Annotated in this window: 54 protein-coding genes and 2 tRNA genes (2 of these 56 only partly in view); 36 read left to right on the top strand and 20 right to left on the bottom strand. The window is 69.3% G+C overall.

Annotated elements, in window-relative coordinates; genetic code table 11:
- The 6 genes from SGFS_RS23580 to SGFS_RS23560 all read left to right on the top strand — a co-directional run.
- A protein-coding gene (locus SGFS_RS23580) for a M67 family metallopeptidase (protein WP_286253113.1) crosses the window boundary here: on the top strand, window positions 1-168 show its 3' portion. It extends 255 nt beyond the left edge of the window; only the last 168 of its 423 coding nucleotides appear in the window; the start codon falls outside the window, past its left edge; its stop codon occupies window positions 166-168.
- 85 nt (window positions 169-253) lie between these two features.
- Window positions 254-1,339 (top strand): LacI family DNA-binding transcriptional regulator, encoded by a 1,086-nt coding sequence (locus tag SGFS_RS23575; RefSeq protein ID WP_286253111.1) that lies wholly within the window; start codon window positions 254-256, stop codon window positions 1,337-1,339.
- 162 nt (window positions 1,340-1,501) lie between these two features.
- The gene (locus SGFS_RS51465; protein ID WP_309474684.1) at window positions 1,502-1,597 is read left to right on the top strand and encodes a putative leader peptide; all 96 of its coding nucleotides are present in this window, start codon (window positions 1,502-1,504) and stop codon (window positions 1,595-1,597) included.
- 151 nt (window positions 1,598-1,748) lie between these two features.
- Entirely contained in the window at window positions 1,749-2,027 is a 279-nt protein-coding gene (locus tag SGFS_RS23570; RefSeq protein ID WP_286253108.1) for a MoaD/ThiS family protein, read from the top strand.
- A gap of 17 nt (window positions 2,028-2,044) precedes the next feature.
- Complete coding sequence (locus tag SGFS_RS23565) at window positions 2,045-2,995, top strand: PLP-dependent cysteine synthase family protein (protein ID WP_286253105.1); 951 nt, start codon at window positions 2,045-2,047, stop codon at window positions 2,993-2,995.
- 596 nt (window positions 2,996-3,591) lie between these two features.
- Window positions 3,592-4,344, top strand: a complete 753-nt coding sequence (locus tag SGFS_RS23560) for an MBL fold metallo-hydrolase (protein WP_286253104.1) — start codon at window positions 3,592-3,594, stop codon at window positions 4,342-4,344.
- A gap of 128 nt (window positions 4,345-4,472) precedes the next feature.
- On the opposite strand, the gene SGFS_RS23555 is transcribed toward SGFS_RS23560, so the two are convergent.
- Window positions 4,473-5,750 carry a PTS transporter subunit EIIC gene (locus SGFS_RS23555; RefSeq protein ID WP_286253103.1) on the bottom strand — a complete coding sequence of 426 codons (1,278 nt, stop codon included), beginning with the start codon at window positions 5,748-5,750 and terminating at the stop codon, window positions 4,473-4,475.
- 164 nt (window positions 5,751-5,914) lie between these two features.
- Here SGFS_RS23555 and SGFS_RS23550 point away from each other — a divergent pair, with 164 nt between their 5' ends.
- From SGFS_RS23550 to rdgB, 4 genes are all read left to right on the top strand, one after another.
- On the top strand, window positions 5,915-6,148 hold the full coding sequence (locus tag SGFS_RS23550) for a PTS glucose/sucrose transporter subunit IIB (protein ID WP_286253102.1): 234 nt from the start codon (window positions 5,915-5,917) through the stop codon (window positions 6,146-6,148).
- A gap of 76 nt (window positions 6,149-6,224) precedes the next feature.
- Window positions 6,225-6,962 (top strand): ribonuclease PH, encoded by a 738-nt coding sequence (gene rph / locus SGFS_RS23545; protein WP_286253101.1) that lies wholly within the window; start codon window positions 6,225-6,227, stop codon window positions 6,960-6,962.
- Between the two features lie 163 nt (window positions 6,963-7,125).
- Window positions 7,126-7,524, top strand: a complete 399-nt coding sequence (locus SGFS_RS23540) for a hypothetical protein (protein WP_286253100.1) — start codon at window positions 7,126-7,128, stop codon at window positions 7,522-7,524.
- A 136-nt stretch (window positions 7,525-7,660) separates the two neighbouring features.
- Window positions 7,661-8,263, top strand: coding sequence for an RdgB/HAM1 family non-canonical purine NTP pyrophosphatase (gene rdgB, locus SGFS_RS23535; protein ID WP_286253099.1), 603 nt, complete (start codon window positions 7,661-7,663; stop codon window positions 8,261-8,263).
- A gap of 46 nt (window positions 8,264-8,309) precedes the next feature.
- Here the strand turns inward: rdgB and SGFS_RS23530 are convergent.
- The 3 genes from SGFS_RS23530 to bcp all read right to left on the bottom strand — a co-directional run bounded on the left by SGFS_RS23530 (window position 8,310) and on the right by bcp (window position 9,499).
- Window positions 8,310-8,394: transfer RNA gene (locus SGFS_RS23530), tRNA-Leu, on the bottom strand.
- A 54-nt stretch (window positions 8,395-8,448) separates the two neighbouring features.
- Window positions 8,449-8,655, bottom strand: coding sequence for an HNH endonuclease (locus tag SGFS_RS23525; protein ID WP_434027930.1), 207 nt, complete (start codon window positions 8,653-8,655; stop codon window positions 8,449-8,451).
- 376 nt (window positions 8,656-9,031) lie between these two features.
- The gene (bcp, locus tag SGFS_RS23520) at window positions 9,032-9,499 is read right to left on the bottom strand and encodes a thioredoxin-dependent thiol peroxidase (protein WP_286253098.1); all 468 of its coding nucleotides are present in this window, start codon (window positions 9,497-9,499) and stop codon (window positions 9,032-9,034) included.
- A 220-nt stretch (window positions 9,500-9,719) separates the two neighbouring features.
- On the opposite strand from bcp, the gene SGFS_RS23515 reads away from it, so the two are divergent.
- Together SGFS_RS23515 and SGFS_RS23510 are read left to right on the top strand one after the other, a co-directional pair.
- On the top strand, window positions 9,720-10,049 hold the full coding sequence (locus tag SGFS_RS23515; RefSeq protein WP_286253097.1) for a DUF3618 domain-containing protein: 330 nt from the start codon (window positions 9,720-9,722) through the stop codon (window positions 10,047-10,049).
- Window positions 10,050-10,071: 22 nt separating this feature from the next.
- Window positions 10,072-10,413: a GroES family chaperonin gene (locus tag SGFS_RS23510; RefSeq protein ID WP_033525031.1), complete on the top strand. Its 342-nt coding sequence runs from the start codon at window positions 10,072-10,074 to the stop codon at window positions 10,411-10,413.
- A gap of 129 nt (window positions 10,414-10,542) precedes the next feature.
- Here the strand turns inward: SGFS_RS23510 and SGFS_RS23505 are convergent, their stop codons facing one another.
- Window positions 10,543-13,170, bottom strand: a complete 2,628-nt coding sequence (locus SGFS_RS23505; protein WP_434027927.1) for a transglycosylase domain-containing protein — start codon at window positions 13,168-13,170, stop codon at window positions 10,543-10,545.
- A gap of 905 nt (window positions 13,171-14,075) precedes the next feature.
- Here SGFS_RS23505 and SGFS_RS23500 point away from each other — a divergent pair.
- From SGFS_RS23500 to SGFS_RS23485, 4 genes are all read left to right on the top strand, one after another.
- Window positions 14,076-14,876, top strand: a complete 801-nt coding sequence (locus SGFS_RS23500) for an ABC transporter permease (protein WP_286253095.1) — start codon at window positions 14,076-14,078, stop codon at window positions 14,874-14,876.
- Between the two features lie 124 nt (window positions 14,877-15,000).
- Window positions 15,001-15,792 carry an ABC transporter permease gene (locus tag SGFS_RS23495; RefSeq protein WP_286260027.1) on the top strand — a complete coding sequence of 264 codons (792 nt, stop codon included), beginning with the start codon at window positions 15,001-15,003 and terminating at the stop codon, window positions 15,790-15,792.
- 20 nt (window positions 15,793-15,812) lie between these two features.
- A complete protein-coding gene (locus SGFS_RS23490; protein WP_286253094.1) occupies window positions 15,813-16,793 on the top strand; it encodes an ABC transporter ATP-binding protein in 981 nt (326 codons plus the stop codon).
- A 32-nt stretch (window positions 16,794-16,825) separates the two neighbouring features.
- Window positions 16,826-17,557: a DUF1707 SHOCT-like domain-containing protein gene (locus tag SGFS_RS23485; protein ID WP_286253093.1), complete on the top strand. Its 732-nt coding sequence runs from the start codon at window positions 16,826-16,828 to the stop codon at window positions 17,555-17,557.
- Window positions 17,558-17,638: 81 nt separating this feature from the next.
- Here SGFS_RS23485 and SGFS_RS23480 read toward each other — a convergent pair whose 3' ends face one another.
- Window positions 17,639-18,970 carry an SGNH/GDSL hydrolase family protein gene (locus tag SGFS_RS23480; protein ID WP_286253092.1) on the bottom strand — a complete coding sequence of 444 codons (1,332 nt, stop codon included), beginning with the start codon at window positions 18,968-18,970 and terminating at the stop codon, window positions 17,639-17,641.
- Window positions 18,971-19,206: 236 nt separating this feature from the next.
- Here SGFS_RS23480 and SGFS_RS23475 point away from each other — a divergent pair, with 236 nt between their 5' ends.
- Window positions 19,207-20,529 (top strand): DUF445 domain-containing protein, encoded by a 1,323-nt coding sequence (locus tag SGFS_RS23475; RefSeq protein WP_286253091.1) that lies wholly within the window; start codon window positions 19,207-19,209, stop codon window positions 20,527-20,529.
- Window positions 20,530-20,724: 195 nt separating this feature from the next.
- Here the strand turns inward: SGFS_RS23475 and SGFS_RS23470 are convergent, their stop codons facing one another.
- On the bottom strand, window positions 20,725-21,225 hold the full coding sequence (locus tag SGFS_RS23470; RefSeq protein ID WP_286253090.1) for a levansucrase: 501 nt from the start codon (window positions 21,223-21,225) through the stop codon (window positions 20,725-20,727).
- Window positions 21,226-21,355: 130 nt separating this feature from the next.
- Window positions 21,356-21,658 (bottom strand): hypothetical protein, encoded by a 303-nt coding sequence (locus SGFS_RS23465; RefSeq protein ID WP_286253088.1) that lies wholly within the window; start codon window positions 21,656-21,658, stop codon window positions 21,356-21,358.
- A 166-nt stretch (window positions 21,659-21,824) separates the two neighbouring features.
- Between SGFS_RS23465 and SGFS_RS23460 the strand changes: the two genes are divergently transcribed.
- The 4 genes from SGFS_RS23460 to SGFS_RS23445 all read left to right on the top strand — a co-directional run bounded on the left by SGFS_RS23460 (window position 21,825) and on the right by SGFS_RS23445 (window position 25,914).
- Entirely contained in the window at window positions 21,825-22,664 is an 840-nt protein-coding gene (locus tag SGFS_RS23460) for an alpha/beta fold hydrolase (RefSeq protein ID WP_286253086.1), read from the top strand.
- Window positions 22,665-22,861: 197 nt separating this feature from the next.
- Window positions 22,862-24,349 carry a hypothetical protein gene (locus SGFS_RS23455; protein WP_286253085.1) on the top strand — a complete coding sequence of 496 codons (1,488 nt, stop codon included), beginning with the start codon at window positions 22,862-22,864 and terminating at the stop codon, window positions 24,347-24,349.
- A gap of 120 nt (window positions 24,350-24,469) precedes the next feature.
- A complete protein-coding gene (locus SGFS_RS23450) occupies window positions 24,470-25,657 on the top strand; it encodes a winged helix DNA-binding domain-containing protein (protein ID WP_286253084.1) in 1,188 nt (395 codons plus the stop codon).
- An 86-nt stretch (window positions 25,658-25,743) separates the two neighbouring features.
- Window positions 25,744-25,914, top strand: coding sequence for a hypothetical protein (locus SGFS_RS23445; RefSeq protein ID WP_286260461.1), 171 nt, complete (start codon window positions 25,744-25,746; stop codon window positions 25,912-25,914).
- Window positions 25,915-25,924: 10 nt separating this feature from the next.
- On the opposite strand, the gene SGFS_RS23440 is transcribed toward SGFS_RS23445, so the two are convergent.
- From SGFS_RS23440 to SGFS_RS23430, 3 genes are all read right to left on the bottom strand, one after another.
- Window positions 25,925-26,470, bottom strand: coding sequence for a class IV adenylate cyclase (locus tag SGFS_RS23440; protein WP_286253082.1), 546 nt, complete (start codon window positions 26,468-26,470; stop codon window positions 25,925-25,927).
- Window positions 26,471-26,586: 116 nt separating this feature from the next.
- The gene (locus SGFS_RS23435; protein ID WP_286253081.1) at window positions 26,587-26,781 is read right to left on the bottom strand and encodes a DUF397 domain-containing protein; all 195 of its coding nucleotides are present in this window, start codon (window positions 26,779-26,781) and stop codon (window positions 26,587-26,589) included.
- Window positions 26,781-27,626, bottom strand: coding sequence for a helix-turn-helix domain-containing protein (locus SGFS_RS23430; RefSeq protein WP_286253080.1), 846 nt, complete (start codon window positions 27,624-27,626; stop codon window positions 26,781-26,783). The genes SGFS_RS23435 and SGFS_RS23430 overlap by 1 nt, the downstream gene beginning before the upstream one ends.
- 202 nt (window positions 27,627-27,828) lie before the next feature.
- Here SGFS_RS23430 and SGFS_RS23425 point away from each other — a divergent pair, with 202 nt between their 5' ends.
- A complete protein-coding gene (locus tag SGFS_RS23425; RefSeq protein WP_286253079.1) occupies window positions 27,829-28,494 on the top strand; it encodes an ATP-binding protein in 666 nt (221 codons plus the stop codon).
- Between the two features lie 59 nt (window positions 28,495-28,553).
- Here SGFS_RS23425 and SGFS_RS23420 read toward each other — a convergent pair whose 3' ends face one another.
- A complete protein-coding gene (locus tag SGFS_RS23420) occupies window positions 28,554-31,634 on the bottom strand; it encodes a DUF3427 domain-containing protein (protein WP_286260026.1) in 3,081 nt (1,026 codons plus the stop codon).
- A 226-nt stretch (window positions 31,635-31,860) separates the two neighbouring features.
- On the opposite strand from SGFS_RS23420, the gene SGFS_RS51460 reads away from it, so the two are divergent.
- Both SGFS_RS51460 and SGFS_RS23410 read left to right on the top strand, forming a co-directional pair.
- A complete protein-coding gene (locus SGFS_RS51460) occupies window positions 31,861-32,439 on the top strand; it encodes a YDG/SRA domain-containing protein (protein WP_350284011.1) in 579 nt (192 codons plus the stop codon).
- A complete protein-coding gene (locus SGFS_RS23410; protein ID WP_286253077.1) occupies window positions 32,415-32,897 on the top strand; it encodes an HNH endonuclease in 483 nt (160 codons plus the stop codon). The genes SGFS_RS51460 and SGFS_RS23410 overlap by 25 nt, the downstream gene beginning before the upstream one ends.
- A 207-nt stretch (window positions 32,898-33,104) precedes the next feature.
- Here the strand turns inward: SGFS_RS23410 and SGFS_RS23405 are convergent, their stop codons facing one another.
- Both SGFS_RS23405 and SGFS_RS23400 read right to left on the bottom strand, forming a co-directional pair.
- The gene (locus SGFS_RS23405; protein ID WP_286253076.1) at window positions 33,105-34,115 is read right to left on the bottom strand and encodes an SEC-C domain-containing protein; all 1,011 of its coding nucleotides are present in this window, start codon (window positions 34,113-34,115) and stop codon (window positions 33,105-33,107) included.
- 171 nt (window positions 34,116-34,286) lie between these two features.
- On the bottom strand, window positions 34,287-35,846 hold the full coding sequence (locus tag SGFS_RS23400; protein ID WP_286253075.1) for a glycoside hydrolase: 1,560 nt from the start codon (window positions 35,844-35,846) through the stop codon (window positions 34,287-34,289).
- Between the two features lie 290 nt (window positions 35,847-36,136).
- Between SGFS_RS23400 and SGFS_RS23395 the strand changes: the two genes are divergently transcribed.
- The 4 genes from SGFS_RS23395 (at window position 36,137) to SGFS_RS23380 (ending at window position 39,130) form a co-directional block, all read left to right on the top strand.
- A complete protein-coding gene (locus SGFS_RS23395; protein WP_286253074.1) occupies window positions 36,137-36,934 on the top strand; it encodes a class E sortase in 798 nt (265 codons plus the stop codon).
- A gap of 4 nt (window positions 36,935-36,938) precedes the next feature.
- Window positions 36,939-37,307 (top strand): DUF6412 domain-containing protein, encoded by a 369-nt coding sequence (locus SGFS_RS23390; RefSeq protein ID WP_286253073.1) that lies wholly within the window; start codon window positions 36,939-36,941, stop codon window positions 37,305-37,307.
- 96 nt (window positions 37,308-37,403) lie between these two features.
- Window positions 37,404-38,132, top strand: coding sequence for a YidC/Oxa1 family membrane protein insertase (locus tag SGFS_RS23385; protein ID WP_286253071.1), 729 nt, complete (start codon window positions 37,404-37,406; stop codon window positions 38,130-38,132).
- Window positions 38,133-38,272: 140 nt separating this feature from the next.
- Window positions 38,273-39,130 carry a fumarylacetoacetate hydrolase family protein gene (locus SGFS_RS23380; protein WP_286253069.1) on the top strand — a complete coding sequence of 286 codons (858 nt, stop codon included), beginning with the start codon at window positions 38,273-38,275 and terminating at the stop codon, window positions 39,128-39,130.
- 150 nt (window positions 39,131-39,280) lie between these two features.
- On the opposite strand, the gene SGFS_RS23375 is transcribed toward SGFS_RS23380, so the two are convergent.
- Window positions 39,281-39,766 (bottom strand): heme-degrading domain-containing protein, encoded by a 486-nt coding sequence (locus tag SGFS_RS23375; protein WP_286253068.1) that lies wholly within the window; start codon window positions 39,764-39,766, stop codon window positions 39,281-39,283.
- Entirely contained in the window at window positions 39,763-40,869 is a 1,107-nt protein-coding gene (locus SGFS_RS23370) for a Gfo/Idh/MocA family protein (protein ID WP_286253064.1), read from the bottom strand. Before SGFS_RS23370 ends, SGFS_RS23375 begins: the two co-directional genes overlap by 4 nt.
- A gap of 77 nt (window positions 40,870-40,946) precedes the next feature.
- On the opposite strand from SGFS_RS23370, the gene SGFS_RS23365 reads away from it, so the two are divergent.
- The 5 genes from SGFS_RS23365 (at window position 40,947) to SGFS_RS23345 (ending at window position 45,598) form a co-directional block, all read left to right on the top strand.
- On the top strand, window positions 40,947-42,173 hold the full coding sequence (locus SGFS_RS23365; protein WP_286253062.1) for an ROK family transcriptional regulator: 1,227 nt from the start codon (window positions 40,947-40,949) through the stop codon (window positions 42,171-42,173).
- 172 nt (window positions 42,174-42,345) lie between these two features.
- A complete protein-coding gene (locus tag SGFS_RS23360; RefSeq protein WP_434027913.1) occupies window positions 42,346-43,251 on the top strand; it encodes a cell wall protein in 906 nt (301 codons plus the stop codon).
- Between the two features lie 115 nt (window positions 43,252-43,366).
- The gene (locus SGFS_RS23355; RefSeq protein WP_286253060.1) at window positions 43,367-44,146 is read left to right on the top strand and encodes an HAD-IIA family hydrolase; all 780 of its coding nucleotides are present in this window, start codon (window positions 43,367-43,369) and stop codon (window positions 44,144-44,146) included.
- 118 nt (window positions 44,147-44,264) lie between these two features.
- Window positions 44,265-44,879 (top strand): hypothetical protein, encoded by a 615-nt coding sequence (locus SGFS_RS23350; protein ID WP_286253058.1) that lies wholly within the window; start codon window positions 44,265-44,267, stop codon window positions 44,877-44,879.
- A 95-nt stretch (window positions 44,880-44,974) separates the two neighbouring features.
- Window positions 44,975-45,598, top strand: coding sequence for a class F sortase (locus SGFS_RS23345; RefSeq protein ID WP_286260023.1), 624 nt, complete (start codon window positions 44,975-44,977; stop codon window positions 45,596-45,598).
- Between the two features lie 288 nt (window positions 45,599-45,886).
- On the opposite strand, the gene SGFS_RS23340 is transcribed toward SGFS_RS23345, so the two are convergent.
- Complete coding sequence (locus tag SGFS_RS23340) at window positions 45,887-47,137, bottom strand: IS701 family transposase (protein ID WP_286252474.1); 1,251 nt, start codon at window positions 47,135-47,137, stop codon at window positions 45,887-45,889.
- A gap of 381 nt (window positions 47,138-47,518) precedes the next feature.
- Between SGFS_RS23340 and SGFS_RS23335 the strand changes: the two genes are divergently transcribed.
- Entirely contained in the window at window positions 47,519-48,538 is a 1,020-nt protein-coding gene (locus SGFS_RS23335; protein WP_286253057.1) for a glycoside hydrolase family 6 protein, read from the top strand.
- Between the two features lie 139 nt (window positions 48,539-48,677).
- On the opposite strand, the gene glxA is transcribed toward SGFS_RS23335, so the two are convergent.
- From glxA to SGFS_RS23320, 3 genes are all read right to left on the bottom strand, one after another.
- Window positions 48,678-50,612: a radical copper oxidase GlxA gene (gene glxA, locus SGFS_RS23330; RefSeq protein WP_286253056.1), complete on the bottom strand. Its 1,935-nt coding sequence runs from the start codon at window positions 50,610-50,612 to the stop codon at window positions 48,678-48,680.
- Window positions 50,609-52,615, bottom strand: a complete 2,007-nt coding sequence (locus tag SGFS_RS23325; protein ID WP_286253054.1) for a glycosyltransferase family 2 protein — start codon at window positions 52,613-52,615, stop codon at window positions 50,609-50,611. Before SGFS_RS23325 ends, glxA begins: the two co-directional genes overlap by 4 nt.
- Window positions 52,616-53,058: 443 nt before the next feature.
- A tRNA-Lys gene (locus tag SGFS_RS23320) sits at window positions 53,059-53,135 on the bottom strand.
- Window positions 53,136-53,338: 203 nt separating this feature from the next.
- Between SGFS_RS23320 and SGFS_RS23315 the strand changes: the two genes are divergently transcribed.
- Both SGFS_RS23315 and SGFS_RS23310 read left to right on the top strand, forming a co-directional pair.
- Entirely contained in the window at window positions 53,339-54,748 is a 1,410-nt protein-coding gene (locus SGFS_RS23315; protein WP_286253052.1) for a peptidoglycan-binding protein, read from the top strand.
- A 77-nt stretch (window positions 54,749-54,825) separates the two neighbouring features.
- Window positions 54,826-55,979, top strand: the 5' portion of a protein-coding gene (locus SGFS_RS23310) for an SPFH domain-containing protein (RefSeq protein WP_286253051.1). The gene runs 82 nt beyond the window's last position; only the first 1,154 of its 1,236 coding nucleotides appear in the window; it begins with the start codon at window positions 54,826-54,828; the stop codon falls past the right edge of the window.

Raw genomic sequence — 55,979 nt, 5'->3', positions numbered from 1 at the left:
GCCTATCCGTCCCGCACGGACATCTCGTACGCCAACGAGCCGGGCGCCCACTACGTCCTCGTCTCCACCGCCGACACCGACGGCCTCGGCGACTTCCAGTTCCGCTCGTACCGGATCGTGGAGGGCGAGGTGACGGAGGAGGAGGTCCGGATCGTCGAGGCGTACTGACGCGGAGCCGCGGCGGGCCGCGCGGCGTACCGACAGCAATCGCGGTTACCGTGGCCGGGCACGACGACTCGCCCAACTGGCCCTGATGGAGACGGTGTTGACACCACGGACGCGACGAATCGACGGACACCGCCCCACGCTGGAGGACGTGGCACACAGGTCGGGGGTGTCGAAGTCCACGGTGTCCCGGGTGATCAACGCCGAGCCGGGGGTGCGGGCCGAGGTCGCCGAGCGCGTCCGCGGGGTCATCGACCAGCTCGGCTATGTGCCGAACTCCGCCGCCCGGCAGCTGGTCACCCGCCGCAACAACGCCATCGCCGTCGTCGCGAGCCAGCCGCAGAACCGTCTCTTCATCGACCCCTTCTTCGACAGCCATCTGCGCGGCATCCGCAAGGAGCTGGTGCACCACGGCGCCCAGCCGGTGCTGCTGTTCCTGGAGGAGCCGGAGGAGTACCCGCGTGTCGGCGACTTCCTGGGCGGCGGCCACGTCGACGGCGCCCTGCTCTTCTCGCTCCGCGCCGACGACCCGCTGCCCGGCATGATCGAACGCCTCGGCCTGCCCACCGTCTTCGGCGGCCGCCCCCTGGTCCGCGAGGGCGAGCGGGTACGGGAGCGCGTGTACGTCGACGCCGACAACCGCGGCGGCGCCAGGGAGGCCGTCCGCCACCTGGTCGCGCTCGGCCGCCGCCACATCGCGACCATCACCGGCCCGTACGACCAGGAGGCCTCGGCCGTCGACCGCCTCGACGGCTACCGGGACGTCCTGCTCGACGACGCCACGCCGGACCTCATCGAGCGGGCCGACTACACCCGGAAGGGCGGCGCCGACGCCATGGCCGCACTCCTCGACCGCCGCCCCGACCTCGACGCCGTCTTCGTCGCCTCGGACCTGATGGCCTCCGGAGCGCTCCAGGTGCTGCGAGAGCGGGGCCGCCGGGTGCCGGAGGACGTGGCCGTCGTCGGCTTCGACGACCTCGCGCCCATCGCGGAGACCACCGACCCGCCGCTGACCACCGTCCACCAGGACATCGAGGGCATGGGCCGGCTGATGGCCCGCCTGCTGTTCAGCCGGACCGGGGAGCCGGGGGAGGGACGGGCGGCCGCCGTCGCCGAGCATCCTCTGTCGTCGGTGGTGACGCCGACACGACTGGTGCTACGCGCGTCGGCCTGAAGCGTGCGTCGGCCTGAAGCGTGCGTCGGCCCGATGCGTGCGCCGGCCCGAAGCGCCCGTCGACCGGGCGGCCGAGGCGGGGGTCTCACTCCCCGGCCCGATTTCGTCCGGCATGTGGGATCACATTCCGGGACCCGGACCGGGAATCGATACGATGAGCCCATGGTTCTTGACGACGTGAGTGAGAAGACGCCGGGCGCACTGCTCGTGGCGCGGCTGCACGTCGACCTGTGCAGGCTTGCCAGCGCCATCTGTTGACGCCGATCCTGCCGCCGTACGGCCGTGAGCCGGTGGGGGCACCTCCCGCGCGAGCGCAGCCGAGCGTGGGGACCATCACCTGCGTAGACACGCCTTCTCGCGCCGCCGCGCGCCCACCGACCCGACTTACTTCCGACAGGAGCCCAACGCCATGGCCATCGAGGTCCGCATCCCGACCATCCTCCGCCAGTACACCGACGGTCAGAAGGCGGTGGAGGGCAGTGGTGCCACGCTCGCCGAGCTGTTCACCGACCTCGAGAGCCGGCACACGGGCATCCACGCCCGCATCGTGGACGACGGCGCGCTGCGCCGCTTCGTCAACGTGTACCTGAACGACGAGGACGTCCGCTTCCTGGACGGCATCAACACCAAGCTGTCCGACGGCGACGCCGTGACGATTCTGCCGGCCGTGGCCGGCGGCATGGCCTGATCGGTCACTGATCACTCATGCGCTACGACTCCCCGCTGGCCGCGGTGGGCAACACCCCTCTGGTGCGCCTGCCGCGGTTGTCGCCGTCCGCCGACGTCCGGATCTGGGCGAAGCTGGAGGACCGCAACCCCACCGGCTCGGTCAAGGACCGCCCCGCCCTGCACATGGTCGAGCAGGCGGAGAAGGACGGCCGGCTGACCCCCGGCTGCACGATCCTCGAACCCACCTCGGGCAACACGGGCATCTCCCTGGCCATGGCGGCGAAGCTCAAGGGCTACCGCATGGTGTGCGTGATGCCCGAGAACACCTCGCAGGAGCGGCGTGACCTGCTCGGTATGTGGGGCGCCGAGATCATCTCGTCGCCGGCCGCGGGCGGTTCCAACACGGCGGTGCGGGTGGCGAAGGAACTGGCGGCGGAGCACCCGGACTGGGTGATGCTGTACCAGTACGGCAACCCCGACAACGCGGGCGCGCACTACGCGACGACGGGCCCGGAGATCCTGGCGGACCTCCCGTCGATCACCCACTTCGTGGCGGGCCTGGGAACGACGGGCACCCTCATGGGCGTGGGCCGCTACCTCCGCGAACACAAGCCGGACGTGAAGATCGTCGCCGCCGAGCCGCGCTACGACGACCTGGTGTACGGCCTGCGGAACCTCGACGAGGGGTTCGTGCCCGAGCTGTACGACGCGTCGGTCCTGACGACCCGGTTCTCGGTCGGCTCGGCGGACGCGGTGACGCGTACGCGGGAGCTGCTCCAGCAGGAGGGCATCTTCGCGGGCGTCTCCACCGGCGCCGCCCTGCACGCGGCGATCGGTGTGGGCCGGAAGGCGCTCAAGGCGGGCGAGTCCGCGGACATCGTCTTCGTCGTCGCCGACGGCGGCTGGAAGTACCTCTCGACGGGCGTCTACACCGCGCCGACCACGGAAGAGGCCATCGAGACCTTGCAGGGCCAGCTCTGGGCGTAGGGGAGTACGGGGATCTTCCTCGCCCCCGCCGCCCTACCCGTCCCATCCTCCAGGGGCTGCCGCCCCTTCCGCCCCGCACCGCCCCGCCCCCTGCGCCTCAGAGCTCGGGGGGCGGAGTGCGTTGGCGGGTGCGGGTGGGGTGTGGTTGCTCGCGCAGTTCCCCGCGCCCCTGAAAAGACGGGGCTGCGCCCCTGACTTTTCAGGCCCGCAGACCGTCGCTCTCAGGCCCGCAGACCGTCGCTCTCAGGCCCGCAGACCGTCGCTCTCCGACCCGTAGGGGCCGTTGTTCTCAGGGGCGCGGGGAACTGCGCGACAAGCCCCCACCGGGCCGCAGCCGACACGCCTGCCCGGAGTCTGGGGGCGGAGCCCCCGGCGCACTTACCCCGTCGCCCGCCCCCTCACGCGCGCTCCCGTGCCTCACGCGCCCCGCGACCAGCCGAACCGGTGACACCACAGGTGAGTTCGCCCACAACAGCCCTTGGCGGAGGAGCGACGGGAGGTTTTGCGCCTTACGCTCGACGGACCGCACGACCCCCGACGCACCGTCCCGATCTCTTGGATTTCCTGGATATCCCGCCAGCGGAGGTTTCTGCTTTATGAAGCTCACCGTCGTCGGCTGCTCGGGGTCGTTCCCGTCCGCGGAATCGGCCTGTTCGAGCTACCTCGTAGAGGCCGACGGCTTCCGGCTGCTCCTCGACATGGGCAATGGCGCCCTCGGCGAGCTGCAGCGCCACTGCGGTCTCTACGACCTCGACGCGATCTTCCTCAGCCACCTGCACGCCGACCACTGCATCGACATGTGCGCGTACTTCGTCGCGCGCTACTACCGGCACGACGGCGGCCGCTGCGCCCCGATCCCGGTCTACGGACCCGAGGGCACCGAACAGCGCCTGACCACCGCCTACGCCGACACCCCGTCCGCCTCCTCGATGAGCGAGGTCTTCGACTTCCACACGGTCAAGCCGAGCACCTTCGACATAGGCCCCTTCACCGTCCACACCGAACGGGTCGCGCACCCCGTCGAGGCGTACGGCATCCGGGTCGAGCACGGCGGCCGGACCCTGACGTACTCCGGGGACACCGGCGTCACCGCGGCCCTGGACGAACTGGCCCGTGACGCCGACCTGTTCCTGTGCGAGGCCGCCTTCACGCACGGCAAGGAGAACATCCCGGACCTGCATCTCAACGGCCGCGAGGCCGGCGAGACCGCGGCCCGTGCCGGCGCCCGCCGCCTGGTCCTCACCCACATCCCGCCGTGGACCGACCCCCAGGTCAACCTCGCCGACGCCCGCGAGGTGTACGACGGCCCGGTGGACCTGGCGGTGCCCAGGGTGTCGTACGAGATCTGAGGCCCGTAGACCCCGTAGACCCCGTAGACGCCCGTAGACGCGCGTAGGCGCCCGCAGACGTAGGAGAAGGGCCCCCGGAGACCGTTCCGGGGGCCCTTCTCGTCCATGTGCGGACGACGCCACGACGCCTACTTGGCCTCCGCCTTCAGCAGTTCCTCAAGCTCCTCGTCCGACTCCCGGCCGGGCACCGGCAGATTGAATCTGACGATCGCGAACCGGAAGATCGCGTAGTAGAGCGCGCCGAAGACCAGGCCCACGAACATCAGCATCCACGGCTTGCTGGCGATGCCCAGGTTGAGGAAGAAGTCGATCGCGCCGGCCGAGAAGCCGAAGCCGTCCTTCATGCCGAGTGCCCAGGTCAGGGCCAGGGAGACACCGGTGAGCACGGCGTGGATCGCGTAGAGGACCGGCGCGATGAACATGAACGTGAACTCGATCGGCTCGGTCACACCGGTGATGAACGAGGTCAGCGCGAGGGAGAACATCATGCCGCCGACGACCTTGCGGCGCTCGGGGCGGGCGCAGTGGTAGATGGCGAGACAGACGGCCGGCAGACCGAACATCATGATCGGGAAGAAGCCGGTCATGAACTGCCCGGCGCTCGGGTCCCCGGCCAGGAAGCGCGCGATGTCGCCGTTCTTGCCCTCGTACGAACCGGCCTGGAGCCAGGGGAACGAGTTGAGCAGGTGGTGCATGCCGATCGGGATCAGCGCGCGGTTGGCGACACCGAAGATGCCGGCACCGACGGCGCCCGAACCGACCAGCCACTCACCGAAGTTGTGCAGACCCTTGCCGAGGAACGGCCAGATGTAGCCGAAGACGATGCCGATGAAGAGGCCCGCGAAGGCGGCCAGGATCGGGACCAGGCGGCGGCCGCCGAAGAAGCCGGCCCAGTCGGGCAGCTTCGTGCGGTGGAAGCGCTGGTAGAGGAGGGCGACGACCAGACCCATGACCACACCGCCGAGGACACCGGCGTTGACCGGCTTGTCCAGCATGACGACCTTGCCGTCGACGGCCGTGGCCACCTTGGGCAGCAGCGGGTCGGTGAAGGTGGCGAGGACCTTCTGGAAGACGAGATAGCCGACGACCGCGGCGAGGGCCGTGGAGCCGTCCGACTTCTTGGCGAAGCCGATCGCGATGCCGACGGCGAACAGCAGCGGCATGTTGTCGAGGATCGCGCCACCGCCGGCCGCCATGAAGCTCGCGAACTTGGTGACGAACCCCGGGAACGACGTGCGCCCGAGCATGTCGTCGTTGCCGAGGCGGACGAGCAGGGCGGCGGCCGGCAGCACGGCGACGGGCAGCATCAGGCTGCGACCGATGCGCTGCAGAACAGCCATGATGCGGGAGCCCCAGCCGGAGCCCTTCTTGTCTGCGGCCGCGGGAGCGGCGCTGGCCGTGGTCACAACTTCCTCCTGTGGGCAGGGCGCCGCCCGGGGACGGGAGTGTGGGGGAGGGCAGCACGAGGGAGAGGTCTACACCAGTCAGTGGTGTAGACCTGTTTGTAGCATGCTGGGAGCACGGAAGGAACCCACGATTCCGTGAAAGCGGTCGACCAGGGAGAAAAGGTATGGCCAGTAAGGCTGAGAAGATCGTCGCCGGGCTCGGCGGCATCGGTAACATCGACGAGATCGAGGGCTGCATCACCCGTCTGCGGACCGAGGTCGTCGACCCCGAACTCGTGGACGAGGCGGCTCTGAAGGCTGCCGGCGCCCACGGTGTCGTCAAGATGGGCACAGCGATCCAGGTCGTCATCGGCACGGACGCGGACCCGATCGCGGCGGAGATCGAAGACATGATGTGAGCACGGGTGTCTCACATCCAGGGGTCCCTTCCGCCGAGGGAGGGGCCCCTCCCTCGGGAGGACTAGGCTCAGCGGCATGTCTCGAATCGACGGCCGTACGCCCGAACAGCTCCGCCAGGTCACCATCGAACGCGGCTGGAGCAAGCACGCCGAGGGCTCCGTCCTCGTCTCCTTCGGCGACACGAAGGTCTTCTGCACCGCCTCCGTCACGGAAGGCGTCCCGCGCTGGCGCAAGGGCAGCGGCGAGGGCTGGGTCACCGCCGAGTACTCGATGCTGCCCCGCGCCACCAACACCCGCGGCGACCGCGAGTCCGTACGCGGCAAGATCGGCGGCCGTACGCACGAGATCAGCCGTCTCATCGGCCGCTCCCTGCGCGCGGTCATCGACTACAAGGCGCTCGGTGAGAACACGATCGTGCTGGACTGCGACGTCCTCCAGGCCGACGGCGGCACCCGCACCGCGGCCATCACGGGCGCGTACGTGGCGCTGGCCGACGCGATCTCCTGGGCCCAGGGAAAGAAGCTGGTCAGGGCGGGCCGCCAGCCCCTGACGGGCACGGTGTCCGCGGTCTCCGTCGGCATCGTCGGCGGCGTCCCGCTCCTCGACCTCTGCTACGAGGAGGACGTCCGCGCCGAGACCGACATGAACGTCGTCTGCACCGGCGACGGCCGCTTCGTCGAGGTCCAGGGCACCGCCGAGGCCGAGCCGTTCGCCCGCGAGGAGCTCAACTCGCTGCTGGACCTGGCGGTTTCCGGCTGTGACGAACTCGCTGTTCTCCAGCGCAAGGCGCTTGATACCGTCCTGGAAAAGTAAAGGACGCACCAAGAGCCACGGCCGCCGACGGCAACCACGGCGCCACGGCTCGCGTCCCTAGGGGTACGGGCGTTCGGTTCACCGCCGGGCGCCCGGCCACACAGGAGTGGACACACGGAGGCCGCGAGGCCTGCGACCGGGCAACCAGTAGGAGGACCGTTCCATGGCCGCGAGCCGCCGACGTCGTATCACCACCCTCGCCGGAGCCGTAGCAGCCGTCGCGCTCACGGTCGGCCTCACCACCGGCTGCGACGCCGTCAACAAGGCCCTGGACTGTGTCCAGACCGCGGAGGCGATCGCGGACAGCGTGAACGACCTCCAGCAGGCCGTGCAGACCGCGGCGGACGACCCGACGCAGCTGGAGGAGTCCCTCGACGCCATCGACAAGAACCTGAGCGACATCGGCGACAAGACGGACAACGCCGATGTCAACAAGGCGGTCGACAACCTCCAGAAGGCCGTGGACGACGTCCAGACGGCCGTCAAGGAGGGCGACGCGTCCCCCGACGTCAGCGGCATCACGAACGCGGCGGGCGAACTGACGAAGGTCTGCACCTCGTAGTCGACGCTCTGTGCCGCGTGGTCGACGTATGTGTGGCGCGGTCGACGTCCGTACCGCATGGTCGACGTCTGTGCCGCGTGGCTTACGTCTGTACCGCGTGGCCGGCGGGCCGCGGGTGGCCGGGATACTGGTGGGCATGACCCGCCTGATCCTCGCCACCCGCAACGCCGGAAAGATCACCGAACTGCGGTCGATCCTCGCCGACGCAGACCTGCCGCACGACCTCGTCGGCGCGGACGCCTACCCCGACGTCCCCGACGTCAAGGAAACCGGCGTCACCTTCGCCGAGAACGCGCTGCTGAAGGCCCACGCCCTCGCCCGCGCGACGGGCCTGCCCGCCGTGGCCGACGACTCGGGCCTGTGCGTCGACGTCCTGAACGGCGCCCCCGGCATCTTCTCCGCCCGCTGGGCCGGCAAGCACGGCGACGACCGCGCCAACCTGGAGCTGCTCCTCGCCCAGCTCTCCGACATCGCCGACGAACACCGGGGCGCCCACTTCGCCTGCGCGGCGGCCCTGGCCCTGCCGGACGGCACGGAGCGGGTGGTCGAGGGCCGCATGACGGGTGTGCTGCGCCACGCCCCGACGGGCACGAACGGCTTCGGCTACGACCCGATCTTCCAGCCGTCCGGCCACAGTCGGACCTCCGCCGAACTGTCCCCGGCGGAGAAGAACGCGATCAGCCATCGTGGGGAGGCGTTTCGGGCGCTGGTGCCGGTGGTTCGGGAGTTGTTGGGCTGAGGCACGGGAGAGGGGCCGCCCTGCTGGGCGACCCCTCTTGACTGCGTGCGGCCGGTGGGACTCGAACCCACACGGGTGTGAACCCACTGGGACCTAAACCCAGCATGACTGCCAAATTCCATCACGGCCGCTCAAAAACGGTCATCGCGCTCGACCGGCGGCACTCAGTGTACGGGGCTGTCGGGTCACCCGGCGAGTGGGACTCTGCCCTTCCGGCGACACCACGTCTCTGTCGGTGCATGGCAGTTCGGGCACAGGTATCGCAGGTTCCCCGGGCGATTGTCTCGCCAGTTTCCGTTGACATGGTCGATCTGCAAGGTGATCGAGTGTCCCCGCCACTCGCCGGTGTTGCCGCACTGACGACGAGGCGGCGGCTTGGGCGATGGCGTCATCGGGGTACTTGCGCCATGGGCTGCGCTTGGCGAAGTGGCTGGCATCAAGTTGATGACGGGTTACGTGCTTCTGGAGCACCCGCCGTTGGCCGCCACTCGGGCTGAGGCCGAGCCGCCGCATCAGATCAGTCCAGTTACGCGCCCCGGCTACCTCTGGCGCAAGGCGTTTCTTGCTGTACGGATCTGATCGTTCCGATGCGCTCCGTACGCCCATGTGCCCCTCCTGTACCGACTGCCCGTTCGTGACCTCGCACGGAGTAACGAACCGATTATCGGACAGTCACGCCCAGTCGTCCCCGGAATGCGGAACGGCCCGTACCGGATCACTTCCGGTACGGGCCGTTCCCATGACCCAAAACCCACGACGGAACGCGTCTCAGATCTTCAGGTCCTTGATGATCTTGGCCACATGGCCGGTCGCCCGGACGTTGTACAGCGCGCGCTCGACCTTGCCCTCCTCGTCCACGACGATCGTGGAGCGGATGACACCCATGTACGTCTTGCCGTAGTTCATCTTCTCGCCGAAGGCGCCGTACGCCTGAAGCACCGTCTTGTCGGGGTCGCCGAGGAGGGTGACCTTCAGGGACTCCTTCTCGCGGAACTTGGCGAGCTTCTCGGGCTTGTCGGGGGAGATGCCGAGGACGTCGTAACCGGCGTCGGCCAGCAGGTCCAGGTTGTCCGTGAAGTCGCAGGCCTGCTTGGTGCAGCCGGGGGTCAGGGCGGCCGGGTAGAAGTACACGATGACCTTGCGGCCCTTGTGGTCGGACAGGGACACCTCGTTGCCGTCGGCGTCCGGGAGGGTGAAGGCGGGGGCCACGTCCCCGGGCTGGAGTCGCTCGCTCATCGGACCAGCGTAGGGCCTGTCCGGCGGATCATGCCGACTTCGGGCCACGGCGTCCGACAGCCGCAGGTGTGCGTGCCGGACCCCGCGGCCCAGGCGTGATCCGCCGGACAAGCGCCGACAGCGGGGCCTGGCAGTGCGATCCCTGGCGGAACTGACAGACTGTCCGAACACAGCGGAACACAGCGGAACAGCGATTTCACGGACAGCGGGAGGCAGTGCGGTGGCGGATACCTCGGACACCAGAACCCCGGCCGAGATCGAGGCGGACATCAAGCGCCGTCGCGACCACCTCGCCGAGACGCTCGACGAGATCGGCGTCCGGGTGCACCCGAAGACCATCGTCGGCGACGCGAAGGCCAAGGTCGTCTCCAACATCGACCACACCCTCGGCAGGGCGTACGTCTCGGTCAACCGGGTCGTGAGCGACGTCAAGGGCCAGTTGGTCGGCGAGGACGGGGCGCCCCGGCTGGAGCGCATCGTGCCGGTCGCCCTCGTGGTCGTCGGGGTGGTGGGGCTGCTCGCCCTCGGCACTCGGCGTCGTAGGGGCTGACGAAGACAGGTAGGTTCGGGGCGTGAGTGAGAAGACCCAGCACGACAAGTTGCCCATCCGGATGCTGCACGACCGTGTGCTCGTGCGGCAGGACACCGCCGAGGGCGAGCGGCGCTCCGGCGGCGGCATCCTGATCCCCGCGACGGCGGCCGTGGGCCGGCGTCTCGCCTGGGCCGAGGTCGTCGCGGTCGGCCAGAACGTCCGCACCGTCGAGCCCGGCGACCGCGTCCTCTACGACCCCGAGGACCGCGCCGAGGTCGAGGTCCGGGGCGTCGCCTACGTCCTGATGCGTGAACGCGACCTGCACGCCGTGGCCGCCGACCGCTTCGAGGGCTCGGAGGACTCGACCGGCCTGTACCTCTGAGCACCAAGCGAGCACCAAGCGAGCACCAAGCGAGCACGAAGCGAGTACGGAGCTAGTACGAAGCGAAAGGGGCCGGTGACATCGTCACCGGCCCCTTTCAGTTACCGAGGGGGGTTCCCGTAGCCGCGGCTACGGGGTCAACCCTCCCGTCGCACCGCCTCCTGAGGGGTCTCCGCCGCCGTCCGTGGTGCCCCCGTCGGTGGTCGTGCCTCCGCCGTCCGTGGTGCCTCCGTCGGTGGTCGTTCCTCCGCCGGTCGTCGTACCGCCGTCCGTGGTCGTGCCGCCGGTCGTCGTGCCGCCCGTGCCGGTGGTACCGCCGGTGGTGGTCGTTGCGTCGCCGCCGCCGGTGGTGCCGCCGTCCGTCTGGCCCTGGGTCTGGCCCTCCGTCTGGCCCTCGGTCTCCTCGCCGCCGGTGGTGGTGCCGCCGTTGTCCTGCGCACCGGTGTCACCCGGCTCGGTGGCGGGCGTGCTGGGCGGGACCACGACGACGTCCGCGCCGTCCTGGAGGTCGAGGTCGAAGTCCTTGACCTTCTTGCCCTTGAGGGCGGTCTTGGTGAACTGCGCCCAGATCTCGGTGGGCGCCCCACCGCCGTTGATGCGCTGCAGGCCCATGGCGCCGTACAGCGACTTGTGGGCGCCCGTCTTCGGGTCCTGGCCCATCACGGAGACCACGGTGGCGAGGTCGGGCGTGTAGCCCGCGAACCAGGCCGCCTGGTCCTCCTCGGCGGTACCGGTCTTGCCCGCGGCCGGGTGGCCGGAGGCCTGGGCGGCGGTGGCGGTGCCGCCCTGGACGACGCTCTGGAGCACCGCGGTGGTGGTGTCGGCGGCCTTGCGGCTGACGGCCTGCTCGGTCTCCTGGTCCGGGAGCCTGACGGACTCGCCGTCCTTGGTGATCTTCTCGATCATCGTGTACGTGCCGTGCTTGCCGTGGTTGGCGAGCGTGGCGTAGGCCTCCGCCATGTCCAGCACGCTCGCGGTGGCCGTACCGAGCGCGATGGACGGGAACGGGTTCATGTCCGGGGTGTCCTCGGGCAGACCGAGGTCGATGGCGGTCTGCTCGACCCGGTGCGGGCCGACGTCCACGGCCATCTGCGCGTACACCGAGTTCACCGACTTGTCGGTGGCCTGACGGACGGTGATGTTTCCGTAGTCGACGTAGTCCTCGTTCTCCGGGGCGTACGCCTCGCCCTCCCAGCCCTGGACGGGACGCTCGTTCGCGCCGTCGTAGACCGTGTTCGGGGTGATCGGGGTGCCGCTCTGGGTCGCCGAGGAGTTCTGCACCGCCGAGGTGAACACGAACGGCTTGAACGTCGAACCGACCTGATAGTCCCGGCGGGTCGCGTTGTTGACGAACTGCTTGGTGTAGTCGATGCCGCCGTACATCGCGATGACCTTGCCGGTCTTCGGGTCGATGGAGACACCGCCCGCGCGGACGTAGTTGTCGACCTTGTTGTTCTTCTTGTCGAGCTTGTCCATCAGCTGGTCGTTGACCGACTTGATGAACGCGTCCTGCATCTCCGGCTGGATGGTGGTGGTGATGCGGTAGCCACCGCCCGCCTCCAGCGCGTCCTCGTCGATGACCTTGTTCTTGATCAGGTACGACTTGATGGCCTCGACGAGATAGCCGCGCTGGCCGGAGAAGGCGGAGGAGGTCGTGGCCTGCTTCGGCATCGGGAACTTCATGCCCGTCCGCTCGGACTGCTTCAGCCAGCCCTCCTTGACCATGCCGTCGAGGACGTAGTTCCAGCGGGCGACGGCCGCGGACTTGTTCTCGGGGTGCGCGACGACGTCGTACATACTCGGCGCGTTCAGCAGCGCGGCGAGGTAGGCGCCCTGGCCGGCGGACAGTTCGGTCGCGTCGACGCCGTAGTACGCCTGGGCGGCGGCCTGGATGCCGTACGCGTTGCGGCCGAAGAAGCTGGTGTTGAGGTAGCCCTCCAGGATCTCGTCCTTGGTCACCTCGCGGTCCAGCTTGATCGCGATGAAGAACTCCTTCACCTTGCGGGTGACGGTCTGGTCCTGGGCCAGGTAGTAGTTCTTCACGTACTGCTGGGTGATCGTCGAGCCGGACTGCTTGCCCTTGCCGGTCGCCGTGTTCCAGGCCGCGCGGATCATGGCCTTGGGGTCGACGGCCGACTCGGAGTAGAAGTCCCGGTCCTCGGCGGCGAGCACGGCGTGCTGGGCCTTCTTGGAGACCTTCGACAGCGGGACGTTCTCGCGGTTGACCTCGCCGTCGCGGGCGATCTGCGAGCCGTCCGCGTACAGGTACACATTGCTCTGCTTGGTCGCGGCATCCTGCGGCTTGGGGATGTGCACCATGCTGTAGCCCAGCGCGAAGGCGCCCATGATCAGCAGGATCCCGAGGATGAAGGTGCCGAGCACCATCCGCCAGGTGGGGATCAGCCGCTTCCAGCCGGTGCGCTTGGGCCGCTTGCCCTTCTTCTTCGCCTTGCCGCCGGGGGCCGCCCCGTCGGGGGTGACGGCGGGCGTCACGTCGGGCACGGAGGCCGCCACCGCGGCGGGCGTGATGCCGAGGGCGCGGGTGGGCGTGTCGTCGAGCGGAGGGGCGGGCGCCGCGCCGGGAGCCCCGGAGGGTGATGCGCCGGTCGCCCCGGAGGGGGCCGCGCCGGGCGTCCGGCCAGGCGTGACACCGGGCGTCCGGCCAGGCGTGACACCGGGCGTCCGGGGAGGTGTGACGCCGGGCTTCCTTGCGGAGGCGGCGCCGGGCTTCCCCGCGGGGGTGACGCCGAGCGTCATGGTGAGCTCGGGGTCGGATGTCCGGGAGGCTGCCGCGCCAGAGCTCCCGGCGGCTGCTGCGCCGGGTGTCCGGGAGGCTGCCGTGCCGGGTGTCCGGGAGGCTGCCGTGCCGGGCGTCCGGGCGGGTGCCGCTTCGGGCTTCCTCTCAGGCTTTCCACCAGGCCGACCGCCGGTCGAGCCGCCGGCCTGCCCGCCGGTCGAGCCGTCAGCCTTCCCACTGGTCGAGCCCGGAGGCCGCCCACTGGTCGAGCCGTCAGCCTTCCCACTGGTCGAGCCCGCAGGCCGCCCACTGGTCGAGCCGTCAGACATCCCACGGGTCGAGCCCACGGGCTGCCCGCCGGGCTTCCCCTCGGACCGCCCGGACCGCTCGGACCGCTCGGACTGCCCGGGCTGCCCGCCAGGCTTCGCTTCGGACCTCCCGGGCTGTCCGCCCGGCTTCCCGGGCTGCCCGCCGGGCGGTCCGTCGGCCTTCCCGTCGGGCTCCCCCGCAGACGCGTTGTCGCGGGCCCCCCGGGTCGCGCCCGGAGCGAGCGGCTCCGGTTCTCTCGGTGCCCAGCCCGGGCCGTTCCGCTTCGGCTGCGGCTCGTCGCTCATCGTGCTGCCGTGCTCCTGTTTCGCGTCGTACGTTCATTTCCGTACGGCCTCGTGCGCCTTGCGCCCGCTCTGAGACCACTTCTGTGCCCCTGATGGAAGACTCTCGTACCGCCCGTTCCGTTCCCGGATCCCGTCACACGCTCCGCCGCGAAAACGCGTGGCACGCCGTTCCGCCCGCCCACTAGGCTTCTGCGCTTGGCCCGAATCGCTTCGAGCGAACCGCAGCGAACCGCTTCGGGCGCACCTGACCGTGGCCCGGGGCGTCCTGCTCGGGTCTCGCCCAACTCTTCGCAGCGGATGGGGGTTTCCTCGTGGGGACAGGGCGGTTGTACGTCGCCGTCGCCGCCGGTGGCTTCAGGCGGTACGCGACGTATCGGGTGGCCACCGCGGCCGGGGTGTTCACCAACACCGTCTTCGGCTTCATCCTCGCATACACCTACACGGCCCTCTGGCAGGAGAAGCCCCACCTCGGCGGCTACGACCAGGCGGAGGCGCTCACCTACGTGTGGGTAGGTCAGGCGATGTTCGCGGTGATGGTCCTGGGCAGCAACGGCTTCGAGGAGGAGCTGATCGAGCGCATCCGTACAGGTGACATCGCGATCGATCTGTACCGGCCCGCCGACCTCCAGCTGTGGTGGCTCGCCGCCGACTCCGGCCGCGCCCTGTTCCAACTGCTCGGACGAGGTCTCGCCCCCGTGGGCGCCGGCGCCCTCTTCTTCGACCTCGCTCTGCCCTCCTCGCCCGTGCGCTGGGCCGCGTTCCTCGTCGCAGTCGCCCTCGGAATGGTCGTCAGCTTCGCGATCCGGTACATCGTCGCGCTGGCCGCGTTCTGGCTGTTGGACGGCTCCGGTGCGACGCAGATCACCTGGCTCACCGGCGTCTTCTTCTCCGGGATGCTCCTCCCGCTGAACGTCTTCCCCGGCGCCCTCGGCGACCTGGCCCGCCTCCTGCCCTGGTCGTCCCTGCTCCAGGCCCCCGCGGACGTCCTGCTCGGCAAGGCCGACCCCCTGGGCACGTACGCCTTCCAGGCCGGCTGGGCGGTCGTCCTGCTCGGCATCGGCCGGGCCGTGCAGTCGGCGGCGACGCGCAGGGTGGTGATCCAGGGTGGCTGACGTCACAGAGACGGCTGAATTCACAGAGCCGAGGCCGAGTCAGGAGCCGTACGGCACCTCCGACTCCAACAACTCCCACGACTCCCACGACTCCTACGGCGCGTACAGCCGCGTACGCGACGGTCTGCGTGCCTACCGCATGATCGCCGCCATGTGGATCCGCTCCACGATGACCTACCGCGCCTCGTTCGCGATGACGACCTTCGGGAACTTCGCGGCGACCTTCTTCGACTTCATCGCGATCCTGCTGATGTTCTCCCAGGTCGACGAGTTGGGCGGCTACCGCCTGCCCGAGATCGCCTTCCTGTACGGGATCTCCGGCATTGCCTTCGGGGTGGCCGACCTCGCGATCGGGTCGATGGACCGGCTCGGGCGCCGGGTCCGCGACGGCACGCTCGACACCCTGCTCGTCCGGCCGGTGCCGGTGCTCGCCCAGGTCGCCGCGGACAAGTTCGCGCTGCGCCGCCTCGGCCGCATCACCCAGGGGGCCTTCGTCCTCGGCTACGCCCTCACCACGCTCGACCTCGACTGGACCCCGCTGAAGGTCCTGATGATCCCGATGATGGTGCTGAGCGGCGGGCTGGTCTTCGGCGCGGTGTTCGTGGCGGGCGCGGCCTTCCAGTTCGTCGCGCAGGACGCCTCCGAGGTGCAGAACGCCTTCACGTACGGCGGTGCCACCCTGTTGCAGTACCCGCCGAGCCTCTTCGGCAAGGACCTGGTGCGCGGTGTGACCTTCGTGCTGCCGCTCGCCTTCGTCAACTGGGTGCCCGCGCTGTATGTGCTGGGCCGCCCCTATCCGCTCGACCTGCCCGAGTGGCTGGCGTTCGCGCCGCCGCTGGTGGGCGCGGGCGCCTGCGCGCTCGCCGGGCTCGCCTGGCGCGCGGGACTGCGTACGTACCGGAGCACGGGGAGTTAGAGGGAGTCGTGGAGGGAGCTATGAGCGAGGACGACCGGTTCATCGAGCTGGATCGGATCGAGAAGGTCTTCGACGTCCGTAAGAAGACCGGGTTCCTGCGCCGGGAGCGGCGCGAGGTGCGGGCCGTCGACTCGATCTCCTTCACCGTGGCACGCGGCGAGATGGTCGGCTACATCGGCCCGAACGGCGCCGGGAAGTCGACCACGATCAAGATGCTCACCGGCATCCTGACGCCGAGCGGCGGCCGGATGCGGGTCGCGGGCATCGACCCCTCGCGCGAGCGGACGCGCCTCGCGCATCGCATCGGGGTCGTGTTCGGGCAGCGTACGACCCTGTGGTGGGACCTCCCGCTGATCGACTCCTACCGGCTGATGCACCGTATGTACCGCATCCCGGACGCCCGTTACCGCGCGAACCTCGACCGCTGTGTCGAACTCCTCGAACTGGGCGACCTGTTGGACGTCCCGGTCCGCCAGCTCTCCCTCGGGCAGCGCATGCGCGGGGACATCGCGGCCGCGCTGCTGCACGACCCCGAGGTGCTGTACCTGGACGAGCCGACCATCGGGCTCGACGTCATCAGCAAGGCCAAGGTCCGCGAGTTCCTGAAGGACCTCAACACCGAGCAGGGCACGACGGTGCTGCTCACCACGCACGACCTCCAGGACATCGAGCAGTTGTGCAGGCGCGTGATGGTCATCGACCACGGGCGCCTGATGTACGACGGCCCGCTCACCGGCCTGCACGAGATCGGCGACAGCGAACGCACCCTCGTCGTCGACCTGGAGCGCGAGCTGCCGCCCATCGAGGCCGCGCCCGCCCGGGTCGTGCGCGTCGAGGGCCCCCGGCAGTGGCTGGCCTTCCCCGCGTCGGAGTCGGCGGCTCCGCTGGTGGCGCGGATCGCGTCGGCGTACCCGCTGGTGGATCTGTCGGTCCGGGAGCCGGACATCGAGGCCGTGATCGCCCAGATGTACGCGCGACAGGCGGAGGAGACGGTCTCGTAGCCCCGAGCGACGGTTCCTCGTAGGCTGATCGTATGACCGACACCGCGCCTTCTGGGGAGACACCCCCCAGGCCCCCCGTGCCGGAGCTTCGGGCCTCCGACGCCGATCGTGAACGAGTCTCCGAGCAGCTGCGGGACGCCCTCGCGGAGGGGCGGCTCGACATGGAGGAGTTCGAGGAACGGCTGGAGGCGACGTACAACGCGCGTACGTACGGCGAACTGGCCCCCCTCACCCGTGACCTGCCCGGCGCGGGCGAGGTGGCCCCGTTGTCCGTGTCCCTGGTCAAGGAGCCCGAGGCGAGCGGGAGTTGGGCCGGGCGGATCACCGGCGCCGAGGGCACGTCCACGTGGGGCGTGGCGGTCCTGTCCGGGTTCGAACGCAAGGGGCGCTGGACCGTGCCCAAGCGGTTCGACTGTTTCACGTTCTGGGGCGGCGGTGAGCTGGACCTGCGGGACGCGTACTTCGCCGAACGCGAGGTCGTCATCAACTGCGTGGCGATCATGGGCGGCATGAACGTGATCGTTCCGCCGGGCGTCGAGGTCGTGGTGCGGGGGATCAGCATCATGGGCGGGTTCGACCACAGCGAGGAGGGCGTGCCGGGTGAGCCGGGTGCTCCGCGGGTGGTCATCACCGGGTTCGCGTTCTGGGGCGGCATCGGGGTGGAGCGGAAGCTGCCGAAGGCGGAGCGGCAGCGGTTGAAGGAGGCTCGGCGGCAGGAACGGCTAGAGCGGAAAGAGGCCCGGCGGCTGGAGAAGGGGCGCTGACGTCGTAGGCCGGCCGCGGGTCGTTGGTGGTTGCTCGCGCGGTTCCCCGCGCCCCTCACGGGTGCGGAGGTGACCCGGCGGCTACAGCTTCGCCGGAGCCGAGCCCTTCAGGTCCGCCAGGTCGAAGACCTCCGCCATCCGCTCGTATCCCGCGTCGCTCGGGTGCAGATGGTCGCCCGAGTCGTAGTCCGGCCTGAGCTGCCTCGGGTTGTACGGGTCCCGTAGGGCCTTGTCGAAGTCGACGACCGCGTCGTAGACGTCGCCGGAGCGGATGCGGTCGTTGATGGACCGGCGTACCGTCTCGCGCTGTTCGGTCCAGCCGCGGTGGCCCTGGAACGGCATGAGGGTCGCGCCGACGACGCGCAGGCCGCGGGCGTGGGCCTGGTCGACGAGGGTGCGCAGGCCGGCGACGATCGCGTCCGGGTCGGCCTGGTTCGGGTTCTTCAGGATGTCGTTGATGCCGAGGTCGATGACGACCGCCTTGACGCCCGTACGGCCGAGGACGTCGCGGGGGAAGCGGGCTAGGCCGCTGGGGTTGTCGGCGGGGCGTCCGTGGCCGTCGGCGAGGACCTGGTTGCCGCTGATGCCCTGGTTGACGACGCTGTAGCGGGGTGTGTCGGAGGAGGCGCCGGCGGATTGGCGCAGCCGGTCGGAGAGGGCGTCCGTCCAGCGCCGGTTCGCGCCGACGGTCGAGGTCACGCCGTCGGTGAGCGAGTCGCCGAGGACGACGACCGTGCCGTCCGCGTCGTTGCTGAGGACGTCGACGGCGGTGACGTACCGCCAGTAGGTGGACTGCGTGGTGTACGGCGTCCCGGTGACGTCCGCGGCCTGGTCGCCCTCGGCGGTGTACGAGATCTGCCGGGCGTGCAGGTGGTAGGTGACCGGGCCGGAGGGGGTGGGCGAGAAGGTGGTGACGAGGATGTCGCTGTCGTGCGGGATCGCCACCCGTACGGCGTCGCTGACCACCTGTCGGCCCGAGGGGATGGTGACGGACTCGGCGCCGCCGAAGGTGAGGCGGCGCATGGTGTCGGGCATGGCGGCCGGGCTGTTCGCGGCGGCGGCCACCGCGATCGAGGCGTGCGTGAGGGTCAGCGGCTGCTGCCCGTAGAGGTTGGAGAACGTGATGCGGGCGCTCGTGCCGCCGGTGGCCGTGTGCAGCACGTTGCGCACCGAGCGGCCCGCGAGGCCGTTCGTCTCGGTGCCCGGCTCCGCCCCGCTCGGCGACGCCGACCAGGCGCCGACCCAGACGCCGGTGGAGGCGGGGGCGACGGTGCCCCGGGGGGCGCGGGCGAAGGTCTCCTGCCGCGTCGTGCCGTCGTCGAGGCCGACGCCGGCGTATATCGCGGCCGAGACGGCCACGACCAGGGTGACGATCGCGGCGAGCAAGGCATAACCGTGGTGACGCCTGGTCATGCGGTGCGTTTCTCCTCGGGCAATGGAGCCCGGGGCTCCGATGTGATCACCCCATGATGCGTCATGGGATGGGGGTGCTTTGCGAGAACCCCCATCGGTTCCCCCGCCCGGACAGACGCGGGGAACTCCTGTTCCGTTCCAGGAGTAGGTCAGGAGTGGGGAAGACGTAGGTCACAAGAGAAGAACAAGGGCGGGAAAGGGACAATGTGCACGGGGGACACGAGCGGGTGGAGTGAATGAACCGTACGGAAGTGGAAGAAACCAGCCCCCGGGCATGGGCCGGGACCAACCGCGCCATGACCACCTTCAGCGCGGCCGACGAGGAGAAGCAGCGCGGCGTACGCCGGATGAAGTTCACCGCGGCCGGCCTGCTGCTGTTCGTGGCGGTCGTCTACGTGCTCGCCAAGTGGGCGTCGCACGAGGGCGCCGGCGCCTGGGCCGACTATGTGGCGGCGGCGGCCGAGGCGGGCATGGTGGGCGCGCTGGCGGACTGGTTCGCGGTGACCGCGCTGTTCCGCCACCCCCTCGGCATCCCCATCCCGCACACCGCGATCATCCCCAACAAGAAGGACCAACTGGGCGTCTCCCTGGGCGAGTTCGTCGGAGAGAACTTCCTCTCCGAGGATGTCGTACGGCAGCGGCTGCGGGCCGTCGGCATCGGCAGTCGGCTCGGCGCGTGGCTGGCGGAGCCGCAGAACGCCGACCGGGTGACGGCGGAGCTGGCGACGGCGCTGCGCGGAGCGCTGACGGTGCTCCGCGACTCGGACGTACAGGCGGTGGTCAGCGAGGCCATCACCCGCAGGGCGGGCGCCCAGGAGATCGGGCCCGGCATAGGGAAGATGCTGGAGCGGATCGTCGCCGACGGCGGCCACCGGCGGGCCGTCGACCTGATCTGCGCCCGCGCCCAGAACTGGCTGATCCTCCACGACGAGCAGGTCATGGACGCGGTCGAGGGCGGTGCCCCCGGATGGACCCCCAGGTTCGTCGACAAGCGCATCGGCGAACGGGTGTACAAGGAACTCCTCCGCTTCGTCACCGAGATGCGCGACTCGCCCACGCATCCGGCCCGGGGCGCGCTCGACCGCTTCCTCACCGACTTCGCCTCCGACCTCCAGTCCGACACGGACACCCGGGCGCGCGTGGAGCGGCTGAAGGGCGAGGTGCTGGCCCGGGGCGAGGTCCAGGACCTGATCGACTCCGTGTGGACGGCCGTACGGGCGATGATCGTGTCGGCGGCGGAGGACGAGCGCAGTGAGCTGCGGCTACGGGTCCGCACTTCCCTGCTCTCCCTGGGCGCCCGGATGGCCGAGGAGCCGAACGCGCAGGCCAAGGTGGACAAGTGGGTCGAGGGCGCGGCCGTGCACGTGGTCACGACGTACCGGGCGGAGATCACGTCCCTGATCACCGAGACGGTCGCGAGCTGGGACGCCGAACACACGACCCGGAAGATCGAGGCCCACATCGGCCGCGACCTCCAGTTCATCCGCATCAACGGCACGGTGGTCGGCTCTCTGGCCGGGTTGTTGATCTATACGGTGTCGCGGGCGCTTGGGGCGTGACCTGAGAGGACCGGGGCGGGGCCCGGTCCTCTCAGGGGCGCGGAGAACTGCGCGAGCAACCTCGACGAACCCGCACCCGCCGAACCACCCGCACCCCCGAGGTCGTAGGCGCAGCGGGGTCGAAGGGGCAGCCGCCCCTTGTGGGTGGGACGGGTAGGGGCGCGGCGGGGGCGCGATGCCTTCCGGCCTCGTGAGTCAGCCGTAGAAGTACCGCATGGCCTTCTGCTCGAAGTAGGACGAGTACGCCATCCCGATCGCCGGGGTGCCGCGATACGACCCCACGTACTGATGGGCGCTGTCGACCACGACGGGCCGGGCCATGCACGCCCACTTGTTGCGCTGCTGGGCCTCGGCCCACCGCACCGCCGCCGGGTCCACGCGGTCACTGACCAGCAGCGGGAACGCCCCGATGCCGGTCTGCAGCCCGAGCGGCAGACCGCCCTTGGTCTTCTTCGCGTAGGCCAGCACCTGCTCGGTGAAGGTCTCGATCGTGGGGATGGTTATCTCCGGGACGGCCGCCGCCACGGTGAACAGGTGCAGCTTCGTCCCCGCCCACCTCCACTTGAAGTCGGCCCGCCGCCCGATGAGCACGGGCGCTCCCGCCCAGTCCTCCCACCACGTACGGCATTGGTCGGCGGCGAGACGGGCTTCCAGGGCGGACAGGTAGGCGCGGGACGCGGACTGCTGTTCATACATGGCCGGATGATGCCTGGCCGTGGCCGGTTCTGTGAAGTCGGCGAAGGTAAGGGAACGGTCAGGCTCCGGCCGTGGAGCCCGGCCGGACGACCATCAGAAGGGCCCTAGCCGGACGATCATCAGAAGGGCCCTAGGCGCGCCGGTCAGCCACAACCCAGGACGCGAGGGCAACGCCCCCGGCAACCCCGAACACAGCCGGCCAGGCTCCCACCTTCTTCGCCAGAGGATGCGACCCGGCGAACGCGGCGACGTACCCGGCAGTGAGCGCCCCCGCGGCCTTGCCGCCGGCCGCCCGCTGCCACTGCTGTGCGGCCGCCGCCCCCGCCACGGCCAGCACAACTCCGCCGAGTTGCCGCTTCTTGGTCCAGCGGGCCACCCCGTACCCACCGATGAGCCCGCTCGCGGCCACCGCCGCCGTGGGGATCCTCGCCATCACTGCCTCCTGCGTCGCCTGTGACCGGACGGTCGACCGGCCGGTCGACCATCCGGTGCCGTCGAGGCTAGCCCCCGGCCGGGACGGAACCCGGAACCTGAGTCGAGCCCTGTCAAGAACCGAAAACCTGGTTGATCCGGCCCGACCGGACGGACACGATCGCCCGATGCCCTCCACCACCGGTCGCCTCACCACCCCCGACGGTGTCCACCTCGCCTACCGCGACCACACCCCACCCCCGACCCTCCCCGCCTCCGGCCGCACGCTTCTCCTCCTGCACGGCCTGGCGGGCCACATGGGGGAGTGGGACGACCTGCTGCCCGCACTGGTGGCGGACGGCCACCGCGTGGTGATGTACGACGCCCGGGGTCATGGCGCGAGCACACGCACCCCCGCGGACATGACCCGAGCGGCGTGCGTACGGGACGCGGTGACGGTGATCCGTGAACTGGTACCGGAGTCAGGGAAGTTGACCCTCGTGGGCCAGTCCCTCGGCGGCCACACGGCCTTCCTCGCCGCGGCCGAGCACCCCGCCCTCCTCCACTCCCTGATCCTGATCGAGGCGGGCCCGGGCGCCCCCGACCCGGCCCTCCCCGCCCACATCGCCGCCTGGCTGGACAGCTGGCCCACACCCTTCGACTCCCCGGCCTCCGCGACGGCGTTCTTCGGCCACGAGGCCTGGTCCCGCAACCTCGAACAGCGCTCCGACGGCTGGTACCCGAGGGTGGACCGCCGGACGACGCTGGCCGCCGTGGCGGAGCCGGCAGTCACGTCGTACCACTCCGCCTGGGCGGCCACGACCTGCCCCACCCTGGTCGTACGCGGCGCGAACGGCACGATGGCGGAAGCCGACGCGACCGCGATGCCGGCGGCCCGCGCCCCCGGCACCACCACCCGCCTCGCGGTCGTCGAGGACGCGGGCCACGACGTACACCTGGACAAGCCGGACCGCCTGCACGCCACGATGGCCGAATTCCTCAATTCCCTTGGCTCTGAGGCAAGTTGATAGCCGGCTAAGAGCCTGGCATGCTCATGCACGGCTACTGGGGGGTAACCGCCACTCGCGCGCCGTCACCGAAGACGGCTGCATCGACGTGTGCATCGGCATGCCCCTCAAGCGGCCACCGTCACCTCTCATCTCATCTCGTCTCTCTCATCACCTCCTGAAGCGCACCCCCGAACTCCGCTCCCGAGGACACACGCGTGCACAAGCTCAAGAGACATGCCCTGCTGTCGGCGATGTCCGCGATCACCGTCGCGGCCCTGCTCACGACGGGTTGCTCCGCCACCTCCCAGACCCCCACCGACGCGGCCGGCGCGGCGGTCGCGAAGACCCCCGAGCCCGGCGCGGCCGAGGAACAACTGGCGGTCGTATCGGCCCCCAAAACCGGCGCGACCCCCACCGCGGTGGCCGACGCGGACGCGAACGGCGCCGGCCAGGCGAAGAAGAGCTCGCTCAAGGTCGCGTCGTACGACAAGAAGAGCGGCAGGGCGGTGATCGCGGCACCGGCGCGTGCGTCGGAGTCGTCGTCCCCCACACCGTCCGCCTCGGCGTCGACCCCGGCCGCACCCCCCGTGGCGGTCGGCGACGTCATAGCCAGCGCGCCCGCCCCCGGCGCCCCCGACGGCCTGCTGGCCAAGGTGACGGAGGTGGTCGGCGAGGCGAACACGGACGCGGACGCGAACGCGTCTGCGGACGCTGACAACGATGGCGGCGCCGCCGCCGCCACGACGGTCCAGACCGAACCGGCGACGCTCGACGCGGTCCTCGGCGAGAGCAAGGCCGAGGGCGAGGTCCCGGTGGACCCGTCGACCATCGACGTGGACCCCCTGGTCAACGGCGTGAAGGTGTCCTGGGCGAAGACCGGCGACCTCACCTTCGGCCCCAAGGGCGCGAAGCTCCCGCTGGGCAGCCTGCGCATCGACGTGGGCGCGTCGGTCGCCACCGCCGAGGACGCCCCGGCCTCGGCCGCCGCGTCGGTCCAGGGCTTCGTACAGCTCGCGCCGGAGGTCGCCTTCTCGTACGACGGCACCGCTAAGGCCAACGGCTCGTCCCCCGGCGGCGCGTTCCTGGGCCTGACGGGCGACTGGGCGTCGAAGTGGTCCCTGAAGGGCCGGGCGGCTGGCACGACGAACGGCAAGCCGATCCGCATCCCGTTCGCCGAGCTCCACTCCGACCCGGTGATCCAGGCGGGCCCGATCCCGATCGTCGTCAACCTCGATCTGACCCTCTACTTCCAGATCGACGCCGACGGCCGTGTCACGGTCGACGTCGAACAGGACCTCAAGGGCGACTTCCGCGCCGGCGGCGAATTCACCTGGGCCAAGGGCTGGACCTCGGTCAGCGAGTCGAAGATGACCGGCGAACCCCTGAAGACCAAGGTCACGGCGACGGGCAAGGTGAAGGCGGCCCTGGGCGCCGAGGCGACGGTGGGCCTCTACGGCACGGTGGGCGTCACAGCCGACCTGGCCCCCTACCTCCGCGTGGAGGCCGACGCGTCGGCCGAAGGCTCAGCCGACGGCACCGGCTCGGCCCAGGGCTCGTACGCCCTCTTCGGCGGAGTCGACCTCACCGGCACCCTCAACCTCTCCCTCAGCATCTTCGGCACCCCGATCTTCGAGAAGAGGATCCCGCTGGGGGCAGTGCACGAGGAGTGGCTGCTGACGAAGGGCGAGGTGGCGACGGCGTAGCGGCCCACGTCGTGTGACCGGTGAGACCCCGTCGTGTGACCGGCGTCCGATCACCGGTCACACGACGGTTCACCCGCTGGATGCCGGAAACCGGAAGCGGGCCGGCGAGAGAATCCCGGCATGAAGATGACCGAGCGCGCCCTCAACCGCGCCACGCTGGCCCGCCAGTTGCTGCTGGCCCGAGAGCCGGGCCTGGACGCCGTCGAAGCGGTACGACGTGTGGTCGCCCTGCAGGCCCAACAGCCGGCCTCGCCGTACATCGCCCTGTGGAACCGCCTGACCGCCTTCGACGCGAGGGCTCTGGACGAGGCGTTGGCCGATCACCGCACGGTCAGGGCAACCCTGATGCGGATCACGGTGCACCTGGTCCACGCCGACGACTACGCCCCCTTCCGCGAGGCCATGGACCCCACCCTCAGAGCCTCCCGCCTGGGCGACACCCGCTTCACGTCCTCCGGTCTGACCGCAGCGGACGCGGACACCCTGCTCCCATCCCTGCTGCGGTACGCGAGCACCCCGAGAACAGCCGCAGAACTCCGCACATGGCTGGACGACGAACTGCCGAACCGACCCGGCACCCCCCTTGCTCCCCTGGCGGCAGACGCCCACAGAATGCTGCGCCACTACGCCCCCCTGTGGCACGCCCCCACGGGCGGCCCCTGGTCCTTCGACACACGCCAGTCGTACGTCTCACCGCCCCACCCCCCGCGGCTCACGGACTCCGAGTCCGCGGCGAAGGGCCTACGCACCCTGCTCCACCGCTACCTAGAGGCCTTCGGCCCGGCCACGGTGGCGGACATGGCCCAGTTCACGCTCATCCAACGGGCCCGCATCCGACCAGTGGTCCAGGAAATGCTGGCGAACGCGGAAGTGGAACAACTGCCCCCCGCGACCGGCAAGACCCCCCTCTACGACATCCCGGACGCCCCCCGCCCACCCGAGAACACCCCCGCCCCACCCCGACTCCTCCCCATGTGGGACAGCCCCCTCCTCGCCTACGCCGACCGCAGCCGCCTCATCCCCCCGGCCTACCGCAAGCACGTGACCCGCATGAACGGCGACGTACTCCCGACGCTGCTGGTGGACGGGCAGGTGGCGGGGGTCTGGCGAGTGGTGGACGATGCGGCATCGATCGAGGCGACGGCGTTCCACCCACTCCCGGCCGCGGTGTGGAGGGCCTTGGGGGAGGAGGCGGAGGCCCTCACGACGTTCCTCGCGGGCCGGGATGCGCGGCCGTATCGGCGGTATGACCACTGGTGGGGGAAGGGGTTTCCGGGGGGTGAGGTTCGGCGGTTGTCCGAGGGCTGAGCGCCGAGAGCCATGCCGGGTCACCCCAGCCGGGCTTACGGTGGGGACGGCCTTGCGGGGGCCGTCCCGATGCTACGGTCACGCGCGTGACGCTCCCCGCTTCCGCAACTCGTGCTTTCGAGAGCCGGGACGGCAAGCTGATGACGCTGTTCGTGTGCTCGAAGATCCTGGGGCCGGGCGCGCATCCCCAGGGCCCTCGGCTGGAGCCCGCGCGGCGTATGGCGGAGCGGATCGTCGCGGAGCTTCAGGAGGGCTGACCGCTCGCCATCACGTGAAGAGAAGGGTCGGCTCGGCGAGGATGTCACGCCCCAGTTCGCTCTTGTAGATCAGATCGATGCTGCCGAAGCGGGCATGGGCGTAGTCCAGCCCCAGGGCTGCCACCGCGTCCCGCACCGCCGCTTCGGAAGAGCTCTCGATCTCCAGGAAGGTGGCCAGCTCCGGCCAGGTGTCGAAGTCGTAGGTGACGCCGTTCAGCTGCCACTCTTCGCGGTAGTTCTGCTGATAGCGGACCTGCCGCAGTCCGAGCGCCGTGAGCAGTTCTGCGGTCTTGGCCAGGTCGTCGACCTCGATCTCGATCTCCGTGGTCCCGTTGATGTGTGTGGCGTCGGTGACCTGCTTCAAGGTGAGCGTGGTCCTGCCGCCCTCGTCCCGTAGCCGCAGCCACTGTTCGCCCTGCACCGCGTCGTTCTCGAAGATCAGGCGGGTGAACATGGTCTTGGGGAAGACCTGTTCGGCCCCGGCGGCACGAAGCGCGCCGACAGTGGCCTGCACGTCGATCTCCAGGAACTTCGCCTCGTACTCGTGCTGTGCCACGGCTCTCCTTCACAGATGCGGACAAGACTCTGCGCGAGCTATCCGGGCAGTCACGCGGACCCCCGCCGCAGCTGTTACGAATAACGACGCCGGGTTTGTGGCCGGTCTCTGATAACTCAGAGACCGGCTTTCCCTATGGCAGCTATGAAGTCAGACCAGGGGCTGGCGCCAAAGGACAACCAGGGGCCAGAGGCATCCTTGCTGTCCCGCACAGCCATGCCGTCCTGCACGAAGGCGGCCTCCACACACTCGGTCCCGCTGCCCCCACTGTAAGAGGACTTGAACCACTGGTGCTCGGACCGTATCGGCATCACGACTCCTGGCTTGTGCGGTGGATCAGTTGGGCGGAGGCCTCCATGTCGAGCGCTTGCGCTTGGAGGTACTGGAACGCCAACCTATACCGCTCCAGTTCTTGCGGCTTCTCCATGAAGAGGCCGCCTCCGATGATGTCGACGTACACGACGTCCAGGTCGCGAGTTTGACCACCGAGGATGAGAAAGCTCCCAACAGCGGCTGCATGACCACCAGTTGAAAACGGCAGCACTTGTACGGTGATGTGGGGGAGCTCCGCCATGGTGAGTAGGTGCCGGAGTTGGGCGTTCATGACTTCCGGCCCACCGACCGTCCGTCGGATGGCAGCCTCGTCGATCACGCACCAGATGTGCGGCGGGTCTTCCCGTTGCAGAAGCTCCTGGCGCTTCATCCGGATGTCCACCATGTACTGCACTTCCCGCTCAGGGCACTGCTTCTCGGAGGACCGGTGGACGGCCTCGGCGTACTCACGGGTCTGGAGGAGGCCTGGGATGAACATGCAGGCGTAGTGGTCCTCCCGTACGACCTCATCCTCAAGCGTGAGCATGAGGTTCATGGAGTTGGGGACGGGGTCGGCGAGCGACCGCCACCAGCCTTGGATCTTGGCTGCCTTGGCTAGTTCGACCAGGGCGAGGCGCTCCATATCGGAAGTGTCGTACTCCCGGCAGAGGGCATCGACCGTGGGCCACTTGACCGACCCTTCCTTGGTTTCGTAGCGACTCAAGGTCGCCTTCGAGACGCCGACGCGCGCTCCCGCTTCCTCCAAGGTGAGCCCCTTGAGCTCGCGGAGACGGCGTAGATCTGCACCCAACTGACGCCTGCGGGTGGTGGGGCCAACTGCCATGTCTCGGGCCTTTCGCTTGAACCGTCAGATCGTGGGGCTTCCTTGCATGCGTTCGCAACGGAGTGCGCGCCGGGGGCGTGCAGTGTGCGGACGCGCTCCCGCTAGCACTAGATGAGAGTTCCATTTCGAGAGTTCCAATGCAACTCTCTGTGTGCAGACAAACGCGGATCGCAACTTGGTCGGCAAGTAGAGGAGTTGAACGATGGATTGCATCGCGGGCATGCCGAGGAAGCCCTGGGACCTGCCCTTTGTGGCCGAACCGAAGGAGGTAGCCGGTCTCCGGCGGATCATGCGACTTCACTTGGGCCTCTGGGGACTCCACGAGGTCATCGACGCTGCTCAACTCTGTGTCAGCGAACTCGTGTCCAACGTCATTCACCACGTGGGCGCCGGAACCCCCACCACACTCGCCGTCTCCATGAACGGAACCCACGTACGGATCGAGGTCCGCGACCCCGACGCCCGTGCGCTACCCACGCTGTTTGAAGCCGCGACGGAGGCTGAGTCCGGCAGAGGGATGGCGCTGGTGAATGCTGTTGCCGACCGCTGGGGCGTCCAGCCTTATGCAGACCACAAGGTGACCTGGTGTGAGCTGGCGACGGGATTGACCTCCACGCATGGCCATCTGGGAGGCGCACGCATCGCCCGAGCTGAGGTGCTGCTTGGGCTGTACGGGACGGCGACGCTTCCGCAGGCGGCAAGGCTGAGCCCGCTCACCACTGCGGTGGCTGAGGGAGCGGTGACTGCCCTCATCGCCGACCTGCTGCACTGGGTGAGAGCACATGGAGGCGACGCCGACGAAGCGCTTGACCGGGCCCAGCGCCGGTATGAGGCAGGGACTTCATGCGAGGGGGCTGGGCCTTCGTAGATACGCCTGGTGCGGGGCGCTATCCCTCGCGTCGAGCGCAGGCGATCACCGCCAGGTCTCTACCCAGCGGTGATCGCCGAGTACGTCCACACATCGGCCGGGAGCTCATGCTCCAAACGCCATGTGATCGCCATCGGCTTGCTGCCGGTGTGCTCCTCGTATAGAGCCGGACCGAGCAGCATCCAGGGGTGGGCTTTGCCTATGTCGGTGTCCTTGTAGCGGCGCATGAAGAGCAGGACATGGCTGCCCTGCTGCACATGGCGCTGGTAGCGCAAGCCCGTCGGGGAGTTTTCGGCGGTGGCGTTCTGAGACTCCCAGTGGAAGAGCGCGGGGCTCAGCGCGTAGTCCTTGTAGCGGACAGTGGGGGAAAAGTCTCTTTCGTTCTTCTCCAGGGTGATGAGCAGGGCGTCGGTTTGGATGTCGTCGACCCACTGCACACCTTGTGCGAAAGACCGGGGCATCTGGCCGCCGAAGCGGGCCACGCCGAGCGCCGCCAGGATCTCTGAGCGGTTGTAGGAGCTGTGGACCCGCAAGGGGATATCGCTATGTGGGCCTGACAGGCGGAGCGGGAAGTGGTCGGCCTTCTCGATGACGTACGACAGCACTTGCCGCAGCTCATCACGGAATACGGGCTGAGCGCGGAGGGATTCGAGGCCTTCTTGGAAGCTGGTGAAGCCTCCTGCGTTGTCCCACAGGTTGAAGAAGAGCATGCGGGCGTACGCCTGGTCGGTCGGCGGCAGAGCTTCGTACTCGGGAGCGTCGTCGGCGAGGAGGCGTAGATAGGCCTTGGCGCGGTCGGGGTCGTCTACGTGGAGGAAGGCGTGGACTCGTTTGAGGAGCGCCGCCTCCCCTGCTGGAGCCGGCTCTTCGACCAACCCCGCCTTGCGGAGGACCGTGGTCCAGGAGTTGTCGCTCTTGTAGAGCTCTTTGAGCTCGCGGCGGCTCTCCCGGAGATAGTCCGCGAGGCGGGGAGTGCGATAGTCCTTGACCTCCTTCGTCAGCGTCTTCACGGTGGCGCCTAGTTGGGTGCGGATGTTGTCAAGGACGAGCTCCTTGGACTTGCCCTCCAGGATGATCTGGCAGCCAGAGGGAAGTTGCGGGAAGTCATGCTCGATGTGATCGACGAGCCGGTTGCGGGAGAGGTTGGTGAGAGCCCGGAACTGCTCCTCGAAGCGGAACTCCGCCCGGTGCTGACCGATGAAGTCGAGCACGGTGAGGACGGGCTTCGTCTCCGTACGGCGAAGACCCCGCCCCAACTGCTGAAGGAAGATCGTGGCGCTGTTCGTGGGGCGGAGCAGCAACAACGTGTCGACGTCGGGGATGTCGAGGCCCTCGTTGAACAGATCGACAGAGAAGATCACTTGAAGCTTGCCGTTTCGGAGGTCAGCCAGGGCTTGATCCCGAACCGCTGCCGGTGAATCGCTGTCGAGCGCCACGGCCTGAAAGTTGGCCTTGCGGAAGAAGTCGGCCATGAAGTGCGCATGAGCTTTGGACACACAGAACCCGAGGGCGCGCATGGCTCCGGGGTTGGAGACCTTGTCGCGGATCTGCTTCACGACGATACGGGCACGGGCGTGGTTGCCGGTGTAGAGGTTATCGAGGTCATGATCGGTGTAGGCGCCCTTCTGCCAGCCAAGGTTGGTCAGAGTGGTGCCGTCTGGGATGCCGAAGTAGTGAAAGGGGCACAGGAGATCGTTCTCCAGTGCTTCCCAGAGGCGCATCTCGGCTGCGATACGGCCATCGAAGAACTCGTTTTGCACATTGAGCCCGTCCATCCGCTCGGGAGTGGCGGTGAGCCCAAGGAGTTGCTTCGGCTTGAAGTGGTCAATGACTCGGCGGTACGTCCTCGCCGTGGCGTGATGGAACTCGTCGATCACGATGATGTCGAAGTGCTCTGGCGCAAGCTGCTCCAACCGCTGGACGTTGAGCGACTGGACGCTGGCGAACACATGGTTCCACTCGCGCGGGTCTTCACCGCCGTAGAGAAGCTCTCCGAAGGATGCGTCGTCAAGCACTTCGCGGTACGTGCGCAAGGACTGCCGGAGGATTTCCTTGCGATGGGCCACGAAGAGCAATCGTGGGTGACCGTTACCCCACTCCCTGAGGAGGTTTCGATAGTCCAGCGCGGCCATCACTGTCTTACCGGTCCCGGTAGCCGCGACAAGAAGGTTGCGGCTCCGATCACGGAGTTCACGCTCGATGCGCAACCTTTCGAGCATGTCCTGCTGATGAGGGAAGGGACGTACTTCAAGACCTGACAGGCTGATCTTGAGATCGGCCGCAGGGCGGGTCCCACTGGCCTGAGTGAGGGCCTGGTCCAGACGCTCGCCGTCACGGTCCGGGTCATACGCCTCAAAGGCGATGTCGTTCCAGTACGCGTCGAAGGTGGCCTCGAACTTGTTGAGCACAGCCGGAGTTGCTACCGATGACAGGCGTACGTTCCACTCCAGTCCATCGAGCAGCGCGGCCTTGGAAAGGTTGGAACTACCGACATACGCCGTGTCGAAACCGCTTTTGCGCCGGAACAGCCAGGCCTTCGCGTGCAGCCGCGTCGAACGGATCTCGTAGTTGACCTTCACCTTGGCGCCGAAGTCGCGAACGAGTCGATCCAGTGCGTGGCGGTCGGTGGCGCCGATGTAGGTGGTCGTGATGACGCGGATCGGAACGCCACGTTCTTTGGCCGCGCGGAGCGAGTCTTCGAGTACGCGCAGGCCGTACCACTTCACGAAGGCGCACAACAGATCGATACGGTCTGCCGTGGCCAGCTCGGCACGTAGCTCGCTGCCGAGGCTTGGGTCTTCGGGAGAGTTGGTGATGAGCGCTGTCTCTGAGAGCGGAGTCAGGGGACGGACCGCGTAAACACCAGGTGCCTCCTGCTCAGCCAGAGCCAAGAGTTGGCGAGGCCCATCCGCGATGAGCTCGACAGTGTCACTGGCGTTCAGCTCGGAGGGGCCGGATGCGAGCGACTCGATGATCTGGTTGGCCACGGCGACGCGCTTGTCGTGGGGCAGTTGGCTGAGTCTGCGCCCTATGGCCTGACTGATGTGGCGAGCGAGCACGTGCGGTGAGGACTCCTCGCTGACGTCGGCGTCGATGGCCCTCCAACCAGCAGCACCCAACTGCTCCATCTGCGCCTGCATGCGCTGAGTGATGAGCTCCTCGTACACACCCGCGACAGGCTTCGACAGATCCCCCGGCTGAGCCACGCTGACTCCTCGCTCGCTCGTCTAGCAACGGCTCTGTTGTAACAGCTGCCACTGACAATCGACGAAGATGAGGCACTAGATGATCGCGGGTCGCTAGCTCTCTGACCTTCTAGCGCAACCTAGTTGACATAAGTGATCGTCTTCGGTCCATCATGGTCGCGTGGGGAACAAGCGAAGAATCGGTCACTTAGCAGGCGTCGCTCCCGGCGCAGAGTTCCATCGCCGTCGGCAGGTGCACCAGGCCGATCTGCACGGAAATACCGTCCGTGGCATCTCGTGGCTCGCGGATGAAGACGGAAGCGATGTTGCCGACGCCATCGTGCTGCACGGTGGGTACGAGGACGACGAGGACCACTGGACTTGGGTGCGGTACACGGGAGCCTCCCCCGACGCCGACAAGTACAAGGAAAATGGAGTTCCAAAGCTCCGGCGAAGCCAAGACTGGGCGTATCAAGACAACGCTGCTCTCAAGCTGAGCTACGACCGAGGCCACCCCATTCGAGTCATTCGTGGCTGGAAGGGGGATTCGCGGTACTCACCGATCGATTGCTATAGATACGACGGGCTGTACGAGATTACGCACGTCCGGACCGCCGTATCGAAGTCGCTGGCGCCGGATGGAACGCCTATCGAGATCTGTCAATTTGATCTGGAGCGTCTGCCTGATCAGTACAGGACCCGACAGCCGTTGAGCGTCAGATCTCCGACCTGCTGGTGCAGCAGGACGAGCTTCCTCTAGACGAGCTGGATCAGGCGGAGAGCGAGACCGACGAGGACTCGGAGGAAGCGACACGGCTCGGGGGGAAACTCCCCGAGAAGCGTTCAGCGACGGTGCAGCGGATTGTGCGCGATGCTGCGGTGCCGAGAAATGTGAAGGCGCTCTACGGCGGAGAGTGCCAAGCATGCGGTCTGCGTTTAGAAGGGCCGGATGGGAAGACCTACAGCGAAGGCGCCCACATCCAGCCTCTTGGTGAGCCACACCGGGGCCCTGATGTAGAGCCCAACGTCCTGTGTCTCTGTCCTAACTGCCATGTGCGGCTTGATATTGGGGCGATCGTCATTGACGACGACTGGTCGATAATTGTGCGTGCAGGAGCCCTAGGCGGAAACGTGCACCCGAAGCTCACCATGCACCGCAAGCACAAGGTTCACGTGAACTATGTCCGCTATCACCGAAAGCACTGGCAAGGGGACTGAGGCATCAGACGGCACAGGCCATGGAAATTCATAGCCTTCACCAATGCCCCTGCGGGCCACCCTTGACCCGGGCTGCTCCAGCACGGGGGCCTGGAAGAGTGGCTGGCCCGGGGGCACCCTCATAGGGCGCTCGCCAGGAAAGCCTCGGGGGCCAGGAACGCCCCCGAGGCTGTTTGTCCTCGCCGACCAGTAGCTAACCGGCCTCCCTCAGCCCCCGTGGCACCCCGCATAAGCCCGCCCCGACCCACACCAACACCCCGCCCCCCTCTGCGGCGGCCACTCCTCCGCCCTGCCCCGCGCAGCCAGCGTCGTCGCATACTGCGGCAGCAGCGTCGCGTCGGCCGGGGACGAGCCCTCCGAGGCCGCGAAAGCCTCGTACGACGGGACCGTGCCCGTCACGATGCCCAGGTTCGGGGTGCCGGAGGCCGCCAGTTCCCGTAGTGACGCCTCTATCGTCGACAGGTGCTCCCCGTGCGACGGGTACTCCGACGCCAACCCCGGGTACGCCGACAGCAGTTCCGAGAGTTCCGGTGCCGGCCAGTGCAGGATCGCCACCGGGAACGGGCGGGAGAGGGCCTCCCTGTAGGTGCCCAACTCCGCTCGTAGGCGGGAGATTTCGGCCTGGAGTTCCGCGGGGTTGTCGGAGCCCAGGGACCACACCCGTTTCGGGTCGTGCAGCTCGTCCAAGGACACGGACGACGAGTGGAGTGTGTCCGCCACCGCGTCCCAGTCGTCGTGCGGCGCGCCCAGCATGCGGCGGACCCTGTGGCGGCCGAAGAGGACGGGGCGCGTTGCGTACGGAGGTTCCTCCACGCCCGTCAGCAGGAGCGTCGCCGCCTCCGTGAAGGTGTTCTGCGCCGACTCCAGCTCGTCGTGGTTCTCCAGGGCCTCGGCCACGATCACCCAGGGGGCCGGGTCGCGGGGGGCCGCCGCCCGTACGCCCTCGATGATCGCCCTGGCCTCGGCCTCGTGGCCGTACTCCCAGAGGTTGGACGCCTTCAGGGCTCGTACCAGGTGGGGGTTCTCCAGCCGGGAGTCGGAGGACAGCAGGCGGTCGTAGAGCGCGGTCGCGCCCGGGCGGTCGCCGGCCAGTTCCCGGTGGGCCGCGGCCTGCACGAGCAGGTGTTCGGCGTCCTCGGGATAAAGGTCGGCGGTCCGCTCCAGGCGGGCCGCTTCGGCGGTGTGGTCGACGTTTTCGGCAGGCGTGTCGGGGCGCATGCACGACACCGTACTGCCGACCGGCGATCGAGGAGAGGGATGGGTGAGGGATGGGTGAGGGATGGCGAGGGATGGGCCGGTCAGCGCCCCGCTTGATTCAGCGGAAGCGGGTCGCGCGGCGGACCCCGGCCCACATCACCCCGGCCCGCACCCCGGCCCGTCACCCGCCGCCTAGATCGTCACCCCGTCGATCTGCAACGTCTGCACCGCCCCCGCCGCGAACGGCACCGACACCGACTTGCCGCTCAGGGTCGTGTCCGAGTACGCGCGGTAGCGGTCGCTGCCGCCCGACGTGTGGGTGTTCCAGCGGGGGACCAGGCCGTTCGTGCCGCCCGTCACCGTCGTGAAACGGGAGAGGTCGAAGGTGAGGGTCTGGGCCGAGGAGGAGGTGTTGATCGCGACTATCACCAGGCGCTTCGCCGTCGCGTCGTACGCCGCCGCCGTGTAGCTCGAACCCGCGTCCAGGATCTTCATCCCGGGGCGGATGTGGCGGCTGAACTGCGCCATCACGTAGTACTTCGTCTGGATCGTCGTCGGCTGGAGGGTGTTCGCGTCGTACGCGATCATCGCCCAGCCCGCCGTCGGGTCCATCACCTGCCAGTAGACCCAGGCCGTGGGGTGCAGCCAGCGGAAGTCGTAACAGAGGTTCCGGGCGAGGGTCCAGCCGGTGCCGTCGCTGTCGCCCGTCTCCGAGTTCCAGAGCTTCTTGCCGGATGTCGTCACCACATCCGTGTAGAGCAGATCCCTACGGCCGTTCGCGCCCTGGTAGCCGTGCACGTTCACCTGGTTGACCAGGGCCTTCGTCGAAGAGCCGAACGCGCTCCAGGTCGAGCGGGCCGTGTCGTAGTTCGTCTCGTCGGACGCCGAGATGCGTACGCCCGTCAGGCCCCGCTTGTCCAACTCGCTGCGCATGTACGGCAGTACGGCCGCCTGGACCGACGCGTCCATGTGGCAGCCCTCCTGGGTGCCGGTCGCCGTCCACCAGCTGGAGGCCGGCTCGTTGAAGGGGTCGACCGTCGCGAAGTTCACGCCCCAGTTGTTCTTGGCGTAGAGGGCCACGGCGGCCAGGTGGGAGGCGTGCTGGCGGTAGTTCCAGGACTGGAGGTTGTTGCCGCCGCCCGACGCGCCCGAGGGGTTGTGGTTCAGGCACATCCACCACATCGGGGAGTTGGCGAAGAGTTCCGTGGTCGCGCCGCGCGCCACCGCCTTCGTCAGGGCCGCCCGCTGCGTGGCGTCCGCCGTCCATTTCCAGGCCGAGGAGGTCGGGTCCTCGTTGTTCCAGTCCTGCCAGTAGCCCTCGATCTGCTTGAACGCGGGGATGTTGGGCGACGCGACCATGGACGAGCCGTTCACCGTGTTCGAGCTGCACGCGCCGAGGTTGTAGCGGGCGATGTTCATGCCCAGGCCGGGGAGGGCCGTGCCGTTGTACGTCGTCGTCTTGGTGGTGAACCACAGGTCGGCGAAGTCGTCCCGGGCGCCGAAGACGTTCGCCCACCAGGCGAGCGAGGTGCCCCAGCCCTCCCAGGTGCCGTAGGTCGTACCGGGCGTGATCGCGATCGTCGCGTCCGCGTGCGCGGTGCCCGTGCCCAGCGCGCCGCCGAGGACCGCGCCACCGGCCGCGGCCAGCAGGGCTCTGCGGCGGAACGGAGCCGGGTTCCGGTCCACTGCCGAGGGTGTGGACGAGTGGTCCTTGGGGTTCTGGGAGTCCTGAGGGTCTGGGGACATGGCCATATCAGCTCCGGGGGTGCGGGTGCGGAGGGGGATGGGGAGTCGCACGGGAGAAGAGGGTCATACGGGGGAGCGGGAGTCATACGGGGAGCGGGAGTCATACGGGGACAGAGGCACAGTTGTTCTTCGGAAGAGTCAGGGCTGACCAGTGGGGTTGTCGAGAGGTAGGACAGCGCTTTCTCGATTTTTTCCAACGGTTGTCAGAAGGGGAGGAAGAAGTCCGGTGCCCGGCGGGACCACGAGGAGGCCTCGCGGTCTGGTCACTTGGCGGAGCTGCCCCTATCGTTCGGCGCGTGCGGGATCATCCGGTCGTCCCCCGCGTCGTCGACCACGGCACCCGGCGCCGCCGTGCCGCATACCGCCGTGCCCTCTGGACCGCCGCCGAACTCGCCGTCACCGTCGGCCTTGTCCTGCTGCTCCTCGTCGTCCACCAGCTGTGGTGGACCAACCGGCAGGCCAAGGAGACCGCCCAACGGCAGGTGGAGGCGCTGGAGAAGGAGTGGGCGAACACTCCGGACGCCCCCGACCCGGCCACGGCCTTACCCGCGCCGGGCGCCGCGGACACGGACGGCGACCCGGGCGGCGGCCCCGACCCCCGGCGCCCACTCGCGGCACCCGACCGGTCGACCTCGCCCCACAGCCCCCAGGCCTACGCCGTCCTCACGATCCCCCGCCTCCACCTCCGCGTACCCGTCGCCGAGGGGGTCGGCAGGACGGACGTCCTCGACAAGGGGTACGTCGGCCACTACCCGCGCACCGCGCAGCCCGGCCGACCCGGGAACTTCGCCCTCGCCGGGCACCGCAACACCCACGGCGAGCCCTTCCGGTACCTCAACCGGCTCCGGCACGGCGACGAGGTCCGCGTCGAGACCCGTACCGCCGTCTACACCTACGTCGTCGACCGCACGCTCCCGCAGACCTCGCCGGGCGACGGGGGCGTCCTGCGGGCCGTACCGCGCAGCGCCGCGCGACCGTCGTACGGGTACGACGAGCCCGGCCACTACCTCACGCTCACCACCTGCACACCCGAGTACACCTCCACATACCGCCTCGTGGTCTGGGGGAAGCTGCGCTCGGTACGGCTCAGGTGAGAGCATGTGTGCGAATGCCGCGTACCGGCGAGGGCAAGAAGGGGGGGTCGTGATCCAGAGTCTCCGGAACCGGGCCGTGCTGCGCCCCGCCGCCGTGCTCCTGATCCTCCTCTTCGAGGTCGCAGTCCTCGACGTCGGCTCCCTCTCCGCCGCCGCTGTCGCCTTCGCCGCGACCGCCGCGGCCGGTTCCGCGTTCACCGCCTGCGCGCTCATCGCCTCGCGCTGCGCACCCGCCGTACCGCGCACCCACGTCCGTACGGCGATCCGTGACCGCGAGCGCCGTACGGCGTTCCTGCGCCAACGCGACCCCGACGCCCGCGGCCGTACGCGACCCCGGGCTCCCGGCCGTGCCCTCCTGACGGCCACCGCGTAGGGCACGCCTCAACCTTGACGTCCCCGCGTGGGCCGTCGCGCCGAGCAACACGAGTCATGACTCCCCGGCACGACGAGACCCCCGGAGGGCTCACGCATGTCCGTTTTCGCCGACCTGGTCCAGCACCTGGCCGACCTGCTCCACCCGCTGTTCGGCGCCGCCGCGGCCGCCGCCGCGATCGTCCTGTTCACCGCGTTCGTACGACTCCTCGTGCACCCCTTGTCCCGGGCGGCGGCCCGGGGGCAGAAGGCCCGTACGGCGTTGCAGCCGAAGGTCGCCGAGCTGCGCAAGAAGCACCAGAAGGAGCCCGAGAAGCTCCAGAAGGCCGTACTGGCACTGCACGCCGAGGAGAAGGTCTCGCCGCTGTCCGGCTGTCTGCCCAGCCTGTTCCAGATGCCCGCCTTCTTCCTCCTCTACCACCTCTTCTCCAACACGACGATCGGCGGCCAGGCGAACGAACTGCTCGGCCACGAGCTGTTCTCCGCGCCGCTCGGCGGGCGGTGGGCCGACGCGCTCGGCGACGGCGGGGTCTTCGGGGGCGCGGGGCTCGTATACGTCGCGCTGTTCGTCGTGGTCGCCGTCGTGGCCTCCTTCAACTTCTGGCGTACGAAGCGGATGATGGCCGCCGCGAACCCGGCGGCGCAGCTCGCCGTGGCGGGAGCCGAGGGCCAGCAGGTGCCCGGGCTCGGGGCGATGACCAAGGTCATGCCGTTCATGTCCTTCTTCACGCTCTTCACCGTGGCCGTGGTGCCGCTGGCCGCCGCGCTCTACGTGGTGACCAGCACGACGTGGAGCGCGGTGGAGCGGGCGGCTCTCTACCGCTGAGCCGGCGCACGCGGAGGCCTCCGGTCCACTCCGTGAACCGGCTCTTGCGGAGTGGACGGGGACCTTGGAGGATCGGCCAGTCATCCGATGGCTGCACCCGTCGGTCGACGATTTGCGATCGATTGAGGGGATTGTGGCCAATGAAGCTGATGCGAGTCGGTACGGCGGGATCGGAGCGGCCGGCGCTGCTGGACGCCGACGGCGTCCTGCGGGATCTGTCGGGGCTCGTGCCGGACATCGACGGCACGCTGCTCGCGGACGAGGCGGCGCTCGGGCGGATCAGGTCGGCGGCCGAGACCGGTGACCTGCCGGTCCTGGACGCGACGGGGCTGCGCATCGGACCGCCGCTGGCCCGTATCGGGAAGATCGTCTGCATCGGGCTCAACTACCACGACCACGCCCGCGAGACCGGGGCCGAGCCGCCCGCCGAGCCGGTGATCTTCTTCAAGGCGGCGGACACGGTGGTCGGGCCGTACGACACGGTGCTCGTGCCGCGCGGGTCGGTGAAGACCGACTGGGAGGTCGAGCTGGCGGTCGTCATCGGGAGCACGGCGCGCTATGTCGAGTCCGCGGAGCAGGCGCTCGCGCATGTCGCCGGGTACGCGGTGGCGCACGACGTGTCCGAGCGGGCCTTCCAGCTCGAGCGGGGCGGAACGTGGGACAAGGGGAAGAACTGCGAGACGTTCAACCCGCTCGGACCGTGGCTGGTGACGGCGGACGAGGTCCCCGACCCGCAGGAGCTGTCGCTGAGGCTGTGGGTCAACGGTGAGCTGAAGCAGGACGGGACGACCGCCGAGCAGATCTTTCCCGTGGGGGAGGTCGTGCGGTACGTCAGCCAGTTCATGACCCTGTACCCCGGGGACGTCATCAATACGGGGACGCCCGCGGGGGTGGCCATGGGGGAGCCCGAGCCGAAGCCGTATCTGCGGGCCGGGGATGTGGTGGAGCTGGAGATCTCGGGGCTGGGGCGTCAGCGGCAGGAGTTCAAGAACGCGTAGGCGCTCCGCTGGAGGTGGGGGCGTGAGGGGGTGGGGTGCCTGAGGGGTGGGGGGCGTGGGTTGTGTGGCGGCTGCGGGTTTGTGGTGGCTTGTCGCGCAGTTCCCCGCGCCCCTTGGGAGCCCCGCGCCCCTTAAGGGGCGCCCCCGGGTTTACGAGTCCCGGAAACGCTCCAGCGCCTCCACCACCATCATGTGGTCCTCCAGCTGCGGCAGGCCCGACACCGTCACCGTGCCGATGACCCCGGCGCCCTCGACCGTGATCGGGAACGATCCGCCGTGGGCCGCGTAGCGGTCGAGGTCCAGGCGGGAGGAGGCCTCGAAGGTGGTGTCCTTGGCGCGGTAGCGGGCGCCCACCAGGTACGAGGAGTTGCCGTAGCGCTCCACGACCCGGCGTTTGCGGTCGATCCACGCGTCGTTGTCCGGGGTCGAGCCGGGCAGCGCCGCGTGGAAGAGCTGCTGGCCGCCGCGGCGGATGTCGATGGCGACGGGGGCCTGCCGCTGTCGGGCCAGCTCGACGAGCAGGGAACCCAGCGTCCACGCGTCGTCGTGCGTGAAGCGGGTGAGCGTCAACCGCTGTTCCTGGGCTTCCAGTTCGGCTATGGAGGGGTCGGGGTCCGGTCGCGTGGCGTCGCTCATGACAGCTTCACCGCCACGCCCTCGCGGGCCGAGCGGCGGGCCGCCTCCAGTACGTCCAGCGCCGCCGCCGCCTCGTACGCCGTCACCGGGTTCTCGCCCGTGCCGCGCAGGGCCGCGGCCACCGCCGAGTAGTACGCGGGGTAATCGCCGGCGAGGGTGCGTACGGGGCGGCCGCCGCCGGTCAGCGGGGACTCGCCGGAGCCGACGCGGCCCCAGAGGTGCTCGGGCTCCACACCCCAGGGTGCCCCCGGGGCCGGGCGGTCGCCCTCACGCAGGGCCGCCTCCTGCGGGTCCAGGCCGTACTTCACGTAACCCGCCTCGGAGCCCAGCACCCGCAGGCGCGGGCCGAGCTGGGGCGTGACGGCGGAGGCGTACAGGTGGGTCCGGACGCCGTTCGCGTGCGTGAGCGCGATGAACGTGTCGTCGTCCGCCTCGGCTCCCGGGCGGCGGGTGTCCGACTCGGCGTACACCTGGGTCACCGGGCCGAACAGGACGAGGGCCTGGTCGACGACATGGCTGCCCAGGTCGTAGAGCAGACCTCCGATCTCTGCGGGGTCGCCGGACTCGCGCCAGCCGCCCTTGGTCTGTGGGCGCCAGCGTTCGAAACGGGACTCGAAGCGCCGGATCTCGCCCAGTTCGCCCTCGGCGAGCAGCCGGCGCAGGGTCAGGAAGTCGTTGTCCCAGCGGCGGTTCTGGAAGACGGAGAGGAACAGGCCGCGCTCGTCGGCCAGGGCGGCCAGCTCGCGCGCCTCGGCGGCCGTACCGGCGACCGGCTTGTCCACCACGACCGCGAGGCCGGCTTCGAGGGCGGCCGTCGCGATCGGTACGTGCGTCTTGTTCGGCGAGGCGACGACGACCAGGTCCAGCTCGTCCGCCCGGTCCCACAACTCGTCCGTCGCTGTCGCGAGTCGGACCGACGCGAACTCGGCGGCGGCCTGCTCCCGTCGCTCGGGGTTCGCCGTGACGACCGTGTCCAGGGCCAGGCCCTCGGTCGCGGAGATCAGCGGGGCGTGGAAGACGGAGCCCGCGAGGCCGTATCCGACCAGGGCCACGCGTAGCGGAGCGCCGGGGGACGATCCGGGAAGGGAGGCTGTGCCAGTCATGCAGGCCACTTAAGCAACGCTGTTGCGAAAGTGCAAGCGCGAGGGACAATGGGGGTGTGAACGGCAACAGTGGTGGCATGGCGGGAACGCACAGCGGGGCGCACGGGCCGAGCGGCGGTGCGGGCGGTGGGGTGAGCGGCGCCGGTGGCGTCAATCTCCTCGCGCTGCGCAGCCACAACGGCGCGGTCGTGCTCGACCTGCTGCGCGGCGCCGGGCCGCACGGCATCAGCCGCCTCGAAGTGGCCGAGCGCATGGGGCTGACCCCGCAGGCCGTCAGCAAGATCACCGCGCGGCTCCGGGCCGACGGCCTCGTCACGGAGGCGGGCCGCCGCGCCTCGACCGGCGGCAAGCCGCCCACCGTGCTGCGCCTGGTCCCGGAGGCCGGATACGCGGTCGGCCTCCACCTGGACCGCGACAAGCTGACGGCCGTCCTGTGCGACCTGACGGGCACGGTCGTCGCCGAGCGGAACGCCCCGCTGAGCCTGGGCGCCGGGGCCGACGCCGTGATCGAGGGCGCGGCCGGCGAGGTGGAGGCGCTGCTGGCACAGGCCCGCGAGGAGCTCGGCGCCGCCGACCCCGAGCCGCCGCCGATGGAGCCCTCCTCCCCGCCCCTGCTTTCGTCGCTGCTTCCGCCCTTCGCCGTCCTCGGCGTCGGCGTGGCGCTCCCCGGCCCCCTCGACCATCTGCACGGGGTACTGCACCGGGTCACCGGGTTCCCGGAGTGGGAGGGGTATCCGCTGCGGGCGGCGCTCGCACGGCGGCTGGGCATGCCCGTGGTCGTCGACAAGGACACCAACGCGGCCGCGCTCGGCCTGGCGGCGGTCGCCGGGCCGCTGGGCGCGGGATCCTTCGCGTACCTGCACCTCGGTACGGGCCTGGGCGCCGGCCTGGTGATCGACGGGAACGTACGCCGAGGGGCCCGCACCCGGGCCGGTGAGCTGGGCCACCAGGTCATCCAGCTCGACGGGCCGCTGTGCGCGTGCGGCAGCCGGGGGTGCATCGAGGCGCTCTGCCTGGCGGCGGTGGCGCGCGGCGACATGGACGAGGCGGCGCGGGTGCTCGGCACGGGCGCGGCGAACCTCGTGGGGCTCCTCGACATCGAGCTCGTCCTGCTCGGCGGTCGTACGGTCGAGGCGCATCCCGATGTGTTCGTGCGGGGGGTGGGTCTTGTTCTCGATGAGTGGGCTCGGCGGCAGGGGGCGGATCCGGCGGTGCCCGTACGGGTTGCCTCCGGCGGTTCTTCGGGGGTTGCGGAGGGGGCGGCTCAGTTGATGTTGGCGCCGTTGTTCGGGCGGGCGGAGTAGCGGAGTAGGGGATCGCGGGTTCGCCATGTGGTGGTGGGGGTGGTGAGGGATGGGCGTTGGGGGGTGGGGGGTGCGGCTGACGAGCCCTCTACTCCGCTGATCGAGCGGTCTCCGGCGTTCTCAGAGCGTGGCGGAGCCCGTCGCGGCGGTCGGCTGGCAGGGTCATGTGTTTATGCGACTGTGTACATTTCTCACCCTTGTCCTCCCCTCCGCAGCCGCCCTCTCCGGCGGCCCGACGGCGGCCGCCCTCCCCGTCGGCTGTGGTGGCTCCGCCGGGCCTGACTTCCCGATCCAGACGCGTATCCACGGCGGGCCGGCCACCTACGACGCCGGCGGTGGTTACCGGAACTGGTCGCTGGACCTGACCAACACCACCCGCCGGAGCTGCGGGAACATCCACCCGGTCGTCGTCCTGGTCGACGACAAGCGGGCCCTGGAGCCGGGCCAGCCGAAGCTGGAGTTCTACGACGGCCGCGAGAACGCCCCCTATCCCGTCACCTTCGAACGCACCGACGCCGACGAACTCGTGGGGGTCTTCGGCGGCCCCGGCCTCACCGTGCCGCCCGGCCGCACCCTCACCGTCCGGGTCCGCCTCTCCCTCACCTCCGACGCGCTCGCGCCGAACGACGTGGTGGCGAACGCGGCCGTCGTCGAGCGGCGGGGCGACGACGGCGAGTGGGTGGGGGAGTCCAACGACTACCGCTTCCGGATCGTCGACAGCGACAGCGACAGCGGCAGCGACGGAGACGGAGACGGAGACGAAGACAGCGGCAGAGACAGCGGCAGAGACAGCGGCAGCGGCAGCGGCAGAGATGGAGACAGCCACAGCCACAGCGATGACGGCGGCGGTGGCAGCCGTCTGGAGGGCGGCACCGGCGGCGAGACCGGCCGTGGCGGTACCGACGGCTTACCGCAACGGGCCACCCCCTACGCCGACGAACTGGCCCGGACCGGCCGCCGGCACCAGGCGACGGCGCGGTACGCGGCCACGGCCGGGCTGTCCCTCCTCGCCATGGGAGGGCTGCTGCTGGCAATCCGCCGGCCGGCGGCCCGACGCCTGCGCGGTACCCACCGCTGACCTGGGCGGGAACGGGCCGGGCCGCCGGTCTCAGGGGCCAAGATCGGCCTCCTCATTTCGGCCAGGGCTCACTAGGGTTGGTGAGGCACCCCGGACGTACGGCAGGAGATCGCACATGGCAGAGCGCAAGCCCATCGAGTCGTGGCTCACCGACATGGACGGGGTGCTCATCCACGAGGGCGTGCCGATCCCCGGTGCCGACGCCTTCATCAAGAAGCTGAGGGAGTCCGGCCGCCCCTTCCTGGTGCTCACCAACAACTCCATATACACAGCGCGTGACCTGCACGCCCGCCTCTCCCGGATGGGCCTGGACGTGCCGGTCGAGAACATCTGGACCTCCGCGCTCGCCACCGCCCAGTTCCTCGACGACCAGCGGCCCGGCGGCTCGGCGTACGTCATCGGCGAGGCGGGCCTCACCACCGCCCTGCACGACATCGGGTACATCCTGACCGACCACGACCCCGACTACGTGGTCCTCGGCGAGACCCGCACGTACTCCTTCGAGGCCATGACCAAGGCGGTACGGCTGATCGAGGGCGGCGCCCGTTTCATCGCCACCAACCCCGACGAGACCGGCCCCTCCACCGAGGGCCCGCTGCCCGCGACCGGAGCCGTGGCCGCGCTGATCACCAAGGCGACCGGCCAGAAGCCGTACTTCGCGGGCAAGCCGAACCCGCTGATGATGCGCACCGGCCTGAACGCCATCGGCGCCCACTCCGAGACCAGCGCGATGATCGGCGACCGCATGGACACCGACGTCCTCGCCGGCATCGAGGCGGGCATGCAGACCTACCTCGTCCTCACCGGCCTCACGACCCCCGAGCAGGTCGAGAAGTTCCCGTACCGCCCGTCGAAGATCGTCGACTCGATCGCGGACCTGGTCGACCGCATCTGAGAGCGGTGACGAGCCCGGCCGCTAAACCCTCCGGCACCCGTACGGAGCAGCCACCCCCCTCTCCGGGATGCGGTACGGCCCCCACAGGGGCAGGCTCCAGGTATCTGGAGGTTTCACCATGCGCTCACTGAAACTCACACTCTGTACCGGCGCGGTGGTCGTGACCGCGCTGACCCCCACGGCGTACGCGGCCGGTAACGGCGGCATCTCCGTGGCGCCGGCCGAGGCGCGGCCGGGCGGCGACATCGAGGTGCGGGCCAAGGGGTGCGAGGGCAGAACGGGCACCGCCACCTCGGAGGCGTTCGTCGCCGACGCCCAGCTCACCGGGAAGGGCGGCGGCACGCTCCAGGGCGAGACCCGCGTACGGTCCTCCGTCGAGCCCGGCACCTACGACGTACGGGTCACCTGTGACAACGAGGAGAACAAGGTCACCGGCACCTTCGAGGTCGGCGACGGCAAGCCCTCGACCCCGCAGGCGACCCCCACCGCCCCCACGACCCCCGCCTCCCCGGTGGCCCCCGTCCACGCGGGTGGCGGCGGGGCGGCGGCGCGGCTCGCCGCGGCCGGGCGGGCCGCCGATCCGGCCGACACCCGGCACGCCGACACGGACACGGACACCACCACCGACACCGGACCCGGCGCCCGGCAAGCCGTTGTCGGCCTGGTCCTGGCGGGGGTCGCGGCGGTGGTCGTCGTGGCGCGGGGCGCGCGCCGGGGCCGCGGTACGGAGTAGCCGTGACCGACGACCTCGAGCACTCCTCGCGCGATACGGGCCATACGGGGCATGCGGGCCATGCGGGTGACACCCGTGGCACCGGGCGCCTCACCATGGGCGTGGCCTGGGCGGTCCTGCTGCTCGGGCTCTGGCTCTGGGGCCGCGAGGTGACCGACGTACGGCAGGGCATATCCGCGCCGACCACGGGTGACGTGGCGGCCGTCGGACGCCCCGCCCAGGCCGAACTGCCGCCCGCCGCACAGCCGTTGAGGGCGGCCAGACCGCAGCGGCTCGACATCCCGTCCATGGGCGTCCAGGCACCGGTGGTGGCCCGCGGCCTCGACCCCGCCGGGGCGATCGACCCGCCCTCCTTCGCGCAGCCGGGAGTCGTCGGCTGGTACGCCGCCGGTACGCGGCCGGGGGCGGCCGGGGCCGCGCTGTTCGTCGGCCACGTAGACACCGAGACCCGCCCCGCCGTCTTCTACAAGCTGAGCGCGCTGCGGATCGGCGAGAAGATCCGGGTGACCCGCGACGACGGCAAGGTCGCCGAGTTCACCGTGGACGACGTCCAGGTCATCGGCCGCGACCACTTCGACGCCGGACAGGCCTACGGCGTACGGCAGTCGGGCCGCGCCGAACTCCGCCTGGTCACCTGCGGCGGCACCTTCGACAGCACCAGCCGCACCTACACGGCGAACGTCGTGGTCTCGGCGTACCTCAGCGCCACCGGCCCCTAGGGCGTGTTTCGAAAGTCCCGTCTGCCCCGCGACGCCTGGCACGGCACCTCGCCGCGTTGTCGGGATCGTCCGCGTACACCCAGTACGCGGACGACCCTCCGCCTTGCGACGCACCGCACCAGACGCCGCGGGCCCCGCCCTCCGGGCGGACGACGCCACTTTCGAAACACGCCCTAGTAGGGCTTGGTCAGATTCGTATCGGTGTGGGTATGTCGCGATGGCAGGTGGGGCAGGCTCCGGCCCAGGTGGCGAGGAGTGTCTGCAGTTCCCGGACGATCTGGTAGAGACTCACACCTGCGCTGCGTCTTTTGGGTCTCGTGCCATCCGTTGCAGGGTGCAGAAGGCGTGGGCGGCGGAGACGAGGGTGACGTGGTGATGCCAGCCGCCCCAGGTGCGGCCCTCGAAGTGGGCCAGGCCCAGGGCCTGTTTCATCTCGCGGTAGTCGTGCTCGATGCGCCAGCGCAGCTTGGCCAGCCGCACCAGCGTGGCCAGCGGCATCCCGGAGGGCAGGTTCGACAGCCAGAACTGCACCGGTTCGCTCTCACCGGCAGGCCATTCGGCCAGCAGCCGGCGTTCTGGCAGTTCAGGATCGTCGCCGGCCTTGCAGATGCCGCGTCCGGCCGGGCGGATGCGCAGGGCGACGAACCGCGAGTACATGCGCTTGAAGCCACTTTGGCCCTTGCCCGCCCGGGAGCCTTCCCGCCAGGACACCGGCCGTGCGGCCGTCCGGCCGACTGCGATGACCAGGTCCTTCATGCTCTGCGCAGGCTCGGGGTACTGAATTTTCGGTGGCCGGCCGGTGCCCGCATAGACGGGCTGGACGGGCCGGGCGCCGGCGGGCTGGGCGGTATGGCGGGAGGAAATCCCCACCACATAGGGCAGCTTGCGCTCCTCCAGACCCAGGCGGAAGGCGGCGGCATCACCGTATCCGGCGTCCGCGACCACCAGGGGAACGTCGACGCCCCATGACCGGGCCTCGTCGATCATGTCAAGCGCCAGCTGCCACTTCTCCACATGCCCCACCTGGGCGGGAATCCCGCAGCGGCCGCGGCGGGCGATCTTGTCCGCATCGGCCTCCGGCGAGGCGGGATCCCAGGATGCCGGCAAGAACAGCCGCCAGTTGACGGCCGCGGAGGCACGGTCATTGGCCAGGTGCAGGGAGACGCCCACCTGGCATTTGGTGACCTTGCCCGCGGTGCCGGTGTACTGCCGCGACACACAAGCCGAGGCATCCCCGTCCTTCAAAAAGCCGGTGTCATCCACGATCAACGCCTCCACGCCGATCACGTCCTGCATCCTCCAGGCCAGCCGGGCCCGCACATACGCGGGATCCCACGGACTGGAGGTGATGAAGTGAGCCAGTGCCTGCCGGTTGCCGTCCTCGCCCAGACGGGCCGCCATCGGCTCCACCGACTTGCGCCGCCCGTCCAGCAGCAGCCCGCGCACATACGCCTGCCCCCACCGCCGCTGATCGGCACGGAAGAACCCGTCGAACAACCCCGCCGCGAACGCCTCCAAGTCCTCCCGGACCGAGGCCATCTCCTCAGGTGTCACACCATTCCAACGACGCTCAAAGAGCAGTGGACACGCATCCACAAGTGAAGATGACCAAGCCCTACTAGGGCCTGTCACACCCGCACCTGACCCGGCCGGCGGCCGGCTCCCCCGTAGCCGTCGGCCGGGCCGGTCCTCGACCGCGTGCGCCCGGGCCGCGGGAGTAACCCGGGCGGCGGCGCGGGAGGCAGTCGGTCGGCGTCCGGAGGCCGTCCGTTGGCGACTTTAGAACGAATGTGCCCACTGAGCCAGAGACTCCGATCGCGTGGTGACAGGTCTCGGCCAAGGCCGTGACGACCTCGTGGGCGAGGCGGGAATTATGTCAGGATTGGGGCTTACGACACGGTGCACCCAAGGGGGAGTTGGATGTACGGCGGTAGGGGGGCCGGAGTTCGGGCGTCCGTGGCGGTGGCGGGGGCGACACTGCTGCTGGCCGGCTGTTTCGGGGGAGACGGCGACGGCGAGGACGACCGGGCGTCGGGCGGGAAAATCACGCAACAGCCGGGTGGCGCGGACCCGTTCTGGGTCAATCCGGACGGCAACGCGGCGGAGCAGGTCGCGGCCTACGAGAAGGCGGGCAAGGACGAGGACGCCGAACTGATCCGCAAGATCGCCGAGCAGCCGACCGGCGAGTGGATCGGCCCGGAGAGCCCCGAGCAGGAGGCCAAGGGCTTCACCGAGGCCGCCGAGAAGGCCGACCGGGACGCGATCCTCGTCCTCTACAACATCCCGCACCGCGACTGCGACAACTACTCGGGCGGCGGCGCGGCCGACGGCAACGCCTACCGGGCCTGGATCGACGGCGTGGCCAAGGGCATCGGGGACCGCCCGGCCACGGTGATCCTCGAACCGGACGCGGTCCTGCACGTGGTGGACGGCTGCACACCGGGCGAGTTCCACGAGGAGCGGTACGACCTGCTGAAGGGTGCGATCGAGAAGCTGGGCGCCCTGAAGAACACGAAGGTCTACCTCGACGCGGGAAACGCCGGCTGGAGCCACCCCGAGAAGATCTTCGACCCGCTGAAGTGGGCGGGCGTCGAACAGGCCGACGGCTTCGCGGTCAACACCTCGAACTTCTACACCACCGACGACTCGATCGCGTACGGCAGGCAACTCTCGTCCAAGGTCGGCGACAAACCCTTCGTCATCGACACCAGCCGCAACGGCAACGGCCCGTGGACCGAGGGCGCCAAGGACGAACAGTGGTGCAACCCGCCCGGCCGCGCCCTGGGCGAAACCCCCACGACGAAGACCGCCGACCCCTTGGTGGACGCCTATCTCTGGGTCAAGCGCCCGGGAGAGTCGGACGGCGAATGCAAGGGGGGCCCGAAGGCGGGCGAGTGGTGGCCCAAGTACGCCCTGGACCTGGCGAAGGCGTCCAAGTAGCACAAGAACATGCCGCGCCCCTTGTCACCAAGGGGCGCGGCCTGCTTTCAGGGGCGCGGGGAACCGCGCGGGGAACAGTGCGAGCAACCACAACGAACCCCGCAGCCGAAAACGCACCCCGAAGGCGGAGCGTGGAGCGCTAAGGCACCTCCACCCACTGAGCCTTGCTCGGCGTCCCCTGATCATCGGTCACGAACAACATGTACCAACCGGACTGCACCAGATTCCGATTCTTCGGCACAGTCACCGTGATCCTGTCCCCGGACACCTTGAAGTCCACCTCGATCGACTTCTGATCGACATCCGTCACATGCGTCGACGCACTCGGCCGAATGAGCCGAGCCGACTTGACGGAAGCCCCGTGCTTCGTGGAGAACGTCGCCGTCCCGCCCCGCTTCACCGTCTTCGGCCCGCCCGACAACGACGGCCGCGCGTCCTGATACAGATACGGCGGCGTATAGATCTCGATCCGCTGCTCGAACTCTCCCGGCTTGGTGTTGCCCTTGTCGGCGTACAACGAGTCCGACCCGAAGAACACCACCCGCCCGTCGGGCAACAACAGCGACCCCGAATGGTAGTTGCGGCCCACGAGCGGATCGGCGACCCTCCGCATCTCTCCGGTCTTCGCGTCGTACAACCGCGCCTGAAGGATGTTGGAGTCGCCGCGCCCGCGATAGTCCTCGGAGCCCCCGGAGATCAGAACGGTGTCGTCCGGAAGAATCGAGGCCTGCGGATAACGCGTCCCCTTCTCCAGTTCCGGCCCGTCCACGAAGCGCGGACTGTCCTCCAGCAGATCGATCAGCCGGGTCTTCCTGCTCGACCTCGCCGACTCACCGACCCCGCCCCCACCGACGACCATGTACTTCTCGTCCTGCGCCGGCGGCAGCAGCACGGTCCCCGCGGTCTCCAGCAGCGTGCTGTCGCTCATCCCCGGGACCTTGGTGAACTTGTTCGTCTTCAGGTCCCAGACGCCGGGGTCCCGGCCGACGTCGTCCGGCCCGTACCCGGCGTTCGCGCCCGAGTAGAACAGCTTGCCGTTCTGCATCAGGGAGATCGCCGGATAGGTCGGGAACTGCCTGACCTCCTTGGTGTACGTCCACTTCCTGGTCTCGGGGTCGTAGACCTCGTTCTTGCCCGGGACCAGCTGCCCGATGTCGTCGAGCCCGGAGAGACTGAGAACCGAGCCGTCGGTGAGCGTCGTCAGCGTCGGATACCAGCGCGCCTCGTTCATCGGGTCGACCTTGATGTACTTCTCGGCGACCGGGTCGAATTCGTAGGCGTCCTTGATGCCCTGGAAGTCCTTCTTGTCGAGGGCGAGCTTCTGCGCGATGCCGTATGTGTTCCGCGCGTCCTTGCCGGTCAGTCCGACGATCCGGTAGTTGTCCTCCGTGCCCGTCTCGTACTTCGTGCCGCGCTTCTCGGCCTCGACATAGGCACGCTCGACGCTCGCCTTGGTCTTCAGGAAATCCCCGTCCGCGTCGAGCAGCTTCTTCGCCGGCTTGACCGTGACCGAGTCCTTCAGGACGAATGTCTTGCCGTTCTTCTTCCCGACGAATTCCGTGCCCGCCCTGAGCCTCATCTCCTTGTCGGGGTTCTCGTTGTGGATGATCATCAGGCCGCCGGCCTTGGTGACATCGCCCTTCAGTTTCTCGTAGCGCCTGGTGCCGCCGGCGATCAGCAGATTGCCGTTGGGCAGTTGGGTGTGCCCGGTGCAGAACAGGTCGCTCGGCGTGGGCACCTTCTTGATGGTCTGCTCGACCGGGTCCCAGATCCGGGTGTCGAACTTCTTGGCGTCGAAGTTGTCCTGGTCGTTGCCGGAACCGGCGATCAACAGAATCTTCCCGGTGTGCAGCAGCGCCGCGTGGATCGTGTTCTGCCGGTACTCCTCCGGGAACTCCACGACCTGCCAGTGCCCGTTCTCCGCCTTGTACTCGGGTCTGTTGATCTTGTACTCGTGGTACTTCTCGGTGCCGACGCGATACAGCCACGGCCCGTTCATCCCGGCCAGCGCGAGGACCACCGCCGAGCCGATCGCGAGCCGACGGGCGCGGCGGTGGCCTGCACGGTCCTTCATTCCTTACGTCCCCCAAGTCCACCCAGGGCGATCTGCATGGTCTGGTCGCTACCCCCGCCGCCCGAGCCGGACGCCGCCCAACTCGGCTTGTGCTGGGGAGCGTGGGGCGCGTGTGGGGCGTGCGGCGTTTGATACGGCGCGTGGGGCGCGAAGGGGGCGGGGGCGGACTCCGGGGGAGCCACCATCGACCCTTGCAGTTCGGCCGCGGCGGCGGCCTTCTTCTCGTCCTGCCGCAGCATGTAGCGCCAGGCGATGATGGGCGTCGCGGTGATCAGCATGGCGAACGTGGCCCAGGTGATCATCGCGGGGTGCGAGTGCCCGTAGACGAAACCGGCGGTCATCGAGCCGCCGAAGATCGCGATGAAGTACCAGTGGTACCGGAAGGTGCCGAACCACCTGTCGGGGCTCGCCGAGTCTCCCTTGGGCGTGACCACGAACTTGCTCTTGCGGCGCAGCGCGGAGTCGACCAGCGCCTTGGCGTAGAGCGGCGCGGACAGTGCGGACATCACCATGCCGGCCACACCGCCGGAGCCCTCCGGCTCGTGCGGCGAGACGTTGTGCCTGCGGTTCCAGACGTACAGGCCTATCTGGAGTGCCGACGCGTTGCCGTAGAGCATCAGCCACACGGTCGGATCGATGTTCACACCCGATGCGCCCAGGCCCAGGAACAGCGCACAGCTCAGCGCCGCGAGGATCCAGTTGAGGGCGGACATCGGGTAGAAGATGATCATCATCGTGTAGTTGAAGAGCTTGGTCGGCGGCAGCGAGTACCAGCCCTTCCAGTACTGCTTGAGGATCGTCTCGTACGTACCGCGCGACCAGCGCATCTGCTGGGTGAAGAAGTCGGTCCAGGCGCTGGGCCCCTCGCCCACCGCGAGCACGTCCGGCGTGTACACCGAGCGCCACTTCCGGCCCGTCGCCGGGTTCTTGTGGCGGTGGATCTCGAAGCCGGTCGCCATGTCCTCGGTGATCGAGTCGTACAGCCCGCCGATCTGCTTGAGCGCCTTGATCCGTACGGCGTTGGAGGTGCCGACGAACATGGGGGCGCCGTAGCGGTTGCCCGCCCGCTGGATCAGCGCGTGGAACAGGAACTGCTGGGACTCGGCGGCCTTGGTGACGAAGTTGTCGTAGTTGCCGTACACCTGCGGGCCGATCACGAACCCGATGTCCGGGTCCCGGAAGAAGCCGAGCATCCGCTCCAGGTAGTTCGGCAGCGGTACGTGGTCGGTGTCCACGGAGGCGAAGAAGTCGTAGTCGTCGCCGTGGGCGTCCAGCCAGGCGTTGTAGTTGCCGTGCTTGGTCTTGGCGCGGTGCGGTCCCTTGGGTCGGTTCCACTTCTCGATGCCCTTGCGGGAGAAGTGGTGCACGCCCAGGCGCGCGCAGACCGCCTTCACATCCGGGTCGTCGCCCTCGTCCAGCAGCCAGACGTGCAGAAGCCCGCGGTGGCGGAGCCTTACCGCGGCCTCCAGTGTCTTCGTCACCATCTCCAGCGGCTCCTTGCCGGGCACGAAGGAGGTGAGGAAGGCGACTCTGGTGCCGGTCTCGGGGACCACCGGGACGGGATCGCGGGCGACGAGGGTCGCGTGCGCGTTCGACAGCACGTTCATGCAGCGGAAGAACTCGATCAGGCCGATCGAGACGAGCATGACGAGGTCGAGGGCCGGCAGGTAGTCGTTGGTGAGGTATTCGCGTTTGGTCCAGTGCTCGGGCTGGAGCAGCCAGGCCAGCAGGACCAGGGAGAGCAGCGGCGCGGCGGCCAGCATCAGTCCGACCCGGATGCGGTGCGGTTCCTGGGAGATCAGGGATCGGTACTGCACCTTGTACGGCTTGCTCGGGTCGGGCTGGGTGAGCGGCCCCGCGAGGCGGCTGTAGTGCTCGTAGTCGTATCTCGGAAGGGTCTTCCTGATTTTCCGGAAGGCACCGGTCCGTTGCGACGGCAGCTTGAGCTGTGTCGTCTCGGACGGGTCGTGGTTGTGCCGGGCGCCCGTCGGCGTCGACGTCATGAGTCATCCCCCCGCACACACGTTTGTGTGTGTTCGTCGGTTCTCGCCCGTGGCGGTCCCCCTCGACCGGCACGGGTGCATTCAGTGGCGAGTCGTCGTCACTGAGTGATGTACACCATGTGATCTACACCATAAGAGACACTGGACGAGGACCTTCCGGTTGCATTGATGCCCCTTTGTCATCCGTTCATGAGCGCTTTCATGAGCGGGAGCCCAAGTTCCCCAACCCTGGCCAAACCGGCCCATGGCTCCCCAAGTGGCATGTATCCGCAGTCTCTTACGGCCCAGGGTTCTATGGTGTTCATCTTGATCGCAAGATGGGAAACGAGCTGTTTACCGGTCATACCCGGTGATTGGGGCATCGGTGGAGGATCCGTGTTGATTGCCCGGGGTGACGTGCACATGCGGAGAGGCCCCTCGCTGATGCGAGGGGCCTCTCCGTGTGGTGCGCCGCCAGGGACTCGAACCCCGGACCCGCTGATTAAGAGTCAGCTGCTCTAACCAACTGAGCTAGCGGCGCGTGCGAGAAAAGTTTACCGGAGGCTGGTGGGTGCTCATGACCACCGGGCCAGGTGCGCGCCCGGGAGGGGCCTGCGCGCCCCACCCCCGTGGGCACCGCGTTACATCATTCGGACCGTCAACATGCGGCACCCCACGACCGTTGAGAAACTGACAACCGTGCAGAAGCGAGGAATTCTCCGACCGGCGCCTGAGGGGAATCGCATGGAGACTCCGGCATTCGAGGAATTCGCTCCCGAGAGCGACTGCGACTGCCCCGGCTGTGCCCACTGGCGCCGGGTCACGCCCTACTCGTCCCGGCATCTCCATCCCGGTCCCTTCGGGCACCCGGCGGGGCGCGTGGCCCTGGCCGCGGTCACCGCCGCGGGCGCCGCCCTCGCCGTAGGCCACGCCGTACCGGCGGTCGCGGCGACCCACGGCCCTGCCCGGCCGGGACCCGTTCCCGCAGATGACGGGCCCGGCACCCCCCAGGGAGGCAAGGCGCCGCTGCACGGTCCTGCCGGTCGGTCGACGGAGGGCGAGAAGCTGTCACCGGCGACGAAGACGCCGCCCATCACCCGCGCGGAGATCATCAGGCGGGCCAGGACCTGGATCGCCGCCGAGGTGCCGTACAGCATGACCTCGTACTGGTGGGACGGCTATCGCCAGGACTGCTCGGGGTTCGTGTCCATGGCCTGGAATCTGCCCGGAAACGAATGGACGGGCAGCCTCGGTAATTTTGCCGAGCGGATTTCCAAGGAGTGGCTCCAGCCCGGCGACATTCTGCTGTTCCACAATCCGGACGACCCGCAGAAGGGCTCACACGTCGTCATTTTCGGCGGCTGGACCGACTACACGCACACCGGCTACATCGCGTACGAGGCCACCCCTCCGTACGCCCGCAGGCAGGCCACCCCGTACGCGTACTGGAACAACTCGAGCCGCTATGAGGCGTACCGCTACAAGGGGCTCGTCGGGGAGGGCGCGGGCGCACCGGACGGCGACGGCACCGGCACCCCGGCGTCGTGGGACGGCACCGCCGGTTCCTCGGGCTCCGAGGGGCCGCAGGGCGCCCGTTACCCGGGTGCCGCCTACTTCGGGCCCGGCGCGAACAACCGGTACGTCACCCTGCTGGGGCAGCTGCTGGTGGAGCGCGGCGGGGCCCGCTTCTACGCAAACGGGCCGGGGCCGCGCTGGTCCGACGCGGACCGCAGGGCCACCCACGCCTTCCAGCGGGCGCAGGGCTGGTCGGGCCGGGACGCGGACGGTTACCCGGGGCCGCTGACCTGGACCTATCTGGTCACGGGCAAGGGCAGGGACATCGCGCCCCCCGCCGGGTATCCGGGCCCGCCGGGCATGGCCGACCGGCTCGCCGCTCCCCCTGGTCCTCAGGAGGTCCCCGCCTACCCCGGCCGTGCGATGTTCCGCCCCGGCGCCGACAACGCCCATGTCGTCCGGCTCGGACAACAACTGCTCAAGAAGGGGTTCGGCAAGCACTACACCTCGGGCCCGGGCTCCCGCTGGGGCGAGGAGGACCGACGCAACGTGGAGGCGTTCCAGCGCGCCCAGGGCTGGCGGGGCAACGCGGCGGACGGCTCCCCGGGCCCGGAGACCTGGCGCCGCCTGTTCTCCTGACGCGGGCACCGACCCGATCGCCGTACCCCAGGCACCCCTCACCACGGCTCTTCCTGCGCGGAGGCATGGAGGCACGTATGAGTACGACGTCACAACCGCAGCCCTCTTCACAACCACAACCCCCCTCACAACCCCAGCAACACCCGCAGCCCGACCAGGACGCCCGACCACAGCCGCACGACCCCGAGATCAACTGGCGCCCCCCGCGCCTCATCCAGAACGAGGTGACCACGGAGATCCCCGTGCACCTGCTGTTCCGCGACGACCCGGTCCCGGTCGCCCTCCCGCTGGCCCCCGCCGTCGTGGGCCGGAGGCGCGGCACGGGCGAGCAGCCGCGCGTCCGGCAGGGCGTACTGGGCGTGCCCGGCGGCCCGGCGGCAGTGAAGGTGCGGCCGGTGGTCGAGATCGACCCCGGGCTGGCCGAGCGACCGGCGCGGGTGCTGCCCGGGGCGGCCGGTGTGCTGGCCGGGGCGTGCGGAGTGGCCGGCTGTGTTCTCACCTCGTGGTGGGCCGGAGCGCTGCCGGTCGTGGCAGAGGCGCTCGGGCTGCCGGCGCACGCCGGTGTGGGACTCGGAGCGACGCAGTGGGCCGCGTACGCCGGAGCGGGCGCCCTCGGACTGTTCGGGTTCGGCGGGCTGGCGCGGGGGCGGACCGGGCGGGCGTGGGTGCTGGGGCTGTTCGGGCGGTACCGGGGGACCGTGCGCCGCACGGGGCTCATGTGGGTGAACCCCCTGTTCCTGCGCCGCCGGGTCGACGTACGGCTGCGGCACTGGCGCAGCGAGCCGATGCCGGCCGTCGACGCCAACGGGGTCGCGCTGCGGGTCGTCGTCCTCGTCGCCTGGCGGGTGAAGGACACCGCGCGGGCCCTGCTCGGGGTCGAGGACCACGAGGAGTATCTGCGGGAGTGCGTGGAGGCCGCGCTGTCCCGGGTGATCTCGCAGCTGCCGGCCGATGTGCCGCCGGGCGCGCTGGTCCGGGACGTGACCCTGCGCAACACGGACGCGGTCGGCGAGGCGCTGACCCGGCTGGTGGCGGCGGAGGCGGCGCCGGTCGGTCTGGAGGTGTTCTCCACCCAGCCGACCCGGATCGACTACGCGCCGGAGGTGGCCGCGGTGATGCAGCGCCGCCGGATCGCGGCGCTCGACGCCCAGCACCGTGACACCGTGCTCACCTCGGTCGTCGACTCCGTCGAGGACACGGTGACCAGGCTGACCATGCGCGGCCTGGTCGA

This window comes from Streptomyces graminofaciens (assembly GCF_030294945.1).
GTDB classification, from domain to species: Bacteria; Actinomycetota; Actinomycetes; order Streptomycetales; family Streptomycetaceae; genus Streptomyces; species Streptomyces graminofaciens.
Note: the sequence above shows the minus strand (reverse complement) of the source record. Positions and strands in the feature narration are given on the sequence as shown.

Coding starts and splice junctions, on each gene's coding strand:
- SGFS_RS23575 (WP_286253111.1), top strand. CDS start 254: ATGGAGACGGTGTTGACACCACGGACGCGACGAATCGACGGACACCGC.
- SGFS_RS51465 (WP_309474684.1), top strand. CDS start 1,502: ATGGTTCTTGACGACGTGAGTGAGAAGACGCCGGGCGCACTGCTCGTG.
- SGFS_RS23570 (WP_286253108.1), top strand. CDS start 1,749: ATGGCCATCGAGGTCCGCATCCCGACCATCCTCCGCCAGTACACCGAC.
- SGFS_RS23565 (WP_286253105.1), top strand. CDS start 2,045: ATGCGCTACGACTCCCCGCTGGCCGCGGTGGGCAACACCCCTCTGGTG.
- SGFS_RS23560 (WP_286253104.1), top strand. CDS start 3,592: ATGAAGCTCACCGTCGTCGGCTGCTCGGGGTCGTTCCCGTCCGCGGAA.
- SGFS_RS23550 (WP_286253102.1), top strand. CDS start 5,915: ATGGCCAGTAAGGCTGAGAAGATCGTCGCCGGGCTCGGCGGCATCGGT.
- rph (WP_286253101.1), top strand. CDS start 6,225: ATGTCTCGAATCGACGGCCGTACGCCCGAACAGCTCCGCCAGGTCACC.
- SGFS_RS23540 (WP_286253100.1), top strand. CDS start 7,126: ATGGCCGCGAGCCGCCGACGTCGTATCACCACCCTCGCCGGAGCCGTA.
- rdgB (WP_286253099.1), top strand. CDS start 7,661: ATGACCCGCCTGATCCTCGCCACCCGCAACGCCGGAAAGATCACCGAA.
- SGFS_RS23525 (WP_434027930.1), bottom strand. CDS start 8,655: ATGACGCCATCGCCCAAGCCGCCGCCTCGTCGTCAGTGCGGCAACACC.
- bcp (WP_286253098.1), bottom strand. CDS start 9,499: ATGAGCGAGCGACTCCAGCCCGGGGACGTGGCCCCCGCCTTCACCCTC.
- SGFS_RS23505 (WP_434027927.1), bottom strand. CDS start 13,170: ATGACGCTCGGCGTCACCCCCGCGGGGAAGCCCGGCGCCGCCTCCGCA.
- SGFS_RS23490 (WP_286253094.1), top strand. CDS start 15,813: ATGAGCGAGGACGACCGGTTCATCGAGCTGGATCGGATCGAGAAGGTC.
- SGFS_RS23485 (WP_286253093.1), top strand. CDS start 16,826: ATGACCGACACCGCGCCTTCTGGGGAGACACCCCCCAGGCCCCCCGTG.
- SGFS_RS23480 (WP_286253092.1), bottom strand. CDS start 18,970: ATGACCAGGCGTCACCACGGTTATGCCTTGCTCGCCGCGATCGTCACC.
- SGFS_RS23475 (WP_286253091.1), top strand. CDS start 19,207: ATGAACCGTACGGAAGTGGAAGAAACCAGCCCCCGGGCATGGGCCGGG.
- SGFS_RS23470 (WP_286253090.1), bottom strand. CDS start 21,225: ATGTATGAACAGCAGTCCGCGTCCCGCGCCTACCTGTCCGCCCTGGAA.
- SGFS_RS23465 (WP_286253088.1), bottom strand. CDS start 21,658: ATGGCGAGGATCCCCACGGCGGCGGTGGCCGCGAGCGGGCTCATCGGT.
- SGFS_RS23460 (WP_286253086.1), top strand. CDS start 21,825: ATGCCCTCCACCACCGGTCGCCTCACCACCCCCGACGGTGTCCACCTC.
- SGFS_RS23450 (WP_286253084.1), top strand. CDS start 24,470: ATGAAGATGACCGAGCGCGCCCTCAACCGCGCCACGCTGGCCCGCCAG.
- SGFS_RS23435 (WP_286253081.1), bottom strand. CDS start 26,781: ATGCCGATACGGTCCGAGCACCAGTGGTTCAAGTCCTCTTACAGTGGG.
- SGFS_RS23430 (WP_286253080.1), bottom strand. CDS start 27,626: ATGGCAGTTGGCCCCACCACCCGCAGGCGTCAGTTGGGTGCAGATCTA.
- SGFS_RS23425 (WP_286253079.1), top strand. CDS start 27,829: ATGGATTGCATCGCGGGCATGCCGAGGAAGCCCTGGGACCTGCCCTTT.
- SGFS_RS23420 (WP_286260026.1), bottom strand. CDS start 31,634: ATGCAGGCGCAGATGGAGCAGTTGGGTGCTGCTGGTTGGAGGGCCATC.
- SGFS_RS23405 (WP_286253076.1), bottom strand. CDS start 34,115: ATGCGCCCCGACACGCCTGCCGAAAACGTCGACCACACCGCCGAAGCG.
- SGFS_RS23400 (WP_286253075.1), bottom strand. CDS start 35,846: ATGGCCATGTCCCCAGACCCTCAGGACTCCCAGAACCCCAAGGACCAC.
- SGFS_RS23390 (WP_286253073.1), top strand. CDS start 36,939: ATGTGTGCGAATGCCGCGTACCGGCGAGGGCAAGAAGGGGGGGTCGTG.
- SGFS_RS23385 (WP_286253071.1), top strand. CDS start 37,404: ATGTCCGTTTTCGCCGACCTGGTCCAGCACCTGGCCGACCTGCTCCAC.
- SGFS_RS23380 (WP_286253069.1), top strand. CDS start 38,273: ATGAAGCTGATGCGAGTCGGTACGGCGGGATCGGAGCGGCCGGCGCTG.
- SGFS_RS23375 (WP_286253068.1), bottom strand. CDS start 39,766: ATGAGCGACGCCACGCGACCGGACCCCGACCCCTCCATAGCCGAACTG.
- SGFS_RS23370 (WP_286253064.1), bottom strand. CDS start 40,869: ATGACTGGCACAGCCTCCCTTCCCGGATCGTCCCCCGGCGCTCCGCTA.
- SGFS_RS23365 (WP_286253062.1), top strand. CDS start 40,947: ATGGCGGGAACGCACAGCGGGGCGCACGGGCCGAGCGGCGGTGCGGGC.
- SGFS_RS23360 (WP_434027913.1), top strand. CDS start 42,346: ATGCGACTGTGTACATTTCTCACCCTTGTCCTCCCCTCCGCAGCCGCC.
- SGFS_RS23355 (WP_286253060.1), top strand. CDS start 43,367: ATGGCAGAGCGCAAGCCCATCGAGTCGTGGCTCACCGACATGGACGGG.
- SGFS_RS23350 (WP_286253058.1), top strand. CDS start 44,265: ATGCGCTCACTGAAACTCACACTCTGTACCGGCGCGGTGGTCGTGACC.
- SGFS_RS23345 (WP_286260023.1), top strand. CDS start 44,975: ATGGGCGTGGCCTGGGCGGTCCTGCTGCTCGGGCTCTGGCTCTGGGGC.
- SGFS_RS23340 (WP_286252474.1), bottom strand. CDS start 47,137: ATGGCCTCGGTCCGGGAGGACTTGGAGGCGTTCGCGGCGGGGTTGTTC.
- SGFS_RS23335 (WP_286253057.1), top strand. CDS start 47,519: ATGTACGGCGGTAGGGGGGCCGGAGTTCGGGCGTCCGTGGCGGTGGCG.
- glxA (WP_286253056.1), bottom strand. CDS start 50,612: ATGAAGGACCGTGCAGGCCACCGCCGCGCCCGTCGGCTCGCGATCGGC.
- SGFS_RS23325 (WP_286253054.1), bottom strand. CDS start 52,615: ATGACGTCGACGCCGACGGGCGCCCGGCACAACCACGACCCGTCCGAG.
- SGFS_RS23315 (WP_286253052.1), top strand. CDS start 53,339: ATGGAGACTCCGGCATTCGAGGAATTCGCTCCCGAGAGCGACTGCGAC.